Origin of the sequence: Rhodovulum imhoffii (genome assembly GCF_003046545.1) — a bacterium.
GTDB classification, from domain to species: domain Bacteria; phylum Pseudomonadota; class Alphaproteobacteria; order Rhodobacterales; family Rhodobacteraceae; genus Rhodovulum; species Rhodovulum imhoffii.
The window spans coordinates 167,536-221,655 of the sequence record NZ_QAAA01000003.1 but is presented as its reverse complement, the minus strand read 5'-3'; the positions used below and the strand labels follow the sequence as shown (position 1 = coordinate 221,655).

The window sequence follows — 54,120 nt, the reverse complement described above, 5'->3', positions numbered from 1 at the left end:
TCGTGGGCCGCACGGGCCTGAAGCTCGGTCTGGCCGGTCCCGGCAGGCAGAACCGCCGCACCAACAGCCCGTGCCCCGCTTTCGAAGATCATGCCAGCCGGGGTCAGGTGATAGCCGAAACAGTTCTGGACAATATCGCCCTTGCCAACCCCAAGCGCATGCAGAAAGCGCCCCAAACGCCACCAGTTATCGGTAACGCGGCCCGGCTCATAGATCGGACCGGGGGACTGAAAGATATGGTCGAACCCTCCGGGTGGGCAGACGGTGAAACCGCCGAAAGGCGGGGCCTTGGCCTGCGCGCCGGTCAGTTCGGATTTACGCAGGACAGGCAAGCCGGCAAGCGCCGCACGCGAGGTGACGGCCCCGGCTTCCACCGTACCCAGCGTCTGCACAAAACCCGGCAGGGTTTTCGCGGCGGCCACCTGCGCGGGCAGGAACTCGGCCAGCGACGCGTCCCGCTGATCCGCGGAGCGGATTTCCCAATCGTCGAAATACGTCATGACGCCCCTCAGCTCAGCCAGCGTTTGCGGCGGCGATAGCTGCGCACCTCACGGAAACTCTTGCGGCCCTCATCGGACATGCCAAGGTAGAACTCCTTCACATCCGGGTTTTCCCGCAGTTCATCGGCGGGGCCGTCCATGACAATACGCCCGGATTCAAGGATATACCCATAATGGGCGTAGCGCAGGGCGACATTTGTATTCTGTTCGGCCAGCAGGAAGGTCACACCCTCGTTCTCGTTGACCGATTTCACAATCTCGAAGATCTGCTCCACGAGTTGCGGAGCAAGGCCCATGCTGGGCTCGTCCAGCAGGATCATGTCCGGGCGGCTCATCAGGGCGCGGCCGATGGCGGTCATCTGCTGCTCCCCTCCCGATGTGTAACCCGCCTGCGACTTTCGGCGCTCCTTGAGGCGTGGGAAATAGGAGTAGACCATTTCCAGATCCCGCTGAACCGCCGCGCGCCCGTCAGTGCGCGTGTAGGCGCCGGTCATCAGATTTTCCTCCACGGTGAGATGCTCGAAACAGTGGCGCCCTTCCATGACCTGAATCACGCCGCGGCGCACAAGATCCGCGGGCGGCTGATCCTGAATGCGCGCACCCTGGTAGACGATGCTGCCTTTCGTGACCTCCCCGCGCTCCGATCGCAGCAAATTCGACACCGCCTTGAGCGTCGTCGTCTTGCCCGCACCGTTGCCGCCCAGGATCGCGGTTATTCCACCCTTGGGAACCGACAGCGACACGCCTTTGAGCACGAGAATGACGTGGTTGTAGATCACTTCGATATTGTTGATTTCAAGAATGTTTTCTTCGGTTCGTCCTGCGTCCAGCATCACGGCCTCGATCTGTGGTGGGGGCCCGGCCTGTGCGGCCGGGCCGGTTGGCGTTACTCGCAGCGGGGCGTGATGTTGTTCTCCCCGGCGAAGGCCATCGAGTCCTGCACGATCAGCGGATCGATTACCTCATTGTCGGAGGGGATGTAATCGGTCAGGGCGACCCATTCGCCGTTATTGGCATCCCACTGCTGGACGATCCCCATCCCCGACCCGCCGTGGTTTTCGCAGCTGACCGAAAATTCCGGGCCGATGCCGGGGGCGCCAAGGGCCTCCATCCTGGCATTTGTCATTTCCAGCGCCTCCATGCCGTCACGCATCATTGCGGCGGTAATATCAGGCGTGCCGTGGATTCCCTGCGCCGTCCTGGCGGCCTCAACCGCCAGCATCGCCGCATACATCCCGCGGGTATAGAGCACCGACCCCACGTTGGAGCCGTCGCCCGCAGCCAGACCCGGCTCCACGACATATTGGCGGATGTCGTCGAACACCGGCAAATCGCCGATACGGTTCATGTTGAGCGCCTTGTAACCATGGGCCGCCTGCCCGGCCGGGCTGACGTCATGCTCGGCGCCCGACCACCAGGCCCCGATGAAGTTTTCCATCGGGAAACGGATGTTCGCGGCCTCCTGGATGGCGACCTGGTTCATCACCCCCCAACCCCACATGATGACGTAATCGGGGCGCTCCCGCCGGATCTGGAGCCACTGGCTTTTCTGCTCCTGTCCCGGATGGTCTACCGGGATGGAGTTGAACGTATAGCCATGCTTTGAGGCCAACTCCTCCAGGGTACGGATCGGTTCCTTGCCATAGGCGGAATTGTGGTAAAGCAGCGTGATCTTCTTTCCGCTCAGGTTGCCGCCGTTTTCTTCCAGCAGGTAGTTGATGGCAACGGAAGCCGCATTCCAGTAATTGGCGGGGTAGTTGAACACCCACTCGAACACCTTCCCGTTGGCTGCGGAGGTGCGGCCATACCCCATGGTGTGCAGCGGAATGCCGTCGGCGCTGATCTTGGGAATCAGCTGATACGTGATGCCAGTCGAAAGCGGCTGATAGATCAGTGCGCCTTCACCCTTGGTAGCCTCGTAACATTCCACACCCTTTTCCGTGTTGTAGGCGGTTTCGCACTCTATCACCCTGGCTTTCGCGCCGCCTATGCCGCCGTCACGCTCGTTCATCAGGGTGAAGTAATCCTGGTAGCCGTCTGAAAACGGGATACCCCCGGCGGCGTAAGGCCCGGTGCGATAGCTCAGATCCGGGAACACCAGATCGGCCAGCGCCGGCCCGGCGGCCAAAGCCGCGCCAAGGGCAAGGGTCATCAGGGTTGTCTTGGTCATGGGTTCAGTTCCTCCCTTTGAATTTGGCCGGCCCCTCAATGCGGGAAGGGCCACAGCCGCAGTTTTTCTTTCGCGATGCGCCAAAGCTGCGCCAGTCCATGCGGTTCGGCGATAAGGAAAAAGATGATGAGCGCACCAACCACCATCAGCTCGAGATGTGCGGCCAGGTCCGTGGGCCAGCCCAGCCCCCCGACCAGCACGTTTTTCAGCAACACCGGCAAGAGCACCAAAAAGGCCGCTCCGGCAAAGCTCCCGAAGATGGATCCAAGCCCTCCGATGATCACCATGAAAAGGATCAGGAAGGATTTCTGGATTCCGAAGGCCTCCCCCACCTCGACCGCGCCGAGGTAGACGGCGAAGAACAAGGCCCCCGCGATGCCGACGAAAAAGGACGAGACCGCAAACGCCGTCAGCTTGGCACGCAGCGGATTGACCCCGATGATCTCGGCGGCGATATCCATGTCGCGAATTGCCATCCAGCTGCGCCCCACGGTGCCGCGGGTGAGGTTGCGGGCCACCCAGGCCAGAACCACCACGAAACCGAGGCATACAAGGTATTTCACCGATGCGTCCGTATTGGGACCGGTCAGGGCGACGCCGAAAAGCGTGCGTTCCGGCGCGGAAATCTGCCCCGAGGCGGAGTAATTGTAAAACCACGGGACCTTGTTGAACAGCCACACCAGGAAGAATTGCGCCGCCAGCGTGGCCACGGCAAGGTAAAACCCCTTGATCCGCAGGCTGGGAAGACCGAAAAGCGCCCCCACCGCAGCAGTGATCATCCCCGCCAGGACGACATGGATCAGGATGTTCACATCGGGAAAAGCCGTCATCAGCTTGTAAACCGAATAGGCCCCCACCGCCATGAACCCGCCGGTCCCCAGACTGACCTGACCGCAATAGCCGGTCAGGATGTTCAACCCGATCGCGGCGATGGCATAGATCAGGAACGGCACGAACACCGCACTGGCCCAGTAATCGTTGATAAGGAACGGGATCACTCCGAATGCCACTGCCAGCACGGCGTAGTAGCGGAACCTGTCGAACCGGATGGGAAATGTCTGGCTGTCGCTCAGATAGGATGTCTTGAAATCCCCTGCTTCGCGGTAAAACATGTCAGGCCTCCGGGGTATGAGCGGCGCGCGCGCCAGTAAAAACGGAAAGGACTTTGCGCATCGGCATCACACCCTCTCGATGATTTTTTCGCCAAACAGGCCCTGCGGACGGAACACGAGGAACACCAGCGCCAGCACGTAGGCAAACCAGTTCTCCGTCGCGCCGCCGATCATCGGGCCGATGGTGAACTCGAACAGTTTCTCGCCGACACCGATGATCAAACCGCCCACGATCGCGCCGGGAATCGAAGTGAACCCCCCCAGCATCAACACCGGCAGCGCCTTCAGCGCGATCAGCGACAACGAAAACTGCACCCCGGACTTGGCCCCCCACATGATGCCCGCGACAAGCGCCACGATTCCGGCGATGGACCACACCAGCACCCATATGAAGCGCAGCGATACCCCCACCGAAAGCGCCGCCTGATGGTCATCGGCCACGGCCCGCAGCGCCCTTCCCTGCTTGGAGTACTGGGAAAACAGCGTCAACGAGATCACAAGCGCGGCGGCCGTCAGCGCGGCGGCGATGTCCAGCTTGTCGATGAAGAAACCGTAGAAATTTTCGCTCCCCAGCCCCGAAGTGGCTTGTTCGGCCCACAGGCTCGCGCCTTGCGGCAACCCGACATCGAGCGTCTTGATATCGGACCCCCACATCACGTCGCCAAGGCCTTCAAGAAAATAAGCCAGCCCGATCGTTGCCATGAACAGGATGATCGGCTCCTGGTTGACCAGGTATTTGAGGATGAACCTCTCGATCAGGATCGCGAGGACGACCATCACCCCAGCGGTCAGCGCGATCGCCAGGATGGCCGGAAGTTCCCAGCCGAAATAGTGGATATCCGTGCCGAACATCGCGTTGATGAGATGCGCGAACGGGATCTGCCCCTTCTGAAGGCCCACCAGCGTCAGCGCCGCGAACAGCGCCATGACCCCCTGGGCGTAGTTGAAGATGCCGCTGGCCTTGAAGATCAGAACGAAACCGAGCGCCACGAGCGAATAAAGCACCCCGGCCATAAGCCCGTTTATCATCACCTCGATGGCGTAAAGAAATTGGTCAGTCATGGCTCACCCCCAGATAGGCGTCGATCACTTCGGGATTGCTGCGCACCTCGTCAGGGGTGCCATCGCCGATCTTCTTGCCGTAATCCATGACCACGACACGGTCGGACAGGTCCATGACCACGCCCATATCGTGCTCGATTAAGGCGATGGTGGTTCCGAACTCATCGTTCACGTCGAGAATGAAGCGGCACATATCCTCCTTTTCTTCCACGTTCATGCCGGCCATCGGCTCATCGAGCAGCAGGATGCGCGGCTCCGCGGCCAGCGCACGGCCCAGTTCCACCCGCTTTTGCAGGCCGTAGGGCAAGCGCCCCACCGGGGTCTTGCGGATATGCTGTATCTCGAGAAAGTCGATGATCTTTTCCACTGCCTCGCGGTGCACGGTTTCCTCGGCTTCCGCCTTGCCCCACCACAGCGCCTGGTTCAGCAGGTTGCTGTTCATCCGGGTGATGCGCCCGGTCATGATGTTGTCCAGCGTCGACATCCCCTGAAACAGCGCGATGTTCTGGAAGGTCCGCGCGATACCCTGCCGCGCCACCTGATAGGGGCGCATCTGGGGACGCGGACAGCCCTCGAACCAGACCTCGCCTTCCGTCGGCGTATAAAAGCCCGACATCACGTTCAGCATCGAGGATTTTCCAGCCCCGTTGGGGCCGATGATCGCGCGGATCTCCCCCTCGCGGATGTCAAAGCTGATGTCCTTGATCGCCACCACCCCGCCGAAACGCAGGGTGATGTTTTTCATTTCCATCAGAACGCCGCCGATCCTGCGGCCATCTGCGGTCGTGTAGGGGTCATTGCTCATGACATTCATGCGGGCTTACCTTTCAAGAGCGCGTTTGCGCCTGCTTTTCCGGAGCTTCGCTTGATGCGATGATCGCGGATCGGCAGGGGAGCGGGCATGGACATCATGCTAGCCGCCCGCGATGGCTCAGGTGGCAAATCCACCCGCTCCCGGCGCCCTGTTCGACCGCTGATTAGGCTGTGCGATCCATCGCTATGTAAGGCGACGACGGCGGCACCGGGCTGCCGAGAACAACAGGAATCCGGGAGGTGCCCATGCAAGCATTCATCGGTATCGACATCGCCAAGCAGGCCCATTGGGCCTGCGCCATCGACCGCGATGCCAAAGTCATGTTCTCGATGGCTGTCGAGAACGATCCGCCGGCAATCGCCAGCAACCGGACGCCCTACGCTACAAACTTCAAAAAGGCCGCTTGACTCAAACATTAAGCTGCCTCCTGCCGTTTGTGCTTGGGATTTTCGACGGCGGCATCGCAGATTTGCAACGTGGCCTTGATCCGGCCCTTGCGCCCGTCTTCATACGTGACCTCGGTCTCTGTGTAGACACTTTCGGACCCGTCATAGAGCGCGGCCACAAGGTCGGCATATTTTTCGGCGATAATGTTGCGGCGCACCTTGCGGGTGCGGGTCATCTCGCCATCGTCGGCATCCAGCTCCTTGTGAAGCACAAGAAAACGGTGGATCTGGCACCCCGAGAGGATGTCATCCTCGGCGACCGAGCGGTTGACCTCCGCGACATGGGCCCCAATGGTTTCCAGCACACGCGGGTGCGCGGCCAGTTCCTGGTAGCTGGCATAGGCTATGTTGTTGCGCTCTGCCCAGTTGCCGACTGCCGTCAGATCGATATTGATGAAGGCGGTGCAGGTTTCCCGCCCCGCACCGAAGACCACGGCCTCCAGAATGTCGGGGTAGAATTTCAACTTGTTCTCCACGTATTTCGGAGCGAAGAGGCTGCCATCAGCCATCTTTCCGACGTCCTTGGCCCGGTCGATGATACGCAAGTGGCCGGTGACGTCCTCGAAGAAACCGGCATCGCCCGTTGCCACCCAGCCCTCCGGGTCCTTGGTATCGGCGGTGCTTTCGGGATTCTTGTAGTATTTTACGAAAGTGCCGGGGCTGCGGTAGTAGACCTCGCCATTCTCTCCGATCTTCACTTCCACGCCTGGCGACGGCACGCCCACGGTGTCGGAACGCACCTCTCCATCAGGCTGCTGGGTGATGAAGACGCTGGCCTCGGTCTGACCATAAAGCTGTTTGAGATTAATCCCCAGAGACCGGTAAAACTCGAAAATCTCCGGGCCGATGGCCTCACCCGCAGTATAAGCCACACGGATGCGCGACAGGCCCAGCGTATTCTTCAGCGGACCGTAGATGAGGACATCGCCGGTCCGATAATTGAAGTAATCGCGCAACGGCCGCGGATACAGGTTCAGCAGCGGGCCACGCGCCCTGAAATGCTTGCGGGCCTCCAGTGGATGGCGCAGCCGCGCGAAAAACCCGCGCACGGTGTTTTCCACCAGCGTTTCAAGCGCGAACCCGATCCCCATCGCGTAACGATAGAACCAGCGAAAGCGGCGCCGAAGCGTCGGCCTGGACCGCTTGGTCCGGTAGCGTGGCATACCGTATTCTTCGCCGGTTGTCTTGGCGAAATCCATGAAATACTTGAACAATGCGTGCTTCAGATCGCCCGCGTCCTCCATACGGATCATCACATTGGTCAACATGGTCTCGAAGATACGGGGCGGGGCGAAGAAATAGGTCGGACCGATCTCGCGCAGATCGGTCATCATGGTTTCGGGGCTTTCGGGGCAGTTGACACAAAACCCCGCATACATCGCCTGCCCCATGGAAAAGATGAAATCCCCCACCCAGGCCATGGGCAGGTAGGCCAGGACCTCCTCATCTTGTCCCAGGTGGTCGAACTCAACCGAAGCGCGGGCGGTTTCAAGGATGTTACGGTTGGACAGGACCACGCCTTTGGGTTTGCCCGTGGTGCCGGACGTATACAGCATCACACAGGTATGGTCCCAGGTCAGCTCGGCGGTGCGCCTGTCCAGTTCGGGCTCGAACCGGGCATGGGCAGCGCGGCCCTCGGCCCCGATGTCGTGCAGCCAGTGGAGATGCGTATGGTCGTATTTGCGCATGCCCCGCTTGTCGTTGTAGAGGACATGCTCGATGTGATGAATCTTGTCCTGAACCTCAATGACCTTGTCCACCTGCTCCTGGTCGCCACAAACGACGAAACGTGCGCCGCAATGATCCAGCACATAGGCCATCTCTTCGGCCACAGCGTCCTGATACAGTGGGACCGGCACCGCGCCGCACATCTGCACCGCAACCATCGCCCAGTAATGGGCCGGGCGGTTGCGCCCGATCACGGCAACATGTTCGCCCCGTTCCAGCCCCAGCGCCATGAAGCCCAGCGCCATCGCCCGGATCTCGTCCGCGGCCTCGCCCCAGGTCCAGCTTTGCCAGATCCCGAATTCCTTCTCACGATAGGCGGGACGATTACCGTACTCCCGCACATTCCGGGCCAGCAATGCCGGAATGGAACACAATTCGCCCGCAGACGCGCTTTGTGACAGCAAAATTTCCTCCCTGTGCAGCGCCCGGCATTGCTCACGCCCCGGTGTCAGGCACAGGGACCCCGCCCCGAAAAACGGGGGGAACGCGATCAACGGCAGATGCTGCCTCCTCCACGGACGCGGAGCGTCCGAATTCTCCTCTCGACCTCTGCGTGACCCGGCATGCCGGTCTCCTCTCACACGAAGTCTTGTGGCAACTTTTGCCCACCCGCTTCACAGGGTCAAGAGAAAGATTGCGCAGGATTTTCAATCTGTGCGCGAAAGAAAACCGGCGCGCCGAAGCGCGCCGGGCAAAGAGACCCTGACGGGAGGATTCCCAACTCAGCGGTCGAAGAAATCTTCCTCGACCTCGGTGGGGGAAATACCGATCGCTTCCAGCCCGGCCTCAAGATAATCCGCGAAAAGCGGCATCCCAACCAGGTAATTCTCCGTTGGCGTGGTCGCCTCCGCCTTGGCCGTGGCGATGGCCTCGGCCAGATCTTCCGCATCGAAGGTCTCCCGCCCGATCCAGACCAGCGCGACAAGGCTGGCTTTTTCATCCTCGTTCAGGGCCTCGATGAACGCGCGCAGCTCAGCCTCCGCCATGGCCTTTTCACGGGCCTGAAAGACAATGTGCACGACCTTGGCCGGGCTGATTTCCAACAGCTCTTCCATATCTACTCCTCCGGGCGGGTCGGGGCATTGTCACCCGCACCCGTTCTGCAAACAAGGGGTTAAATGCCTTAACGGCGCGCGGCGAACAGCGGGTAATAGGCCCAGTCCGGCAAAAATTGCGCCAGGCGGAACAGCCAGGAAAACACTTCGGGAAAGCTGCGCTTGAAATTGTCGGTACGCATGTGTTCGACAATGTCGGCGGCGGCCTCCTCGGGCTCCATGAGGAAGGGCATGGAAAAGTCGTTTTTTGCGGTCAGGCGGGTACGGATATAGCCCGGATTGACAAGCTGTACATCCACACCCGTCCCGCGCAGATCCGCATGCATGCTTTCGGCCAGCGTCATCACCCCGGCCTTGGACGCACAATACCCGATTGCGCCCGGCAGGCCGCGAAACCCCGCGAGACTGCCCGTCAGGACGATATGGCCGTGGCCGCGTTCGAGAAATCCCGGCACGACCTGGCCCATCACCCGCGCCGCGCCGAGGAAGTTGATATCGCACATCTCCTCGACCTCGCCGGCATTCCAGTCCTGCGCGGCCTGGGGCCAGTACACCCCCGCCAGGTAGACCACGCCATCGATGTCCCCCGCCGCCTTGGCGGCGGCACGCACGGAATCGGTTCGGGCAACATCCACGGTAACCACATCTGCCTTCCCGGGCAGGGTTTCGGCCAGCTGCTCCAGCCGGTCGGCGGTGCGGGAACTCAGGACAACATGTGCCCCCATACGGCTGAGTTTCTCTGCAACGGCCCGGCCCAGCCCTTCGCTGGCGCCCACAATCCAGTAGCGTTTTCCGATAAGTTCCCTCACGCGGCCTCCTTCGGGCGCATGGTCGCGACCAGTTCCGCGACAGGGATGCCGAACTTACGGAACTGGCTGCGATTCATGATCGCGCCGTTTTCCATCAAATACATCCAGTCGGTGGTATCCAGCACATGGCCCCCCGAATCCTCTGGCAGCTTGATACGATATTTCAACTGCACACCAGACCCCTTTTGCACCCCCCGGCCCGGACCGGCAAGGTCCGGCGCCTCGGCACGAAAGCTGCCATCGGGATTCATGCGGAAAGTCCAGCAGCGGCTCTGGGTCGCACCGCTGTCATAGCGAAATTCCTCTTGCATGACGCAGGTATCCCCGTCCCAGCGGGCCTCCATGTCGGCCACGAAACGCGACACCACGCGTCCCGTCGGGCCATAGATAACCCCCTCGCACACAATCGTGCCGTCGAAATGGCGGCGGATGTCGAAATCGGGTTTCCCATCGGCGTAATCCTCGGGCTTTTGCGCTGCAAACCCCAGGAAACGCTGGTGCAGCACAACCAGGGTGAGCACCAGCAGCAGCCCCATAAAGAAAGACATCATCGGGTATCCTCCGTTCGGATTGGCGTCGCGGCCAGAAGGCCGATCGCAATGAGTTTCAACACGCAGGGAATCACCGCGTACAGCACGCTCAGCATCCGCAGCGCCTCGGGCGGGTTTTCCCGGCCCGCGGTGAAGCCCCCGGCTTCCAGGAGGGGCAGCAGTATGACCGCAGCGAAGGCCAGCGTGAACTTTGAGACAAAAGACCACAGGCCGAACCCCTGCCCGGCGCCGGGAGAGACCTGCGCCATCCGGCTTGCGAAAAGCGCGGGCAACAGCGTCATATCAGCCCCCAGCGCCGCACCGGACACCACGCAAACCAGAGCAAAGGCCGCCACATCCCCCGCCCCCAGCAGGGATGCGAACCCAAAAGCCAGTACCGAAAGCGCCATGCCCGCCAACAGCGTGGGCTTTGCCCCGCTACGGCGCGCACGCCACGCCCAGACCGGGGCCGCCCCGGCCGCGGAAAGAAAAAACAGCAGCAAAAGCGGCCCCTCCCATCCCGGCGCATCCAGACGGCTTTCGACAAAAAACAGGAACAGCGTCGAGGTTGCCGCCAGTGGCATCGCGTTGACCAGCGCCACGGCCAGAAGCCTGCGGGCAACGGAATCCGTCAATACCCGCGACAAGGCACCGGCGCGGGCCGTCGCGCTTCGCCCCCATTCGTCCCGCATGGAAAGCGCCGCCACAACCGCCAGCCCGGCGAACCCGACGGCAAACCCCGTGAACGGCCGCGCCATCGCTATCAGCGCAACCGGCGCAACCGACGCCGCGCTGACTCCCAAAAGCGCCCCGGTCTCCCGCCAGGCGGCCAGCCGCACATGCCCCCCCGCGCCCATTTTTCCCGCACGTGTCACGCCCTGCGCATAAAAGGTGATATTGAGAAAGCTGAAAGCCGAGAACAATGCCGTCAGCATCGCCGCGAACCAGACCAGCGGCGCGATCGGGGCCGTCACGGCGAAAAGTCCCACCATCGCCCCCGCCAGTACCGCCACGGCCCCGGCCACGGCCATGCCCCGCCGTGCGTGCAGGCGCTCGGACAGCCAGCCCAGCGCCGGATCCTGCACCACGTCCAGCAAACGCAGCGCAAACAGCACCGCGCCCATCGCCCCCAGCCCGACACCGTATTCATCGACATAGAATTTGGGGGCGTGGATGTAGATCGGCAGGCCCGCCGCCGCCAGCATCGCAGCAAACAGCGCATAACCGGGCAAAGGCGCCCCCATCAGGAAAGGTCCCGTCCCGGAGGCTCGGGACGCCGCCGGTAAGATGCTCCCTTGAGGAAAAGCCGAAGCGCATGCCAGTGAATCAACGCCAGGACCCGGCGTGACCCAAGCGGCCGGCGGACCAGAGACATCAGGATCTCCCGGTTGCCCAGCGCCCGGCGGCGCCCGGTGAGCGTTGCGTAAACCCCCCCCTCGGCCCCGTCGGAATAATCGATCCATACTCCCACCCGTTCCTCGCCGATATCGAACCTGAAACGGTACGTCCCCGCCAGCTTCTGGAACGGGGAAACGTGAAAGATCTTTTGTGCGGCCAGGGTATCGGAGGGCGTGATCGGACGCTGGTCGGGGTGGTGGCACAGGTAGGAATGCCGGTCGCCAAAGGTATTGTTGACCTCGGCGATCACCGCCCGCAGCCTGCCGTTCTGCCCGTGGCAAAGCCAGAAACTGACCGGGTTGAACTGGTGGCCCAGAACACGCGGCTGGGCCAGAAGATCCACCCGCCCATCGACCGCGCCGAGATGATGGGCGGCCAGCACCTCACGTACCCAGGCCACGCCGCGTCCCTCACCCGGCGTGCCGCCGTGGTCCACATCATGCAGGGCCGCAAGATTGCCGCGGTTGCGCGAAAACAGGGCGGGCTTTTGCGGTGCCGCGTCTTCCGCATCCAGCAGGACGTAATCGACGGTATATCGGAACGCATGATCCACCGCCCCGCGCCGGGCGTGATATGTCTGCCCGCGAATGTGATCGACACGGCTCATGCCGCCACCTCCCGACCGGCGCGGCGGGTCAGGGCCTCGGCCACTTCAACGGCACTGGCCAGGCCGTCTTCGTGAAAGCCGTTCTTCATCCAGGCCCCGCAGAACCAGATATTGTTCGTCCCGTTCGCCGCCCGCAGGTCGGCCTGCGCCTTCAACGCCGGACGATCATAGACCGGATGCGCAAAGGTGACGGTATCGTGGATCAGGTCTTCCCGGATCGGGCGCTGGGAATTCAGCGTCACAAACAGCGGATCGTCCTGCGGAATGGGCTGTAAGGAGTTCATCCAGTAGGTCAGGTCGATGCGGTCGCTCTGCTTTCCGGTTTCCTCGGTGTAGACCCAACTGGCCCAGGCTGCGCGGCGCCTGGGCATCAGCGCCGTATCCGCATGCAGAACCGCCGTGTTCGGCTGGTATCGGATCGCAGCCAGCGCGGCCCGTTCGTCCGGGGTGGGATCGGTCAGTATCCGCAACGACTGATCGGAATGCGTGGCCAGAATCACCGCGTCGTAAGGTTCCCACTCTCCGCATCGTGGCCTGACTTCGGCCCCATACGGGCTTCTGCGGACGGCGGCCACGGGCGCGCGGGTGCGAATCTCCACGCCCCTATCGCGCAGCGCGCTTTCCACCCGGCGCACATATTCGACCGAACCGCCCCGGACCGTATACCACTGATGCTGGCCCGTGTGGCTGAGCAAGGCATGATTTTCGAAAAAGCGGATCATCGCATGGGCAGGAAAATCGAGTATGCCCCGCGTCGGCGTAGACCAGATCGCCCCCGAAAGGGGCAGCAGGTAGCGATCCCGAAACCAGTCGCCGGTCCCCAGAGCGGCAAGGAATTCTCCGATGGTCATGTCCGATCCGCGGGCCAGGTCCACTGCACGGGCATTGAAACGCAACACATCGCGCAGCATCCCCAGGAATTTCGGGCTGAGCGCGTTCGACGGCTGGGCGAACACCGCGCGCAGGCTGCGCAACCCGTATTCGAATCGTCCTCCGTCAAGCGACGCGCCAAAGCTCATGTCCGATTTCGCGACCGGCACGTCCAACTCCTGGAACAGCGACACCAGATGCGGGTAATTGACATAGTTGAATACGATGAACCCCGTGTCCACCGGCTGATCGCCCCGTTTGCCCGCGATCACCGTGCGGGCATGCCCCCCGAGGCGGGGCTCGGCCTCGTAAAGGGTCACATGGTTATCGCGGGCCAGTACATGCGCCGCACCAAGGCCGGATATTCCGGCCCCGATCACGGCAATACGCCGGGGCGCGGCGGCAAGTTCGAATGGCATTCGGATGTCCCTCTGTGGAGTTTTGGTTTTTTCATCTGGATCTACGTTCGCGGCCCGCCCCCGGATCATTTTTTGCGCAAAGTGATCCGGACCTGGCCGGGCAACGTACCATGGTCATGAATGGTGTCACAGCCCGGAAGGAAACGGATGCAGCGCCCCGGCGTGCCGGGTATGCTCTGAACAGAATGCATCCCCCCAAGAGGTCAGACACCGTGACGGAGAACGAGACGCCCGATGCCCGCTGGATGCAGCTTGTAGAACGGATCCGGGATACCCGCGACGAGGCGGCTTTCGCCGAAGTGTTCGGCCATTTCGCACCGCGGGTAAAGGCGTTTCTGATGAAATCGGGGGCCGAGGCCCCGCTTGCAGAGGAATGTACACAAGAAGTGATGGCAACGCTGTGGCACAAGGCTCACCTCTTCGACCCGGAGCGGGCCAGCGTGGCGACATGGGTCTTCACGATCGCGCGCAACCGCCGCATCGACGCGCTGCGCCGTCAGAAACGGCCCGCACCGCAGGATCTGCCCTGGGGGCCGGAACACACGCCCGACCCTGTCGAGGTCACCGCGCTGCAACAGGAAAGCGCACAGCTCGCGAAGGCCCTCTCCGTCCTGCCCGAAACCCAGCGCACCCTGATTGAGCGCGCCTATTTCGGCGACCTGTCCCACAGCGAAATCGCCGCTGAAACAGGTCTGCCGCTTGGAACCATCAAATCCCGTATCCGGCTGGCCCTGAACCGCCTGCGCCACGAGATGAGCAAATGACGAAAACGATAAAACACCACCTGACCGACGCCTTGCTGATGGGCTATGCTACGGGCTCCCTGCCCGAAGCCTTCAACCTTGTCGTGGCGAGCCACATCTCCCTGTGTGATGACTGTCGCGCCCGGCTTGCCGGGTATGAGGCTGTGGGCGGCGCGGTGCTGGACGTCACCACCCCCTGTGAAATGGACACAGACAGCCTTGCCAAAACACTGCGCCTGATCGGACAGACCCCGCAGGAACAGAAGATTCCGGCTCCGCCCTCCCCCGGTCTCTTCCCCGCGCCGCTGCGCGATTATGTCGGCGGGGATATAGACGCCGTGCGCTGGCGGCCCGTGGGTGGGCGCGTGCGGCAGGCGATCCTGCCGACTTCCCGCATGGCCAGCGTACGGCTTCTTCACATCCCCGCCGGGGTGGCGGTGCCCGACCACGGCCATAATGGCCTGGAACTGACACTGGTGCTTCAGGGCGCCTTTGAAGACGGACAGGACCATTTCGGCCCCGGCGATATCGAGATCGCGGCTGAAGACCTGCAACACACACCCGTCGCCGCCCCCGGACGGGACTGCATCTGCCTGGCCGCAACCGATGCGCCGCTCCGCTTTTCGGGTCTTCTGCCCCGCCTCGCCCAACCTTTCCTGCGAATCTGATCTATTCGCCCGGCAAACGGTGCAATTCGGGTTCCGGGCTCAGATCCTCGAAATCGAAATTGTCCAGCCGGGCGGCACGTTTTCCGGCCCTTTCCGCGGCAATGCCGATACCCTCCAGATCCGCGCGGGCCTGACCGAAATGGGCATTGAGCTTACCGACCCGCTCCACGACGATTTCCACGTCCCGGTGAAGTTGTTTCAACGTCTTGCGAATCTCACCGGCCTGCTCGCGCATCCGGGCATCCTTGAGAATCGCGCGCATGGTGTTCAGCGTTGCCATGCAGGTGGTGGGCGACACGATCCAAACCCGCGCATCGAACCCGTCGCGCACGGTTTCGGGGAAATTGGCGTGCAACTCTGCGTAAACCGCCTCTGACGGCAGGAACATCAGCGCCCCATCGGCGGTTTCGCCCTCCAGAATATACTTCTCAGAAATCGCCTTGATATGCGCCCTGACGGAACTGCGCAGCAGCTTGGCCGCCTCGTTCACATCCCAGGGCGTGCCGGCCCGGCGCAGGGCCTCATAGGCTTCCAGCGGGAACTTGCTGTCGATCACGATCGGCCCCGGCGGGTTGGGCAGGTGGATCAGGCAGTCCGCCCGCTTGCCGTTGGACAGGGTCGCCTGCATCGTGTAGCTGTCGCAGGGCAGTGCCTTCGACACGATGTCATGGAGTTGAATCTCCCCGAAGGCCCCGCGCGTCTGCTTGTTGGACAGGATATCCTGCAACCCCAGAACATCCCCGGAAAGCTTTTCGATGTTCGCCTGCGCCTTGTCGATCGCCTGCAGTCGCTGCTGCAACTCTCCAAGGGATTTCGCCGTCCTCTGGGCCGATCCGTAAAGGTTCTGGTTCATCTGTTCGCTCACCTGTTGCAGGCGGCTTTCCATCAGTTGCAACATCTGTGACTGGCTGGCCGCCTGCGCCTCGGAGACATGGCTCAACCCGCCGGAAAGTTGCTGCTGCCCATCGGAAAGCGCCTGCACGCGACCCGTCAACTGGTTCATCTGGTAGATCAGCGGCTCCGCCAGATCCGCCGACCGGCCCGCACGACGCACCGCCAAAACCAAAAGCCCCAGCACCAGCACCACCAGAACCAAGACCGCCCCGGCGCCCAGAACCGCCGGATCGTCCCACCGATACATCTGCCCATAGACTTCGATCATGTGCGCCCGAACAACCTCTCGATATCAGCCAGCTTCAGTTCCACGTAAGTCGGCCGGCCATGGTTGCACTGACCGGAATGGGAGGTTGCCTCCATCTCACGCAAAAGCGCGTTCATCTCCTCGATCCGCATCCACCGGCCCGACCGGACCGAGCCATGGCAGGCCACCCGGCTGAGAATCGCCTCGATCCGCTCCTGCAAGGCGCTGCTCTGACCGAGATCGGCCAGTTCATCGGCAATATCCGCCAGAAGGGCGCGGGCGTTGACTGCCCCCAGGATGGCCGGGGTTTCCCGCACACAGATCGTTCCGGGCCCGAAAGGCTCCACCACCAGCCCAAGACGGGCGAGATCCCCGGCGGCATCCAGCACGCGGGCGCTATCGGTCTCCCCCATCTCCACGATCTCGGGGATCAGCAGCGCCTGCGCCGCAACACCGGTTTCCGCCATCTGCGCCTTCAGCTTTTCGTAGACCAGCCGCTCATGGGCCGCATGCTGATCGACGATGACAATACCGGTCTCCGTCTGCGCGATGATGTAATTTTCGTGTACCTGCGCCCGTGCCGCACCCAGCGGCAGATGGGCCGGATCCACCGCCGCGGCGGGCGGTTCATAGCGGGCGCTGGCTTCATCGAACTGCGCAGCCAGCGGCGCCTGCCCTCGCATCGCCACGGACAGCGCCCCGGCGCCGGGGCGATCCATCTGGTAAACACGGGCCGGGGTCTCGGGCCGCATCGCACCAAGCGCCGCCCCCGCCACGGTGGTCGAGGCCCGGTGACCTGCCTCGGCCAATGCGTGCCGGAGGGCAGACACCACCAGCCCCCGCGCCACGCCCGGCTCCCGAAAGCGCACCTCCGCCTTGGCGGGATGGACGTTCACATCCACCCGGTGCGGATCACAGTGAATGAACAAAACCGCCGCCGGGTGACGATCCCGCGACAGGAAATCGGCATAGGCCCCGCGCAGCGCCCCGATCAACAGCTTGTCCCGCACGGGCCGCCCGTTGACAAAGAAATACTGCGCCACCGCCGACCCGCGCGAATATGTCGGCAGCGCCGCATAGCCGGTCAGGCGAAGACCCTCACGCTCCGCATCGATGCGCAGGGCATTTTCCGCGAACTCCACCCCCAACACATGCGCCAGACGACCGTGCAGCGCATCGAACAGGTCGCCGGTTTCCGCATCGGCCCGAAAAACCACGCGCCCCTCGCCCCCGCCTGTCAGGTCCCGCAGGGTAAAGCTGACGAATGGCTCTGCCATCGCCAACCGCTTGACAACATCGGTGATTGCCTGCGCCTCGGCCCGGTCACTGCGCAGAAATTTCAGCCGCGCGGGCGTGGCATAGAACAGATCGCGCAACTCCACCACCGTTCCACACGCCAAAGCGGCGGGGCGGACCGCGCCGATTTCCCCGCCCGCGGCCGCAATCCGCGCCGCATCCTCCCCCCTGCGGGAGGTCAGCGTCAACCGCCCGACCGCCGCAAGAGAGGCCAGCGCCTCCCCCCGAAAACCGAAACTGCGGATGTTCAGCAAGTCCGAACCGTCGATCTTCGACGTCGCGTGACGCGCCAGTGCCATCGGCAGATCCGCCGCCCCGATCCCGTGACCATCATCGGTGACGCGGATCAGCGTCTTGCCCCCGTCGGCACAGGCGACATCCACCCGTCCCGCCCCGGCATCCAGCGCGTTTTCTACAAGCTCCTTGACGGCGGAAGCCGGTCGCTCCACCACCTCACCAGCGGCGATGCGATTGATCACGGTCTCATCCAAAGGGCGGATTTGCGACGATTCGAGGCTTATTTTGGGGCTGGATGTGCTCATCCTACCACAACTAGCACGCCCCACGCCGATTCGGCCACAGGATCACTCTGCCCCCTTCAGCCCCTCCGGCTGACCGACCACAACGAAATGCAGACCGGCGGGGTCCAGCCATTCGCGCGCCACCCGGCCGACATCTTCCACGGTGACGGCACGAATGCGGTCATTGCGGGTGGCGATATACGCGGGGTCGAGCCCCTCCATCTGCATTCCCACGAGGATACGCGCAATATTGGCGTTACCGTCAAAACGCAGCGGGTAGGCCCCGGTGAGATACGTCTTGACCTGCTCCAGCTCCTGCGCGGTCATCCCCTCACCGGCCATACGGCGCCATTCCTGCCTGATGACCCCGATCGCTTCGGCGATGCGCCCGTTGGCCGAGGCCACGCGCCCGTAAATCATCGCGGCATGATCCATCGGCGCAAGGTAGGAATAGACACCGTAGGTCAGGCCGCGCTTCACCCGAACCTCCTGCATCAGGCGGGAAGAGAAATTCCCCGCGCCAAGGGCGTCGTTGATCACGAAGGCGGTAAAGAAATCCGGGTGCTCCCGCGCCAGCCCGCGCTGTCCGAACAAGGCCACCGATTGCGGTGTCTCGAACGGGATCACCGTTTCTCCGCCGGGCAGGGACAGGTCCGCCGGGCCGGGCTGCGGCGCGCCGGCTTCGGGCAGCCCCGCGAACAGGGCATCCAGAAGCGGACCAAGCTCTGCGGCCGTAATGTCGCCCGCTGCGGCAACGAACAGACGGTCCCGGGCCATAGCCCGCGCTTTGGCCTCCTGCAAATCCGCACGCGTCAGCGCGGCGACACTGTCGGGGGTGCCATCCAGCGCACTGCCATAAGGGTGCCCTCCGAAGGCCAGTTCCGCGAAACGGTTCGCGGCGATGGTATTCGGATCGGCCTCACCGGCGCGCAACCCGGCCAGAACCTGGGCCCGTACACGCTCCACCGCATCGCTGTCAAAGCGCGGTTCGGTCAGCGCCTGTCGCAACACCTCCAGTGCGGCAGCGCGGTTTTCGGTCAGCACCCTGGCTGAAACGGCCACCGCATCCTGGGAAGCACGGAATCGAAAGCTGGCTGCCAACTCATCTCGGGCACGGGCAAAGGCCCGTGCGTCACGCTGGCCCGCCCCTTCTTCCAGCAGCGCGGTCATCAGGTTGATCGCTCCGCGTTTGCCGGGCGCGTCCAGGCTGCCCCCCCCCCGAAAGCGAATCTCCAGCGCGAGGAAGGGAATGTCATGGCTTTCCACCAGCCACGCCTGCACCCCGCCGGGGGAGGTAATCTCCTGCACCGCGATTTCGGCGCGCAGGGGCGACGCAAGCATCAGGGACGACGCCAGCATCAGGACAAGGGCAAAAAACCGGATCATTGGGAAGCCTCCTGTTCCGGCCGGGCAAGATATCCCGTCACCGCCGCCTCCGGGCGCAGCACGATGCGGGCGACTTCCATCACATCCTCTGGCGTGACTTGCTGCAACAGGCCGGGCCACGCGGCGATATCTTCCACCGACAGGCCGATGGCCAACCCCTGACCGTAGAGATAGGCCAAGTCCTGCACGTTGTCGCGGGCATAGATATCTGCGGCACGCAGGCGGGTCTTGACACGCCCGAACCGCTCCGGCGTGACCCCGTTTTGCAGGAACTCCGCCAGAACTTCGTCCAGCGCGGCCTCGGCCTGCGCCAGGCCCACACCCGCTGCGGGAACGACGACAAAGCTGAACTCCGTGTCGTCGCGCGTCAGCCCGTCATAGAACGCACCGGTGTAAACCGCCAGCTGTCGATCGAACTGGAGCGCCTCCCCCAAACGGGAATCGGCCCCTTCGCCGCCCAAAAGCTCCGCCAGATAAACCAATGCCGCCGCACGCTCCTGCGCCCCCGGACCCCGCCCCGGCGCCAGGTAACTGCGCGCGAGATAGGGCTGCCCCACCCGCGCATCCACCAGCGTCAGCCGGCGTGCGGAAATCTGGGGCGGTTCCTGCGGGCGTTGGCGCGGCATGACCCCGGCGGCGGCCAGAGGGCCGAAATGGGCCTGCGCCATCTGGCGTACCGCCTGCGGGTCCACATCGCCCGCAACCACAAGAACCGCGTTGTCCGGCACGTAATGGGCGCGATAGAAGGCCAGCGCATCCTCCCGCGTCAGGGCCGCCATCTCATGGCGCCAGCCGATGATCGGGATGCCGTAGGGATGGTTGAGAAACTGCGCCGCCCGGCGCTGTTCGCTGAACAACGCGCCGGGGTCGTTATCCGTGCGCTGGCCGCGTTCTTCCAGGATCACCTCGCGCTCGGTCTCCACATCGGTCTGTGCAAGGCGCAGATTGGCCATTCGGTCTGCCTCCATGCGGATCATCATCTCCAGCCGGTCGGCAGCAAAGCGTTGATAATAAGCCGTATAATCCCAGGAGGTGAACGCGTTATCAGCCCCCCCCTGCGCCGCAACCGTAGCCGAAAATTCCCCCGGTCCGACCGTATCCGTTCCTTTGAACATCAGGTGTTCGAGAAAATGTGCCAGCCCGGATTTCCCCGGCGCTTCGTCCGCAGCCCCGACGCGATACCAGACCATGTTGACCGCGACAGGGGCGCGGTGATCCTCAATCACCACGACCTGAAGGCCATTCTCAAGGCTGAAGCTGGTAACCGGCGCGGCCTGCAGGGGGCAGGCAAGGACAAGGCAGAGAACGAAAATACGCAGCATGGGCACCTCTGGACAAAACTGGTCCTAAGCTACGCCCCGCAGCACAGGGTTCAAGCCAAACCAACACAGATGTGAGCTTACTCACCCACCTGCCGCGGCGGCGCCCCCACATTGCGCGCGCCCGCGCGGCGCCAGCGTTCCAGTTCCGCATGCTGATCGAGCGACTGGTCCCGGTAGGCGCGGTAATAAACGTTTACATTCAACGCCCGCTCCAGCAGGCGGCCGTTGTTTTGCCGGCGATATTCGACATCCTCGGCAAACAGCGTTTCCCGGATATTTCCCTGCACCCCATGGCGGGAGGCATAGCTCACAAGCCGCGCATCTCCCCCCGGCACGGCCCCGCTGCGGGCCACACGGGCAGGGTTGCCGCCCAGCGCGGCGACGGCATCGGCATGGGGGGTCGGATCTGTGCGGTTGGCACCGCCGGGTGTCGGTTCGGGCAGCGCCGCCACGTCCTGTGGCATCTCCAGCGGCTTGCCGGGAAGCACCGCGAACTCGTCCGGGGCGCGCTTGCCGCTGGACAGATTCATGAGTTGCGGCGCACCATCGCGGCTGCATCCGGCCAGCACAGCAGTGGCCAAAAACATGGAAATCACGATGCTGGGCGCTCGGCGCATGGTTTTCTCCCTTTCCGGCCTTCCGCGTTTCTTAACCGATGCAACGCGGCGCGTCACGAGACTTTGTCACGCCCGGAAAACAGGACCAGCCCGAACGCTCCCGCGAAAATACCGATATCCGCCAGATTAAAGGCAAATGGATTGGTCAGGCCGCAGCACGACATATTTATAAAATCGGCCACGGCACCGTAAACGACGCGATCCACCGCATTACCCAGCGCGCCACCAACCAGAACCCCGGCCGAAATCAACACCGCCGGGCGTTGCGGAAGGCGGCGCACCCACCACAGCACCCATGCCGAAACCGCAAGCGCAATAACGACCAGGCCCCAGCGGACGATCCCGGCATCATTGGCAAAGAGCCCGAAATTCATCCCCCGGTTCCAGGCCATGCGCAGGTTGAAAAAGGGCGGCACGACATCGATCGCCAGGCGGTGCGCAAGACCGAGCCATTGCACGACGAAAATTTTTACCGCCTGGTCCAGGACAAAGAGGATCAGCGCCGCGCGCGTCACGAGCCCCATGGCTTCAGTGCCGGAAGTGGCGCATGCCGGTGAAAACCATGGCAAGCCCGGCCTCATCGGCGGCGGCGATGACCTCATCGTCGCGGATCGATCCGCCCGGCTGAATCACGGCGCGCGCCCCGGCTTCGGCCGCGCTCAGCAGCCCGTCGGGGAACGGAAAGAACGCGTCCGACGCCACGACGGAGCCTTGCGTCAGCGGCGTGCCCAGCCCCATCGCTTCGGCCATGTCCCGCGCCTTGCGCGCGGCGATGCGGGTGCTGTCCACACGGCTCATCTGCCCGGCGCCAACCCCCACGGTCGCGCCATCCTTCACATAAACGATGGCGTTGGACTTGACATGCTTGGCCACTTTCCATGCAAACAGCAGATCGGCCAGTTCCTCTTCCGACGGGGCGCGTTTGGTCGCCACTTTCAGGTCCCCCACGGCAAGGCGGCCATTGTCCTTGTCCTGCACGAGAAACCCGCCGGAGACCTGGCGCAGCGTCAGGCTGGCCGTGGCCGGATCGGCAAGGCTCCCGGTTGTCAGAAGGCGCAGGTTTTTCTTTCTGGCAAAAATTTCCCGGGCGGCGTCATCGGCGCCGGGGGCAATGACCACCTCGGTGAAGATTTCAGCGATCGCCGTCGCGGTTTCGGCATCCAGCGTCATGTTCAGGGCGACGATGCCTCCGAAGGCCGATGTGCGGTCGCAGTCGAAGGCGCGCCGATAGGCTTCTTTCAAAGACGCGCCGCGGGCCACCCCACAGGGGTTTGCGTGCTTGATGATCGCACAGGCCGGGCCGTCGGCGGGCAGGAACTCGCTGACCAGTTCGAACGCGGCATCGGTATCGTTGATGTTATTATATGACAGTTCCTTGCCCTGCCATTGTTTCGCGGTCGCGACACCGGGGCGGGCCGAACCATCCACGTAGAACGCCGCCGACTGGTGCGGGTTCTCACCGTAGCGCAGGGTCTGGGCCAGGGTCCCGGCCACCACCCTGCGACGCGGGGCGGGCTGATTCAGCGCCTCCGCCATCCAGCCGGATACCGCCGCGTCATAGGCCCCGGTCCGGGCATAGGCGGTTTGCGCCAGCCCTTGCCGGAAGGCGTAAGATGTCGCCCCGTCATGGGCTGCCAGTTCCTCCAGAAGCGCGGCGTAATCCTGCGTATCGGTGACAACGCTGACGAAAGCATGGTTCTTGGCCGCGGCGCGGATCATCGCCGGACCGCCGATGTCGATATTTTCCACGCAGCTGGCGTGCTCGGCGCCTCTGGCCACGGTTTCCTCGAACGGGTAAAGGTTCACCACCAGAAGGTCGATCGCGCCGATGCCGTGCTTGTCCATGGCGGCAAGATGGTCGGGGTTGTCGCGCAGGGCCAGCAACCCGCCATGCACCATCGGATGGAGGGTTTTCACCCGGCCATCCATCATCTCCGGAAAGCCGGTTACCTCTGCCACGTCCAGCACCCCCAGCCCGGCTTCCCTCAGGGCCTTCGCCGTACCGCCCGTGGACAGCAGTTCCACCCCCCTGTCGGCCAGAGCCTTGCCCAGACCGATCAGGCCGGTCTTGTCGGAAACGGAAAGCAGCGCACGGCGCAGGGGCACGAGGTCGGTCATCGGGTCGTCCTTAGGTTGCAACGGGTCGGGTGCACGAGGCGCACGGCTCAGGGCCGGGCGCCCTCGGCATAGCGCATCCCGGAGGCGGTGAGAACATCCCTTTTGCCTCAACCCGGTTTGCGCAGGGCCACCATGAAGAACCCGTCCAGCCCGCCAATGTCGGACCAGTCGTCCGGGCGCAGGCGCATTCCCCCGCCGGGGGCGCGCCAGTGCGCCGGCACATCGACCTCCACCGGGGCGAGGCCCAGCCCCGGATGACGCTCCAGCGCGGCGGCCAATTGGGCCTCACCCTCTTCGGGCAGAAGTGAGCAGGTGCAATACACCAGCCGCCCGCCGGGGCGCACCATATTCAGGGCACGATCGATCATCTGCGCCTGCACATCGAAGAGCGGCCTTATCCCCCTGGCGGTTTTCACGAAAGGCAAATCCGGATGGCGCCGGATCGTGCCCGTGGCCGAACAGGGCGCATCCAGCAAGACCGCGTCCAGCGGCACGTCGGGCTGCCATGTCAGGACATCGGCCTCGACGACATCGGCCGCCAACCCCGTTCGGGCGAGGTTTTCCCGCAAACGCGCCAGCCGGGCGGCAGAAATGTCCAGCGCCCTCACCCGCGCTCCGGCGGCGGCAAGCTGCAACGTCTTGCCCCCCGGTGCGGCACACAGATCCGCGATGCGCTCCCCCGGTTGCGGGGCCAGAAGGCGCACGGGCAATGCGGCGGCGGCATCCTGCACCCACCATGCCCCGGTATCGTAACCCGGCAAGGCCGACACCTGCCCGCCCGCCAGCCGTACATTGCCCGTGGGCAGAACCTGCCCGCCGGTGGCCGCAGCCAGCGCCCCGGCATCGCCGTCGCGCGGGGTCAGGTCCAGCGGCGCGGCGCGGGCATGGGCGGCCTCCATCGCCTCCACCGCCTTGCGCCCCCACGCGCTGTCGAGCCGCCCCCGCAGCCAGCCCGGCAGGCGCTGGGGCGGCAGGGCATTCCAGCGGGCCGGGTCGGTCTGGCCCATCTTGCGCAGAACCGCGTTCACGAAATTCGCCATGGCCCCCATGTTGGGCTGGGCGCGGGTCAGGCTGACCGCCGCATTGACCACACCGTGGGGGGGCGCCCCCTCCTCCAGCATCTCGACCACCGCCATCCGCAGGATCTGGCGCACCACCGGCGGAGGCAAGCGGCGCAGATGGGGTTTGAGCAACGCATCCGCCCGCCCCACATGGCGCAGCGTCGTCTGCGCCAGCCGCCGGGCCCGGGCCTTTCCGGCGGGGGCCAACGCGGCATCGGGGGCAATTTCGGACAGCAGACGTTTTTCATCCAGCACCCCCTGAAGAAGCGCCAGCGCCGCCGCGCGCCCTGTGTCAGACTGTCCTGCCATACCGGCCCCCGGCTTGTTTCGTTGCAATCGGGGCGTATATCATCCCCCGAGGTCACTCAAGGAGCCTGCCATGACACAGCCCGATCGCAAAGACCTGCCTGCCGCGGCGCAGCGTGCCTTGCAAGAAGCCGAGGAACGCCGCAAAACCGCCGCGAAGATGGATCTTCCCCCTGAATATGGCGGGCGCGTCGGCCCGGAACCGGTCCGCTATGGCGATTGGGAACGCAAAGGCATCGCCGTCGATTTCTGATCACTTCAGATGCAGGACCGCCACGGCCCCTCGCCTCATTGGCGGTGATGCGTAAGGCGTTGCCCCGCACCTGTACCATCTGGCAGCCGAATGGAGGCGGCCGTCGCCGTGGTCGATTTCCCGGCAGAAATATCCGCCATGTCAGAGCCACTGCCCGCTCACCCCGCGCCCGAAGACACGACCGGCAATCGGTCCGCCGGGGCTGACGCACAGGCTCACGCCGAACGGGTAAGGATCTTACCCTGAAAGAGCGCGAGACCCCCCGCCCGCGTATCGACAGGCACAAAGTTCTCCGCATATATCGGCGCGCAAAACAGAAACAAGACGGCGAACGAACGTTCCTGGCCCACCCTTTGCGGGAGAACGCCGAAGCCGCTGCCCCGGATGGCTCAGAGGCCCAGCACATCCAGCATGTCATACTCGCCGGGTTTCTTGTCTTGCCCCCACAACGCCGCCTTCAGCGCCCCGCGGGCGAAAACGGCACGGTCCGTCGCAACGTGACGCAGGACGATCCGCTCCCCCTCTCCGGCGAAGACGACGTCATGCTCGCCCACGATGTCCCCGCCACGGATGGCCGAAAAGCCGATCGCCCCGCGCGCCCGTGCGCCGGTCAGGCCATCGCGCCCACGCTCGGACACCTCATCGAGCGCCACACCGCGCCCCTCCGCCGCCGCCTGCCCCAGCATCAGAGCCGTGCCCGAGGGCGCATCGACCTTGTGGCGGTGATGGGCCTCGATCACCTCGATGTCGAAATCCGCATCCAGCGCGGCGGCGACCCTGCGGGTCAGTTGGACCAGAAGGTTGACGCCCAGACTCATGTTGCCCGCCCGCACCACGATCGCGTGGCGTGCGGCGAGACGAATCTGTTCCAGGTCCTCAGGGGAAAATCCCGTCGTCCCGATCACGTGTACGGCGCGGGCCTGCGCGGCCAGGCGGGCAATGCCGACCGAGGCGGCGGGGGTGGAGAAGTCGATCACCGCCTGCGCCTGAGCGATGGCGTCGATGGGTTCATCCGTGACCGTCACGCCCACCGGCACCCCCCCCATGGCCGCACGCACATCCTGCCCAACCCAGGGGTGCCCCGGTCGCTCCACGCACCCCACGAGGCGGGCTTTGCCGCTTTCCAGAACGGTGTGGGTCAGCATCTGGCCCATCCGGCCCGATACCCCCATGATGACGATTCCCGGCAGATCGGCCATGGGACCCTCCTTTGCAAATTTCCGCCAGCGGTGTAGCCCGGCCCTGCCCGCTTTGCAAAGGCGCTTGTGCAATGGGCTGTCTTGGCCTAAGGCGGCGCTATGGCCAAAGACAAGTTTTCATCCCAAGGTCCCAGCCAGCGCCAGTTGCGCGTGGGGGAACTGATCCGCCGCACCCTGTCGGAGGTGCTGGCGCGCGGCGATGTGCACGACCCGGAACTGACCCGCATGTCCATCACCGTGGGCGAGGTGCGCACCTCGCCCGACCTCAAAGTGGCCACCGCCTTCGTGTTGCCCCTTGGCGGGCACAACGCACAGGAAGCCCTGGACGCCCTGCGCCGCAACAAGGGTGAGTTGCGCCGCCTGGTGTCGCGCAAGCTGACATTGAAATTCGCGCCCGAACTGCGCTTCGTTCTGGATGAAACCTTCGACCGCATGGACGAAACCCGCCGCCTGCTTGCCCAGGACACCGTGCGCCGGGACATCGCCGCCCCCGATGAGGATGCGTAGGCGGCCCACCACCGCGCTGGCCGCGTTCATGCTGGCCGCGTTCATGCTGGCCGACATCGCACAGGCCGGGTGTCGCGAGGTAACCCATGAAGGCCGGGGCTACACCGTATGCAGCGCCGACCCCACCGCGACCGAAATCCGCCTGTTTCGTCTTTCCCCCGATGGGCAGGTCCTGGGCAGCTTCTCCCGCGTGAACGACATGCTGGCCGGGGAGGGCAAGGCGCTGGCCTTTGCAATGAACGCGGGCATGTATCATCCCGACCGCGCGCCCGTGGGGCTTTACATCGAGAACGGCGAGGCGCAGGCCCGCGTGGTGACCTCTGCCGGGCCGGGGAATTTCGGGATGCTGCCCAACGGCGTGTTTTGCGTCGGCGCGGACCGCGCGCAGGTCGTGGAGTCGCGCGCCTTTGCGCAAACCCCCGCGGCCTGCCGCCATGCGACCCAGTCCGGCCCGATGCTGGTAATCGCGGGAAAGCTGCACCCGCGATTCCTGCCCGACAGCACGTCGCGCAACGTTCGAAACGGGGTTGGTGTGGATGATCGGGGCGTGGTGCATTTCGCCATTTCAGACAGGCCGGTCACCTTCCACGAATTCGGCCGCCTGTTCCGCGACGTGCTGAAAACCCCGCAGGCGCTCTATCTCGATGGCAGGATTTCAAGGCTGTACGCGCCCGATCTGGGCCGTGCCGATGGCGGGTTCCCAATGGGGCCGATCGTGGGTGTGGTCACGGATGCGCCGCGTTGACGCCCGGCCCGCGTTCGGGTAGCACGCGGCGCCGCAAGACAAGAGGAGGGTATCACGTGGGACGCAACCGCAAGGGACGCGACATATCGGGATGGCTGGTGGTAGACAAACCGGCCGGCATGACCTCGAATGCGGTGGTCAACAAGGTCCGCTGGGCCTTCGATGCCAAAAAGGCGGGCCATGCCGGCACCCTGGACCCGGCCGCCACCGGGGTTTTGGCCATTGCGCTGGGCGAGGCCACGAAAACCGTGCCTTATATCACCGACGCGCTGAAAGCCTACCGCTTTACCGTGCGGCTGGGGCGGGCCACCAACACCGACGACGCCGAGGGCGAGATGATCGCCACCTCCGATCTGCGCCCGTCAGATGCGGAAATTGCCGCCGCCCTGGCCTCCTTCGAAGGGGACATCATGCAGGTGCCGCCGAAATTCTCCGCCGTGAAAATCGACGGTGAGCGCGCCTATGCACTGGCCCGTGCGGGGGAAGACGTAGAAATCGCCGCGCGCCCTCTTTATGTCGAAAGCCTTGTGCTGCTGGAGCGCCCCGACCCCGACCACGCCGTGCTGGAGATGGTCTGCGGCAAAGGCGGTTATGTGCGGTCCGTCGCGCGGGACCTCGGCACCGCGCTGGGTTGTCACGGGCATGTGACGGAACTGCGCCGGATCTGGTCCGGCCCGTTCGATGCCGAGGACGGCGTATCCATGGATCTGATCGGGGATCTGGCCAAGTCGTCCGAACTGGACACCTACCTTCACCCGCTGGAGGCGGGCCTGGCCGATCTGCCCGAACTGCCCACCACCCATGAGGGCGCGGCCCGGCTGCGCAACGGCAACCCCGGCCTCGTGATCGCCTCGGACGCCGGCTACGGGGAGGAGGCCTGGGCCTCGCTGGATGGGCGGGCCGTGGCCGTGGGCATCTACAAAAGCGGCGAGTTGCACCCCGGCCGGGTGTTCAACACCCGACCATGATCACCCGCCGCCACCAGAAGGACGATGCCGCCTCCACCGCCGTATATTCCGACTGTGAGACCTATCGTTACCTGCTGACCCGCGTCTGGAACCCGCAGGGCCGGCGGGCACTGTTCGTGATGCTCAACCCCTCCACCGCGACGGAGGTGCAGAACGACCCCACGGTCGAACGCTGTGAGCGACGCGCGCGCGCACTGGGGTTCGGCGCCTTCCGGGTGACGAACATCTTCGCCTTCCGCGCCACCGACCCGAAGGTGATGCGCGCCGCCCCCGACCCCGTCGGCCCGCAAAACGATACCGCAATCGTGGGGAGCGCCCCGTGGGCGGACCAGATCATCTGCGCCTGGGGCACCCACGGCGCCCATCTTGACCGCGGCCCGCGGGTGGAACGCCTGCTGCGCACGACCGGCCAGCCGCTCTGGCACCTGGGGCTGAGCAAGGCCGGGCACCCGAAGCACCCGCTTTACATCGCCTACAGCCAGCAGCCTGCCCCATGGGGCGGATAGGTCTTGGCCCCGGCGCGCGGGCACATTAGGCTGATGGCGAGTACAACGAAACCGGACCCGTCGCGTGCAAGACCCTGACCCGACCATCGATGCCCTGCGCGAGGAAATCGCCGCCCTGCGCGCCGAGGTATCGACCCTGAACCAGCATCGCTTCATCCGGGTGCACAACTCGATCTGGCGGCTTATGGGCGTGCAGGTTCTGCGCGGCCTGGCGATGGGGTTCGGGACCGTGGCCGGCGGGACGATCATCGTATCGGCGATCGCCTATTCGCTTTCGCAGATCGATTTCATCCCGATCATCGGAGATTGGGCCAGCGAAATCGCGCGCGAGATCCAGTCCGGCATCAAACCGCAATAGGGCCTTTCTTTCCCCAGGCGAATCCAGTATAGGCGCGTATCTCTCCACGGGCCCTGCTGGACGACATCCCGGCTTGTGCCATGAACAAGGGAAAGGAGACCCCGATGTCGATCACTGCCGAAGAAAAGAACCGCCTGATTGGGGAATACGCCACCAAGGACGGCGACACCGGCTCACCCGAGGTTCAGGTGGCCATCCTGACCAGCCGTATTTCCACGCTGACCGAGCATTTCAAAACCCACAAGAAGGACAACCACTCCCGCCGTGGGCTTCTGAAGCTGGTCGCCCAGCGCCGCAACCTGCTGGACTACCTGAAAGCCAAGAACGAGGACCGCTACCGCGACCTCATCAAGCGCCTCGGCATTCGCCGCTGAGCCTTGGGCCCAAGGCTTTTGGAACGCGCCCGATCCGGGCGCGTTTTCGCGTTTGGGGCCTTGCCGCAACGCCATATCCGTTCTTTCAAAATGAGACGAACTCCTGTATGGCAACCCAATCTGAGACTAAGGTGCCCGGACCCCGGCACGGTTGAGGGAAATACGATGGGGTCGGCGGCAATGGGGCCGCCAGTGAAACGGGAGACCCGGGAACGCCCGGGAGGGCTCCCCTAAGGATACGCTGATGTTCAACGTTACGACGAAATCGATGCAGTGGGGGCAGGAAACCCTCACCCTTGAAACGGGCAAGGTCGCCCGCCAGGCGGACGGATCGGTCATTGCCACGCTGGGGGAAACCAGCGTCATGGCCAACGTCACCTTCGCGAAGGAAGCAAAACCGGGGCAGGATTTCTTTCCGCTCACGGTGCATTACCAGGAAAAATACTACGCAGCCGGCAAGGTGCCCGGCGGCTTTTTCAAACGGGAAGCCCGCCCGACCGAGAAGGAAACGCTGACCGCCCGCCTGATAGACCGGCCCATCCGCCCGCTCTTCGTGCCCGGCTTCAGGAATGAAGTTCTGGTCATGTGCACGGTGCTGTCGCACGATCTGGTCAACGACCCCGACATCGTGGCGATGATCGCCGCCTCTGCCGCGCTGACACTTTCCGGCGCGCCGTTCATGGGCCCGATCGCCGGATGCCGTGTTGGTTATGTGGATGGCGACTATGTCCTCAACCCCGAGGTCGAAGACATGCAGAACCTGCGCGCCAGGCCCGAACAGCGGCTCGACCTGGTGGTGGCCGGCACCCGCGACGCGGTGATGATGGTCGAGTCGGAGGCCTACGAACTGACCGAAACAGAGATGCTGGGCGCGGTAACCTTCGCCCACGAGCAGATCAAGCCTGTGGTCGACCTGATCATCGGCCTCGCCGAAGACGCCGCGAAAGACCCGTTCGACTTCACGCCCCCGGATTACGCCGACCTTTACGAGGCCGTCAAAACCGCCGGCGAGGAGAAGATGCGCGCAGCTTACGCGATCACCGACAAGCAGGAACGCGTCGCCGCCGTCTCCGCAACGAAAGACGAGATCGTTGCGGCCCTCACCGAGGACCAGCGGGAAGACGGGAACCTGGGCTCGGCTCTGAAAAAACTGGAATCCGTCGTTCTGCGCAGCGACGTGGTGAAAAACGGGCGCCGCATCGACGGGCGCGCACTGGACCAGGTGCGCCCGATCGTGTGTGAAACCGGCCTGCTGCCGCGGACCCATGGCTCGGCGCTGTTCACCCGCGGGGAAACGCAGGGTCTGGTGGTGACGACGCTGGGGACCGGTGACGATGAGCAGATCATCGATGCCCTGCACGGGAATTTCCGCTCCAACTTCCTGCTGCACTACAACTTCCCGCCCTACTCAGTCGGTGAGGCCGGGCGTGTCGGCCCTCCGGGCCGCCGCGAAATCGGCCACGGCAAGCTGGCCTGGCGTGCGCTTCAGGCGGTTCTGCCCGCGGCAACGGACTTCCCCTACACCATCCGCGTGGTGTCCGAGATCACCGAATCCAACGGCTCTTCCTCGATGGCGTCCGTCTGCGGCGGTTCGCTGTCGATGATGGATGCGGGGGTTCCGCTGAAGGCGCCGGTGGCCGGCGTCGCAATGGGTCTGGTGCTGGAGGAGGACGGCTCCTACGCGGTGCTGACCGATATCCTCGGCGATGAGGATCACCTCGGCGACATGGACTTCAAGGTTGCCGGCACGGAAAACGGCATCACCTCGCTGCAGATGGACATCAAGGTCGCCGGTATCACGCCCGAGATCATGGAAAAGGCGCTGGCGCAGGCCCGGCAGGGCCGGCTGCACATTCTGGAAGAGATGAACAAGGCGCTTTCCACGGCCGGGGAATTTTCGATCCACGCGCCACGGATCGAAACCATGACCATCCCCACCGACAAGATCCGCGAAGTGATCGGGTCGGGCGGCAAGGTGATCCGCGAGATCGTGGAAACCTCGGGCGCGAAAGTCGACATCAATGACGACGGTGTCATCAAGATCGCATCCCCCAACGGAGAGGCCATCCAGAAAGCCTACGACATGATCTACTCGATCGTGGCCGAACCCGAGGAAGGCAAGATCTACAAGGGCAAGGTCGTGAAGATCGTCGATTTCGGCGCTTTCGTGAACTTCTTTGGCAAGCGCGACGGGCTGGTTCATGTCAGCCAGATCGAGAACCGCCGCCTGAACCATCCCTCCGACGTCCTGAAAGAGGGGCAGGAAGTCTGGGTCAAGCTGCTGGGCTTCGACGATCGCGGCAAGGTCCGCCTGTCGATGAAGATCGTAGACCAGGAGACCGGCGAAGAAGAGGCGAAAGAAGAGGCGAAAGAAGAGGCGGAGTAAGCCCCCTGCCAGAACCCAAGAGGGGCGCGTGCCGCAGGGCCGCGCCCCTCTTCATGCGCGCCGGGCGCTCCCCCCGGCCCGGAGCAGGGCGAGAAGCTCCCGGAACTCCGCAAGCCGCAGCCTGTAATCCAGCGCCCAGAGCCGAACCACCTGCATCGCGCTCAGGCCCGGCTCCCGCAGCAGGCGGGTCAAGACACTCACGGAAGGAAACAGATACTTTGGAAGCGTCGGCCGGATCGGCTTGCCCCGTGCACGCCGAAGCTGAAACCGGCCCCCAAGAATCCGGAGCCGCTTCTTGCGAAGCGCCGCAAAACTGGCGCGGGCCGGATGGGCAACAATGACATCGGCCCCGTAGAAAATCTTGCTGCCCTGCGCCGTCGCACGCTGATTCCATTCCTTGTCGCCGCTGGAGTAAAGCGTTTCCTCGAACGGGCCGACCTGCCGGAACAAAGCGTGCCGCACGATCAGATTTGCCGTGGCGGCATAGCCGCGCGCGGTATGCCGGTCCTGGCGGAGTCCAAAAATCTTGTCGTAAAGCTCCGGCAGGGTCCAGCCTTCGCCGCGGGGATACAGCCGGATGTACCCGCCGATGCGGTCGGTTTCCGGCCTCTGTTCCAGAAGCGCCAGCCCGCGCGCGATCCAGTCCGGCTGGGGGCGGCAATCGGAATCGGTAAAGAACAAAACCTCGCCGCAAGCCTGGGCGACGGCGGCATTGCGCGCCGCGTAAGAGCCCGGCCTGGGTTGCCAGACCACCTGGCAATTGGGAGGCAAGACAAAGCCTTCGGGCAGTGCCGGCTCCGGATTGTTGTTGCCGATCACGATCTCGAACCGATCGGAAGAAACGCTTTGCCCTTGCAGACAGGAAAGGCATTCGGCAAGCGATGGCCAGTCGGCAAAGGTCGGGATGATGACAGAGGCTTTTGCCAAGATTTTTCTCCTTGCGCCAGGCGGATCATCGCTTCGCGTAGGTTGTTTTGAAAAACGACCCGGTCACCCAGGTCAGGTCCTGCGGTGGTATTTTGCCTGGAGTCACCTCGAAAACGGCCATCCGGCCAATCCGGCGCACCGGACGCTGCAATTTCTCAACCCGATGGTATCCCTGACGTGTCTCGTAGTCGTCGAACAACACCGTCACGGGGTTTTCAATCCGCATCAGAACGGTGCAAAAGCAGGCCACGCGGAAACGCCCGTCAACAAGAACGACATCGGGGGGGCTGAAATCCTCCCCGTCCCAGACCTCCAGAGGATAACGGTAAAAGGCCTCCATGTTGCGCGCGTTCAGCGGCCTGCCCCACTTGCCGGTCCTGCCAATGTCGCAATGCAGCACCCGTGCATCCGCGCCGGGGGCTTCGCGGGCCAGGCAGGCTGTCATCTGTTCGGCCCAGGCCGCATCGCTTTCGACGGCGCGCACCTTTCGCCCCAACCGCGCCGCCAGCAGCGTGGACCCGCCGCTGCCGTATTCGAGAATGCTTTGGGCCCTGGCGTAGGTTTCCTCGACGACAGACCTGACTTCCTCGGGAAAGGTCAGTTCCGGGGAAAAAAGAGGCGGCCGGGGCTTTGCGAACAGTTTCATGTGCGGGGATCTTTCTCGATACCATGCGCCGTCCAGCTTTCGCCGCTGCGGCGGGCGGCGCGAATAAGTGCCTTGTGACGTTTTTTCCTTTCAGGGTCGGCATATCCGCGGGGGTGGTCCAGATGCACCAGTGGCGCGCTATAGCGCAGGTGCCGGCCACGCACGCCGGCATTTTTCAGCCGCACGCCGAGGTGCTTGTCTTGCCCGCCGTATTTCAGCGTTTCGTCATAACCGTTGATTTTAAGAAGATCGCTCCGGCAGACCGATGCGTTCGCCCCGCACAAGGATCGGCGCACGGGGGACATCCGTTCCAGCACATCCATCACCGGGACCGGGAAGGGACGGGTTTTCAGCCAGGTGCTCAGCTTGCCCAGCGCACGGTTCTCGCGCAGCCAGCGGCGCGAAAACACCTGCCCGCTGCGAACCATTGCAGCCGTGACCGAGGCCGTCGCCGCCGCATCAAGACGAATCAGGCTGCCCGTTGCAAACCGTCCGGGGCGGGCAAGGTTCAGATGCCGGGTGATGAAATCGGGGTGAATCATCACGTCGCCATCGATGAACACCAGCACCTCCGCCTGCGAGGACGCAATGGCCTTGTTGAGAATCTCGCCCTTCTCAAAGCCGCGATCCTCATGCCAGACATGGCGCAGCCGGGGCAGGCGGGTGGCAAAACGCTCAGCGACCGCACGCGTCTCGGGGCCGGAACCATCGTCCGCAATGCAGACACCATCGGGCGCGGTTCTCTGCATCGCCACCGATTCCAGGCACAGATCCAAAGCGCGCGGATTGTTATAGGTGGAAATGACCAGTTCCGAGTACATGCAAAGCAACCTCAAGCCGATTTCCCCGCTATACATCACTCTTCCCGCCGGGACCATCGGCTGGCTTCGCAGCCGCGGCGAACCCGGTCCGGCGGAGGGGCGCGAAATCCTTGGGGTGGGAAAACAGCGCCGCGCGGTTGTTGCCGATCCCGTCGTGAAAGTCGATCTTGCCTTCCGTCGTTTCGGCGGTGAAGTTGGGGCGACATCGTTGATGCGCGCGACCATGGGGCTATGTCCTTTTTCCGTCACGGGCCTGAACCTGCATGTTCCGGATGGGGTCCGGTCTGGCAGGGGGGAGCCCCGGCGAAAAATCCCGGCGGCGCGAATTTCTTTGGAGGACCGAATGATCGAACGCACGCAATTCTACATCGATGGCGCTTGGGTGACCCCGCGTGAGGGCACCCGCCTGGAGGTGATCGATCCCTCGAACGAGGAACCTTGCGCGATCATCTCCCTTGGCGGGCAGGCGGACACCGAAGCCGCCGTGGCCGCGGCCCGTGCCGCACAGCCGGGCTGGGCCCGCAGCACCAGGGGCGAGCGAATCGCGCTGATCGAAAAAATTCTCGAAACTTATGCGCGCCGCGCCGAGGACCTCGCCCAGGCGATCAGCCTTGAAATGGGGGCCCCGATCGACTTCGCCCGCACCAGCCAAGTGGGGGCCGGGGCCTTTCACACCCAGAACTTTCTGACCGCGCTGAAAGACTTCGAATTCGAACGCCCCCTCGGCCCCCATGCCCCCGAAGACCGCATCCTGATGGACCCGGCCGGCGTGGTTGCAATGATCACACCGTGGAACTGGCCACTGAACCAGATCACGCTGAAGGTGATCCCGGCCCTGGCCACGGGCTGCGCGATGGTCCTGAAACCCTCCGAGATCGCGCCGCTTTCGGCGATGGTCTTCGCCGAAATCCTGGACGAAGCCGGGGTGCCCAGGGGGGTGTTCAACCTCGTTAACGGCGACGGGCCCGGCGTAGGCACACAGCTTTCGGGCCACCCGGATATCGATATGGTGTCGTTCACCGGCTCCACCCGCGCGGGCATCGCGATTTCGAAGAACGCCGCGCAGACGCTCAAACGTGTGCATCTGGAACTGGGCGGCAAAGGGGCGAACATCATCTTTGCCGATGCTGACGAAAAGGCCGTCCGGCGCGGTGCATTGCATTGTTTCCAGAACACCGGCCAGTCCTGCAACGCACCGACACGGATGCTGGTGCAGCGGGAGGTCTACGACCAGGCTGTCGAGACGGCCCGCGAAGTGGCCGAAACACAGAAGGTCGGATCTGCCCACGAACAGGGCCGCCACATCGGGCCATTGGTCAGCGCGCTGCAATTCGAGAAGGTTCAGCATCTGATTCAGAAGGGCATCGACGAAGGCGCGCGCCTGGTCGCCGGTGGCCCCGGCCGCCCGGAGGGTTTCAATCGCGGCTATTTCGTACGCCCGACGGTTTTTGCCGATGTCACCAACGACATGACCATCGCACGGGAGGAGATCTTCGGCCCGGTCCTGTCGATCATCCCGTTCGAAACCGAAGACGACGCCCTGCGCATCGCCAACGATACCGAATACGGCCTGACCAACTACGTACAAAGCGGCGACGGCGCCCGCCGAAACCGGCTGGCGCGCGCACTGCGTGCCGGTATGGTGGAAATGAACGGCAAGGCCCGCGCGCCGGGCAGCCCGTTCGGCGGCGTTGGCAAATCCGGCAACGGGCGTGAAGGCGGCGTCTGGGGACTGGAGGATTTCTGCGAGGTGAAGGCCGTCAGCGGCTGGGCACCCGGCGCCTAGAACGGGCATGTGGCGGAGAAGGTCATGCCCTTTCCGCCATCCGGGTGGCGCAGGCGCAGCGATTGCGCGTGCAACATCAGCCGCGGGGCCAGTTGCACCGTATCTCCGCCATAAAACGGATCCCCCAGGATCGGGTGGCCCAGTTCCTTCATGTGGACACGCAGTTGGTGGCTGCGCCCGGTCCGGGGGGAAAGCCGCACGCGCGTTACGCTTTCATCGTAATGCACGACGCGCCAGTCGGTCACCGCGGGCTTGCCGGTTTCGTGATCCACCTTCTGGCGGGGGCGGTTCGGCCAGTCCACGATCAGGGGCAGATCCACGGTGCCGGTTTTCGGCTCCAGCCGCCCTTGCACATGGGCCACATAAATTTTCTTCACCTGCCGCTTTTCGAACTGCAGGCCAAGATGGCGCTGGGCCGGGGGCGTCAGCGCAAAGACGATCACGCCCGAGGTGTCCCGGTCCAGCCTGTGCACCAGAAGGGCCTCGGGGAAGGCCGCCCGCACCCGCGACAGCAGACAATCGGCCAGATGCGCCCCGCGCCCCGGCACCGACAAAAGCCCCGAAGGCTTGTCCACGATCAGTATCTCGTGATCCTGGTACAGGATCTGCAAGGGCGTATCCGGCGGATCGTAGGTGTCACTCATGGCGACAGCGGGTAACGCAAAGCCCCCGCCGCCGCAAGTTTACCCCCCGAAAACCTGCCGCAAGAGCCGCGCCAGCCCTTCGGCATCGCTTTCGTCGAAGGCGGCAGGCTGGTCGCTGTCGATATCCAGCACCCCCAGCAGCGTGCCATGGGCAGTCAGGAGCGGCAGGACGATCTCCGACCGCGTGCTGCCGGAACAGGCGATGTGGCCGGGAAAGGCATGCACATCCGGGACAAGCTGTACCTGCCCTGTCCGCGCCGCCGCGCCGCAAACCCCGCGGCCGAAAGGAATGGTGAGACACCCGTGCCGGCCCTGGTACGGGCCGACCTTCAGCATCCCGCCCCCGACATCGCGGTAGAACCCGGTCCAGTCAAAACGATCGTCGGCATGGTGCAGTTCGCAGGCCATCGTCGCCATAAGAGAAACGACATCGCTTTCACCTTCGGTCAGAGCGGCCAGTGTTTTTGCAATCTCACTGTAAACGATACGCATGGGTGTCTCTCCGCCGATGGACGTGCGCCCCTTGTCAGGGGCGCTCGATGGCAATGGCGGTGCCTTCACCACCACCGATGCAGATGGCGGCAACGCCGCGCTTCAGGCCGCGTTTTTCCAACGCGTTGAGCAGCGTCACAAGGATACGCGCGCCCGAAGCCCCGATCGGGTGACCCAGCGCACAGGCCCCGCCGTTCACGTTCACCTTGTCGCGCGGCAGGCCCATATCATGCATGAAGGCCATCGGCACCACGGCAAAGGCTTCGTTGACCTCCCACAGGTCCACATCGTCATTCGACCAGCCGAGGCGCTGCAACAGCTTTTGCGCGGCGGGCACGGGGGCGGTGGTAAACCAGCCTGGCGCCTGTGCATGGCTGGCATGGCCAAGGATGTGCGCACGCACCGGCAAACCGCGGGATGCGGCCACATCGCCCGAAGACAGGATCAACGCCGCGGCTCCGTCCGAAATCGACGATGCATTCGCAGCCGTTACGGTGCCATCCTTGCGGAAGGCCGGCTTGAGCTGCGGGATCTTGTCAGGCCGGGCCCGGGCGGGTTGTTCATCCTCGGCCACCACCGTTTCGCCCTTGCGGGTCCGCACGGTGACCGGGGTGATTTCCCTCTCGAACGCCCCGGTTTGCTGTGCCGTCAGCGCGTTGGACAACGACCCGAGCGCGTACGCATCCTGCGCCTCGCGGGTAAACTGGTAATGCTCCGCACAATCCTCGGCGAAGGTCCCCATCAGACGGCCCTTGTCATACGCATCCTCCAGCCCGTCGAGAAACATGTGGTCGACCACCCGGCCATGCCCGATTCGCGCACCGCCGCGATGGCCGGGCAGCAGGTAGGGCGCGTTGGTCATGCTTTCCATCCCCCCCGCGCAGATCACCTCTGCGCCACCCATCGCCAGTTGATCGAAGGCCATCATCGCCGCCTTCATCCCTGAACCGCACATCTTGTTCAGTGTCGTGGCGGGGACCTCTTCCCCCAGCCCGGCGCTGAACCCCGCCTGCCGCGCCGGCGCCTGCCCCTGACCGGCGGGCAGCACACACCCCATCAGCACCTCATCCACGGTGGCAACCCGCGCGTCTTCCAGTGCCGCACGGATGGCCGCACCCCCCAGCGTAGGCGCACCGACCCCGGCAAAGACCCCCTGGAACCCCCCCATGGGCGTGCGGGCCGCGCCGCAGATCACAACGTCTTTCATGCTTTCCTCCCAATCTGATGCTGCCAGCCTTACCGAATGGAAAGGATTGGCGTCTAGCCTTCATGCCACCAGAAGGAAGGCAGGGCATGCAACTGACAACCCGCCAGATCGGGAACACGCTCATCATCCGGGTCGCGGAAAGGCGGCTCGACGCCGTCGTTTCCATTCGTTTCAAGGAACAGATGCGCGAAGCAACCGCCGATGGCCCGCCCCGCGTCATCCTGGACCTTGGCAACGTGACCTTTCTGGACAGCAGCGGGCTGGGCGCGGTGGTGGGTGTGCACAAGCTTCTGGGTCCGGCACGGCGGCTGGAACTGGCGGGCATCACCCCGAATGTCGGCAAGGTTCTGCAGCTGACCCGGATGGACAGCATCTTCACCATCCATCGGCACATCGCCGACGCCATTTGCAGCCACGACGGCGCAGCATGATCGACCCGTTCCTTTGCAGTGCGAAACCGCGCCCGGCTTTCGGGCGGGGCGGTGGATTTTCCATGCGGGTGGCCGCAACCCGGCAAGGGGTACGCCGGGCGCTGGTCCGTATCGTTGCCGAGTTGCGGCGCACCGGGGTGAACGAAGCCCACTACGGAACGGTAGAGATCGTACTGGCAGAAGCCATGAACAATGTGGTCGAGCATGCCTATTCCGACCGGACAGGGGGGGAGATCCGGCTGCTGGTCGCGCACGGGCCGGAGGGGACACTTTTGCAACTTCGTGACAGGGGTGCGCCTCTGGACTGGGTGGGTGAGCAGCCCTACGGCCGCCCCCCCCACCCCGAAACCCTGCCCGAGGGCGGATTCGGGTGGCCCTTGATCCGTCTGCTTTCGGAAAACTGCCATTACCAGCGCCGCAACGGGGAAAACTGTCTTTCCATCACTATCTCACTGTCCTGACGTCTTGGCAGCCCGCGATCTCGCCCCTAGTCTGGCGGCGGGAGGTTCCAGATGCGCGATTTTCACCTGCCGGGCCGATCGCCCGTTTTCGCCACAAACGGTATGTGCGCAACGTCACACCCGCTGGCCGCGAAGGTCGCCGTTCAAATGCTCGAAGCCGGCGGAAACGCCGTGGATGCCGCCATCGCGGCGGCGGTGCTTCTGGGAATTTGCGAACCGCAGATGACCGGGCTGGGCGGCGACTGCTTCGTGTTGCTAAAACCCGCAGGAACGGAAGACATCGTGGCGCTGAACGGTTCGGGCCGGGCACCGGCGGGCCTGTCGGCGGCGAAGCTGCGCGCACAGGGATTGACCCGGATGCCCGAAACCACCGCCGATGCGATAACCGTGCCCGGTGCGGTAGATGCGTTCTGCCGCCTCTCCGGCGATTGGGGGCGACTGGGGCTGAAGGCCAGCCTCGCCCCCGCGATCCACTATGCCGAGGCGGGCGTACCCGTGGCCCCCCGCACGGCATTCGACTGGGCCCTGGCCGCCGACACCCTGCAAGGCGACGCGCGCGGTTTTTACCTTCTGAACGGCAAGCCTCCCACCCCTGGCCAGGTTTTTCGCGCCCCCCGGCAGGCCGAGGTGTTGCGCCGCATCGCACTGGAAGGTCGCGCCGGTTTTTACGAGGGAGAGGTGGCGGAGGACATGGTCGCCACCCTGCAAGCCTTGGGCGGACCGCACAGGCTGGAGGATTTCGCCGCCACCGCCTGCGACTGTTCCCAACCGATCAGCGGCATGTACAAGGGGCTGGAGTTGGTCGAGCACCCGCCCAACGGGCAGGGCGCGACGGCCATTCTGATGGCGCATATCCTGTCCGGTTTCGACCTGCCCACCCTGGACCCGTTCGGGCCGGAGCGCGCCCACCTTGAGGCCGAGGCTGCCAAGCTCGCCTATGACGCACGCGACCGCTTTCTTTCCGACCCGGCACACATGACCGCGCTGGATCACATGCTCGCCCCCGCCACGGCGCGGGCATTGGGCGACCTGATCGACCCCTCCCGCGTCCTGCCCAATCCGGCAGCGGCATCCGAATCGGTCCACCGTGAGACCGTCTACCTGACAGTCGTGGACAGGGACCGCATGGCGGTGTCGCTGATCTACTCGATCTTCCACAGTTTCGGGTCTGGACGGGCATCGGAAAAGTTCGGGATCAATTTTCAGAACCGGGGGGCGGGCTTTTCCCTGCACGAAGGCCACCCGAACGAGGCCGCCGGGGGCAAACGCCCGATGCACACGATCATCCCGGCGATGCTGAAAAGGAACGGCAAGCTCCTGATGCCCTTCGGGGTAATGGGCGGTGCCTACCAGCCCAACGGCCACGTACGGGTTCTGACCAACATGGCCGATTACGGGCTGGACCCGCAGGCCGCCATCGACGCGCCACGCAGCTTTGCCGATGCCGACGGTTTGCAGGTGGAGCGTGGCTACGACGTCACGGTACGCGACGCTCTCAGCCGGATGGGCCACAACGTCACGGTCCCTCAGGTACCGCTGGGGGGCGCGCAGGCAATCCTGATCGACCCGTCAGGCGTGTTGCAGGGGGCATCCGACCCGCGCAAGGATGGCTGCGCTCTGGGCTATTAATTCATTTGGAACTGCAACGGGTAGTGGCCGTCCTCGAACTCTCCGAACATCTCGCAGACATCGGGGTGATCGACGGGTTCCCCGGTGTCGTCGGGTTCGAGATTCTGTTCCGACACATAGGCCACGTAATAGCTCTGCTCATTTTCCGCCAGCAAATGATAGAAAGGCTGGTTGCGGTCCGGGCGGTTTTCCTCGGGGATGGACTGGTACCATTCCTCTGTGTTGGAAAATGTCGGATCCACGTCGAATACTACCCCCCTGAAGGGGTGTTTGCGGTGCCGCAGCACTTGTCCGAGGTGATATTTCGCGTAGGCCATCTGCATCGCTTTTGGTTCCCTGAACCGCCTACACCAATTCGGCGGGCGGCGCAAAGCCCATTCCTACACCCGGCGCGCAGCTCACTCTTTCGGCATCCTGTACGAAAACCCCACCGTTTTGTGCCTTTGCCATTCCTTCATGGCATGTTTTTTCGTATTCTTCGCCAAACAAGCGCGAGGGGCATATGAGCAGACTTCTTCTCGTGGCGTTGATGCTGGCCCTGGCCGGCTGCGGAGGAGGGGACCGCACCCCACCCCGCGATCTTGACAATGCGTGCAGCATCGTCAAACAGCGCCCCAACTACCTGCGGGCCATGAAACGGACCGAGCGCCGCTGGGGCGTTCCGGTCAATGTGCAAATGGCGATCATTCATCAGGAAAGCAAGTTCGACGGCGACGCGCGCACCCCGCTGCGTTACGTCCTCGGGGTGATTCCGATGGGACGGCAAAGCTCGGCCTATGGGTATGCGCAGGCCCTGGATGGCACGTGGGATGAATACCTTCGCGCAACGCGCAATCGCGGCGCCAAACGTCACGACATTCGCGATGCGACCGACTTCATGGGCTGGTACATGACCCAGACGAAAAAGCGCACCGGCGTACCGCTCTATGATGCCCGGCGCCAGTACCTGGCCTATCATGAAGGACAAAGCGGTTACCTGAACGGCACCTACAGGTCCAAGCCATGGCTGATGCGCGTGGCAAACCGGGTTCAATCGCGGGCCAATACCTACGGGGCGCAGCTTCGGTCCTGCCGGCGTTAATCGCTCCCGGTCCGCTTTCGGGTTTCCTGCACGATGCTGAACAGGCTCGCAGGAAGACGCATGCCTGTCTTCAGATCCCCCAGAATCACAGTGGTTGCGCCTGAACCATCATCGATCACCCACTGGCGCAACTCCACGGGGGCGGCGGTAAAGACCAGGGTGATCGACCCGTAGTCCGGGTGCTCGGGATCTTGCGCGACAACGCGGGTGGTCTTGCCGTCGCTGGAGTGCCCCACCACCATCCGCGCGCGCGACAGGTCCACATTCCGCTCCAGGATCAGGTTCAGCGGCGTGCGCGACAGGGGGTATTGCTCTGGCGGTTGGTTGGACTTCGGATCGAAAACGGCCACCTGCCCCCCTCCGGCCATGACCAGAGCCGGGGTCGGCGGGTCATATTCGAACCGTACCCGACCGGGACGGTTAATATAAACCTGCCCGGTGGAAATGGTCCCGTCGGCGTTGACCTGGGTGAATTTCCCCGTCGCCGTGGAGAAACTGTTCAGATAGGCCGACAAGGCAGATAACGGAATGCGTTCCGCCTGCGCAGGCAGGGCAAACAACAGGGCGGCAAGGGCGAGACTCAGTTTGTTCATGGGGACAGAGTACGCCCCGCCCCCCCCATTTGCACGCCCGCCGAGATCAAAACTGCGTCAAGCCTGCTCGGGAACGAGTATCTCCCGCTTGCCGACATGGTTGGCGGGGCTGACGACACCCTGTTCCTCCATCTGCTCCACCAGTCGGGCAGCCTTGTTGTACCCGATGGCCAACTTGCGCTGGATGTAAGAGGTCGAGCACTTGCGGTCCTTAAGCACGATCGCCACGGCCTGATCGTACAGCGCATCTTCACTGTCCGTATTGCCACCAAGACCAAGGACGAGGTCGATATCGTTTTCCTTGTCCCCCTCGGGCCCTTCGACCACACCGCCGACATAATCGGGCGGGCCATATTGCTTGAGGAAGGAAACGATCTCCTCCACTTCCTCATCAGAAACGAACGGCCCGTGGACACGGGTGATCTTGCCGCCCCCAGCCATGTACAGCATGTCGCCCATACCCAAAAGCTGCTCTGCTCCCTGCTCTCCAAGAATGGTGCGGCTGTCCACCTTGGACGTCACCTGGAAACTGATCCGGGTCGGGAAGTTGGCTTTGATGGTGCCGGTAATCACATCCACCGAGGGGCGCTGCGTCGCCATGATAAGATGAATGCCCGAGGCCCGCGCCATCTGGGCAAGGCGCTGGATACAGGCTTCGATCTCCTTGCCGGCGACCATCATCAGGTCCGCCATTTCATCGACGATGACAACGATATAAGGCAGGACCTCGGGCGAGAATTCCTCCGTCTCGAAAACAGGTTCGCCGGTTTCATCGTCGAACCCCGTCTGCACGGTACGGGAGAACATCTCCGCCTTGGCCAGCGCGTCACGTACCCGTCCGTTGTAGCCCTCGATATTCCGCACGCCCATCTTGGACATCTTGCGGTACCGGTCTTCCATCTCTGCCACGACCCATTTGAGCGCCACCACAGCCTTCTTGGGATCGGTCACCACGGGGCTGAGCAAATGCGGAATGCCATCGTAAACCGACAATTCCAGCATCTTCGGGTCAATCATGATCAGGCGGCATTCGTCGGGCGTCAGCTTGTAAAGCAGGCTGAGGATCATGGTGTTGATCGCCACCGACTTACCCGACCCCGTCGTCCCCGCAATCAGAAGATGGGGCATCTTGGCCAGGTTCGCCACAACCGGCGCGCCGCCGATATCCTTGCCCAGCGCCAAGGGCAGGCGCATGTTCGTATCCCCGAAATCACGCGCTGCGAGGATCTCGCGCAGCACCACCATTTCGCGATTTGCATTGGGCAGTTCTATCCCGATCACGCTGCGCCCCGGCAAGGTGGAAACCCGTGCCGCCAGCGCCGACATCGACCGGGCGATATCGTCGGCCAGGCCGATCACCCGGCTGGCCTTCAGGCCCGGCGCGGGCTCCAGTTCATACATCGTCACCACCGGGCCTGGCCGGACGGAAACGATCTCTCCCTTGACACCGTAATCGTCCAGCACGTTTTCCAGCATCCGGGCGTTTTCCGCCAGCGCCTCATCCGAAAGGTAATGGCGTTCAACCTGCGTCGGGTTGGTCAGCAGCGACAGCGGCGGATGATCATAGGCCTGCTCGGCTTCCTCGAATTTCAGGTCCGGCTGGGCCTCGGCCTGTGCGCGGCGGGACTGTTGAACCGGGCGACCATGCGGCTTCACCACGACGCGAGGCGCCTCAGGCACAGGACGCGCAGAACGGGCGGGCAGATCCCGGAGGCTTGCGTCATCCCCCTCATCTTCGAAATCCTCGAACACAGGGTCCGGGTCCGGCATCAGACGGGGCTGGGGCGGCAGGGGATCCGCGATCAGCGGTTGCGGACCCCGCCCCCGTCGCAGGGGGGGCTCCGGCCGCAGGGCGGCGAGTTGCGGCCCCGGCTTGCGCGCGCGCGCCTTGATGACATCGGCAATCCGTGCCTTGATCCGGTCTTCGGAGGGCGGATCCAGTTCCCTGTCCTCTGCCAGATCGCTCTCCACCAGTTCCGGCATCAGTTCCGGCCCCGGTTCCGGCGCCGATAAACCGCGCCGCGGAACGCGCGACAGCAGACCGGCGCGCAGCCTGGCAGCGGACTCCTCTGCCGGGGCGGCCGCCGTGCGGACACGCACCGCCCGCGCCCTGTCAAGCACGGCCCCTGCCCCGTGGCGAAACAGCGACAGCAGTCCGACATAAGACATCACCGCCCCGACCAGAAGAAACCGGCCGAAGGCTTTCATCTCGGCCCGGTCGACACCCATTGCCAGCAACGCCAGCGCAACGGTCGCCAGCGCCGTCAGCACCGAAACCGCCTTCAGCCCAAAAACCGGCGACAGCGGCAAAAGCCCCAGCACCGCGCCCAACACCGTATCGCCAAACAGCCCGCCGACACCGAAGCTTTGGGTCCAGCTTTCCGGCGGCACATGAGTCGAGGCATAGATGGACGCGCTCAGCACGGCGAAAGGCACAAACGCCATCCGCCCGAGAACCCGGTCGTCGCTGCGATGGAAAATCAGCCGCAAGCCCCAGCCCACCGCCAACAGCGGCAAGATCCAGCTTCCCCAGCCCAGAACGATAGTCAACGCCGCCGCAACCGAAGCCCCCCCCCGGCCAAGCATATTCTGCGCAGGCGCATCGGTGGCCGAAAGCCAGCCTGGATCATCGGGCACGTAAGACCCCAGGATCATCGCCAGAATCACGCTCAGCACCATCAGGGCAAGGCCCAGCAATTCCTTGCTCCGGCGTTCCAGAACCGCCTGAAAGTTGGAATCGAAAAGAGGGTCTCGCTGTTTTATCTGGTAAGAGGCCATCGGTTCCTCACTGATACAGGCAATCGCGGATCAGGGTGAGCCCGCGCCGCACTTCATCCTCGGCAGCGACAAGCGCCACCCGCACATATCCGGCGCCGGGATCCTCACCGTTCACCACCCGGCTGAAATACCTGCCGGGAAGCACCCGCACCCCGGTCTCCCGCCAAAGCCTCAGCGCCGCGGCTTCTGAATCCGCTACCGGAAGCCACAGGAAGAACCCGGCCTCTGGCGGGGTATATTCCGGCAACCCCGCGAAGACGTCGTCTGCCACGGCGTATTTGCGGCGGTACAGGGCGCGATTGTCTTCCACATGCGCGTCGTCGGCCCAGGCATGTTCGGCCACACGCTGCACCGGCAGAGGTTGCGGCGCCCCGGCATAGGCGCGCAAATGCCTTACCCGTTCGATACTCTGCCGCCCTCCGGCAACAAAGCCGGATCGCAGGCCGGGCAGGTTGGACCGCTTGGACAGCGAATGGAATACGACCGCCCGCTCCGGGTCGCCACCCTGCGCCTGCGCGATCTGCAACAAGCCCGGCGCGGGCGCGTCACGATATATCTCGCAATAGCATTCATCGGCGAAGATCTTGAAGTCGTGCGTCTCGGCCAGTTCAATCAGGCTGGTCCAGTACCCGTTATCGGCCACCGCCCCCTGCGGGTTGGACGGAGAGCACAGATAGGCCACGGCGACACGATCCAGCACCTCCGGCGCAAGCGCCGTGTAATCGGGCAGAAACCCCGATCCGGCCGTAGCGGGCACGTAAACCGGCTCTGCCCCTGCCGCGAGGGCGGCCACGCCGTAAACCTGATAGAACGGATTCGGGATCAGCACCACCGGACGCTGGCCCCGCTTTTCCTCGGGGCAAAGCGCCAGCAGCGTGTTGAAAAGCCCCTCCCGCGTGCCGTTGAGGGGGATGATCCGGTCATCCCCGACCGTCACCCCGTAGCGGCGCTGCAAGTACCCTGCAATGGCCACACGCAACTCGGGCGTGCCATCATTCGGCGGGTATTTTCCAAAATCCCCGGCGTGCTGCGCCATCACATCCCCGACCCAGCCCGGGAACGGGTGGCGCGGCTCCCCTATCGTCATGTGCAAGGGCTCCCCTCCGGGCGCGTGGGCGTCCAGAAGGCTCCGCAAGCGCGGAAAGGCGTAAGGGGGCAGGTGCGAAAACCGCTTCGGAAAGGTCATGAACCCCGTTCTTGCTTGTGTTACTGCCTCAGTCCGGGGTCACCGCCCCGTTTGGGGATACGATACCGGCTCCGGCCGCCAGCGTCCAGAAAAACACCCACACCGGCCCGGCGTTGTGGTTTTCAGGTCAGTGCCCGCTCCATCGCCGCGCCAAGGCGCAGCAGTCGTTCCTCCCCCCTCGGGGGGGCCAGAACCTGGACCCCGACACCGGGCGTGCCGCTGGGCAACGTCAGGGCGCTCCCCCCCATCAGGTTGCCGATACGGGTGTTGCGCAGCGCCAGCAGGTTCTGGCTTGCAAAATATTCGCCATCCGACAGAAGACGGTCCACCTGCGGGGGCAGGATCGGGCACGTGGGCAGCAACACCGCATCGAACCCGGCGGTCGCGCTGTGCCAGTCCCCCCGCAGGGCTGCCAGCTTCTGCCAGGCCTGCACATAGTCAACGCCGCTGAACCGCGCCCCGACGCGGAAACGTTTCAGAATCTCGCCATACATCCTGTCCGGCGCCGCCTCAATCGTGCCGGCCCATGTCGCATACGCTTCGGTGGTATACAGGACAGCCGACAACGCCATCGCGGTATCGAGCGCCGGCACCGTCCCGCGTACAATCCCCGCCCCTGCCTTGGCAAGGCGCTCCACCGCCTCCTCGAATCCGGCACATACGCTATCCTGGATGTCGTCGAAAGCAATGTTTTCCAACACCATCAGCCGCGTCCCGGACAAGCCCGCCCCGCGCAAATCCACCGCGCGCACGCCCTCCAGCGCCGCCAGCATCAGCGCCGCATCCTCGACCGTGCGGCACAACGGTCCGACCGTGTCGAACCGCGCCGCCAAAGGCACCACCCCCCGCAACGACAGCCGCCCGGCGGTCGTCTTCAGCCCCACAAGACCATTCCAGGCCGCAGGCAGCCGGACAGAGCCCCCGGTATCGGACCCAACCCCCGCCGCCGCCAGCCCGAAGGCCACCGAGGCCGCCGCCCCCGAGGACGACCCCCCCGGCGCCGCCCCCGCATCATGGATATTGGGCGGGGTTTCGGTGACGGGATTAACCCCGAGACCAGAGAAGGTCAGTTCCGTCATATGGGTCTTGCCCAGACAGACCAGCCCGGCGGCAGTCGCGGTCTGCAAGACCTGTGCGTCGCGTCCGGGCACCCGGCCTTCCAGCAGGGCGGAGCCGGCCTCCGTCTCCACACCTGCGGTATCGAAAAGATCCTTCCACGACACCGGCACACCATCAAGAAGCCCCCGCCGCGCATCCGACCGGGCGCGGTTCCGGGCGGCTTCGGCCTCGGCCAGCGCACGGGGGGCGGTCAGCCGGGCGTAGATGCGCCCGGCCTCCGGATCGGCCGCGATGGCGTCAAGATACGCCCCGGCCAGATCCACGGGGTCCAGCACTCCGGCCCCGATCGCCCGCCCCTGCGCCGCCGCGCTTTGCGCTCTCCAGTCACTGGCCATGCCGATCTCCGTCCTGTTCTGGTCCACAGGACGGTAATCGCTGGCCCGGATATGGACAATCCCGTCCAACCCGCCATATTGCCGGACATGCGTACCGATTCAGATATCCTGATCGTCGGCGGGGGGCTGAACGGCCCGGCGCTGGCCCTTGCACTGGCTCAGGGCGGGTTGACCGTCACCGTCATCGACGCCCTGCCCGAACCGACCCGCAAAAGCGACGCCTTTGACGGGCGCTCCTACGCGCTGGCGCTGGCCTCGATGCGGTTGCTCAAGGCAGTCGGCGTCTGGCAGGGGGTTGCCGCACAGGCCCAGCCAATCCTGGATATCGTTACCTCCGACGGGCGGGCGGGCGAAGGGCCGGCACCGTTCTTCCTCGAATTCCCGAACGGGGAACTGGAGGAAGGCCCGATGGGCTACATGCTGGAGGACCGCTTCCTGCGGCAGGCGATGCTGGAAGCAATCGCTGCGGAACCGCGCATCACCACGCTGTCGGGCGAAACCGTGACCGGGCAAGCCCCTGACGCTACAGGCCTTACCGTTACACTCGCCTCGGGCAAGACCCTTCGGGGGCGGGTTCTGGTGGGATGCGACGGACGGCGCAGCGGCGTTGCCGAACGCGCCGGAATCCGTCGCACGGGCTGGGATTACGGGCAGACCGCGCTGGTTTGCGCCATCTCACACGAAAAGCCTCACAACGGCACCGCGCACCAGTTCTTCATGCCCGCCGGCCCGCTGGCCATCCTGCCGCTGCCGGGCCACCGGTCCTCCATCGTCTGGAGCGAAACCCACAGGAACGCCGCCACCATTCAGGCGCTGGACGAGGCAGGCTACCTTTCCGCCTTGCGCCCGCGCTTTGGCGACTTTCTGGGCGACATCGCTCTTGAGGGGAAACGCTTCAGCTACCCGCTGAACCTGACACTGGCCAACGCCTACGTGGCCGAGCGCGTGGCGCTGGTCGGCGATGCCGCCCACGGGGTACATCCGATTGCCGGTCAGGGGCTGAACCTTGGTCTGCGCGACGTCGGGGCACTGGCAGAAGTGCTGGTCGATTCCCGCCGCCGGGGGGAAGATTTCGGCATGCTCAACGTGCTGTCCCGTTACCAGGAATGGCGACGCTTCGACACGACCGTACTGGCCGCCGGAACGGATGCAATCAACAAGCTGTTTTCCAGCGACAACCCGCTTCTGCGGCTGGGGCGCGATCTTGGCATGGGGGCGTTAAACGTCCTGCCCGGCCTGCGGCGCCGCTTCATCCGCGAGGCTGCCGGCCTGACAGGTGACCTGCCACGCCTGATGAAGGGGCGGCCGCTTTAGTCGAGCTTGCGCGCCTCGTCCACCAGCATCACCGGTATGCCGTTGCGGATCGGGTAAGCCAGATGCGCGGCCCTGGAGACAAGCTCCTGCCGCTCCGCATCATAGGTCAGCGGTGCACGGGTCACCGGACACACCAGCGATTCCAGCATTTTGCGGTCGGATTTCGTCATTGCATCATCTCTTCGTTGCTACCCCCGCGAAGGGCAAACTCGATCAGCGTGATAAGCGTTTCCCGCCGCGTCTGCAATGACGGCGCCTCCAGCAAGGCCTGCTTGTCCTCCGGCGCGAACGGACAGAGCATGGAAAGCGAATTGATCAGAAGCTCGTCCTCGGCCTCCTTCAGGCTGTCCCAATCGGTGGACAGGCCGCGTTCCTCGAAGAAACGGCAAAGCAGCGCCATGAACTTCCCCCGGTCAAAGCCGCTGTCGGTTTCGGCGGGGCCAGTGTCCCGCTCGAACCCCTCCCACTGGACATCCGCCTTCGGGTAGGGTGCAAAACCCGAATGCGTGCGGGAGATACGGTAGCGGGACACCCCCGAGAGGGTGATCATGTAGCGCCCGTCCTCGGTTTCCGAGAAGGCCGTCACCCGGCCCGCACAGCCGATACTGTGGAACTTCCCGGACTCCGCACCCGGTCCCCCGCGCGGTTGCACCATGCCGATCAGACGATGCGGCGTTTTCAGCGTATCCTCCAGCATCGCAAGGTAGCGCGGCTCGAAAATGTGCAGAGGCAAGCGCGCCCGGGGCAGCAAAAGCGCCCCGGGCAACGGGAAAACGGGTATGGTGTGCGGCAGGTCGGCGATGTTGAACATATCAGCCAATCTAGCCCTGCGGACCCATCAGGCAAATATCATCGACGACAATTTCCGCCGCCCCTTCAGGGCAATGGGGTCCTGCGGTTTGAGCGCATCAAAGATGGTCAGCAACTGCGCCTTGGCGGCACCTTCGTTCCACTCCCGGTCGCGGCGGAAAAGCTCCAGCAATTCGTCCACGGCCTCTTCGATCGCGCCACCGGCATGGAGCGCCTTGGCAAGATCGAACCGGGCCTGATGATCGCCGGGATCGGCGGCCACGGCAGCACGCAAATCGCCGACCGGCCCGGCCTCGGCGGCCTGAAGCGCCAGGCGAAGCTGCGCGCGGGCGGCCTCCACCTCGGGGGCATTGGCAATCACGGCGGGCGCGGCCTCCAGCAGCGCCTCGGCCTTCCCGGTTTCCTTCAGCGCCAGATGGGCCCGCACCAGGCCACCATAGGCGGCAGCATGCCCGGGATCTTCGCCCAGGATGGCCGCAAAGGTCTGCGCGGCATCCACCACGGCGCCCTCGGCCAGCATCTGCTCGGCCGCTTCGACGGCCTCGCCAAGGCCGCCATCGCCGGCCAGGGCCGCGGTACGGTCGACAAACGCTTTCAGTTCCAACCCCGAAAGCGCCCCCTGGAACCCATCCACCGGCTGCCCGTCGAAGAAGGCGTAAACCGTGGGAATCGACTGGATGCGCAGTTGCGCCGCCACCTGCTGGTTTTCATCCACATTGATCTTGACCATACGCACCTTGCCGCCCGCCTCCTGCACGGCCTTTTCCAGCATCGGTCCAAGGGTCTTGCAGGGGCCGCACCACGGGGCCCAGAAATCGACGATGACGGGCACCTCTTTCGAGGCCTCGATCACATCCTCCATGAAAGTGGCTTCGGAAATATCCTTGACCAGGTCGCCCTGCGGCGCGGGGTTGGTACCGCCAAGTTCCAGCATGTCGGTTCTCCGTATTTAGATTTGCGCCTTATATGTGCCCGCGGGCGGCAAAACCCAAGGGCGGATTCACAGATCGAAGCTGGCAAAGACCGGCGCGTGGTCGCTGGGCTGCTCCCACCCCCGCGCGGGGCGCAGAATGCGCGAGCCGTGTGCCGCTGCCGCAATGTCGGACGAGGCCCAGACATGATCGAGCCGCCGCCCCTTGTCCGCCGCATCCCAGTCACGGGCGCGGTAGGACCACCATGAATAAAGCCGTCCCTGGGGGATATCGGCGCGGGTGACATCGGTCCAGCCGCCCGCCGCCTGCGCCGCTTCGAGATGCGCAACCTCGAGCGGCGTATGACTGACGACCTTCAGCAACTGCTTGTGGGACCACACGTCGTCCTCACGCGGGGCGATATTGAGATCGCCAACAAGAATCGCGCGGCGCGGGGGCTCCCGGAGGAACCAGTCCCGCATGTCGGTAAGGTAGTCGAGCTTCTGACCGAATTTCTCATTCACCGCACGGTCGGGAACATCGCCCCCCGCGGGAACGTAGAAATTGTGGATGACCACGCCGTTCTCCAGGCGCGCCGCAACGTGGCGGGCGTGGCCCAGACCGGCGAAGTTCATCTCTCCGGCATCCTCGAGGGGCAGCTTCGAGAGGATCGCGACGCCGTTGTACCCCTTTTGCCCCCGCGCCACGATATGGCCGTAGCCCAGCGCACGAAACGTCTCCACGGGGATTTTGTCGACCGGACTCTTGCATTCCTGCAAACACAGGATGTCGGGCGCTTCTTCCTGCAACAGCTTGCAGACCAGCGCCGCGCGCAGGCGAACGGAATTTATGTTCCAGGTAGCAAGGGTGAAAGGCATCAGGCGGTCTCGGAAAACTGGGAATCCACGGCGGCCACGAACTCGGCCAGTTCCGGGTCCGCGCGCAGGGCTTTGATCTTGTCGTGGTACCACGCCACGGATTTCTCATGCAGGTCGCGCAGTTCCGGATCTCCCATCAATTCGTCCAGCCAGACGCGGGCCAGGGGGTCATAGCGGCGGATGCTGTCGTCATGCTCATGGTTGAGGTCAAAGCGCGCCCAGTAATCCATGCCCAGCGTGTGGGTCATGTGGTTGGCACGGCCCCGCGCCCGCTTGACGAGAAACGACTCCCCCGAGCGCAGCGCATAATGGTTGACCTGCGCCGCCTCAAAGGACAGCGCCGCGCCGACCCGGCTCTCCCCTTCGGCAAAAAGAACCCCTCCGGGCAGTTCCACGCGAATCTGCTCTGCCTGATCGTCCTTCGGGATCGGGGCATGCAAACCGACCCGCTTGAACCGGGGCAGCCCGGTGAACAGGGATTTCATGAACTTGCCGGCTTCCGGACGCGCCTCAGGCGGATGCTCGGCCATCGTGAATTGCTCGGTCACGGGCCGGTCTACAAAACGATGCACGCCCGAGGGGCCGAAAACGCGCCACGGCACCGAAATCACATCCGCGCCCTCTCCGGCGGCCGCCACCAGCGCCTGCACCGATCCGTCGCCCACATGAACGTTCAGGTATTCATCCGCATCGCAGACGAAAATCCAGTCCGCCTGCTGTACTTCCGGATTCCGCTGTGCCTGTTTCAGCGCCGCGCGATGGATCGAGGTCGAAGACCACACCCGCGTTCCCCGGTGTATTGCCAATCCGCGCCGCTCCAGCGCCTTGAGGATGTCAACGGTCGTGTCCTCGCAGTCATTCGTTTGCACCACCAGATAGTCGAAACCGAGCGCCTTGTAATGCGCGATCCATTCCAGGATGAACGGGCCCTCGTTCTTCATGGTCGATATCAGCGTGTAAGTCTGTTTGGGCATAACCTGTCCTCGGCGCGTCGGGGGCAGTATTTTCGCAAATCCGCCCCCCGCGCAAGGGTCAGGCCACCAGCCGGTATCCCCCGGCCTCGGTCACGAGGATGCGCGCATTCGAGGGATCCGGCTCGATCTTTTGGCGCAACCGGTAGATGTGGGTTTCCAGCGTGTGGGTGGTAACGCCCGCGTTATATCCCCAGACTTCATGCAGCAACACGTCGCGCGCCACCACACCCTCTGCCGAACGATAGAGAAACTTGAGGATATTGGTTTCCTTCTCGGTCAGGCGGATCTTGCGGTCATCTTCGGTGAGGAGCATCTTCATCGATGGTTTGAACGTATAGGGTCCGAGCTGGAATATCGCGTCCTCGGATTGTTCATGCTGACGAAGCTGCGCACGAATGCGGGCCAACAGGACAGGAAAGCGGAACGGCTTGGTGATATAATCGTTCGCTCCGGAATCCAGCCCCAGGATCGTGTCGGCATCGCTGTCATGCCCGGTCAGCATCAGGATCGGGCACTTGACACCCTGCTTGCGCATCAGCCGGCACAGTTCGCGACCGTCGGTATCGGGCAGGCCCACATCGAGAATGACCAGGTCATGCAGCGCCCCTTTCGCCTTCTCCAGCGCCTCCGCGCCGGTTCCGGCCTCGAAAACGTCGAAATCCTCGGTCATGACAAGCTGCTCACTCAATGCCTCGCGCAGGTCGTCATCGTCATCGACCAGCAAAATCTTCTTCAGCGTGCTCATGCGGCCCTCCTCATGTTCATTGAAACAGAGATGACCCCGGACACCGGCGGTGCAAGAAATGCAACACCCCGTTCACGCAACCGTGTGGCGGAGCGGGGTTTTGTTTCATATCTGTCTTATTTGCGGCTAAACCCCGCGCAAAGGAGTCCCGCATGTCTCTAGGCCCCAACAGCACCGAACAGATCGCCCGCGCCCGCGCCGACCTGCGCATGGGGGTGCCCGTGGTGCTGGACCACGGTGCGCAGGGTCTTCTGGTGCTGGCCGCAGAGACCATCGGACCGGCCCGGATGCAGGCCGTTCGTGCCCTGGGCGGGCAGCCGGTGATGGCGATCACCGCACACCGGGCGGCAACGCTCA

General features: G+C 64.1%; 57 protein-coding genes (2 of these 57 cut by a window edge). 18 read left to right on the top strand and 39 right to left on the bottom strand.

What is annotated here, in order from left to right:
* The 6 genes from C8N32_RS04200 to C8N32_RS04175 all read right to left on the bottom strand — a co-directional run.
* Window positions 1–500 carry the beginning of a phenylacetate--CoA ligase family protein gene (locus C8N32_RS04200; RefSeq protein WP_107891210.1) on the bottom strand. The gene continues 721 nt to the left of window position 1, outside the view, so 500 of the gene's 1,221 nt are visible here — the first part of the coding sequence; the start codon lies at window positions 498–500; the stop codon falls past the left edge of the window.
* Between the two features lie 8 nt (window positions 501–508).
* Window positions 509–1,333: an ABC transporter ATP-binding protein gene (locus tag C8N32_RS04195; RefSeq protein WP_107891209.1), complete on the bottom strand. Its 825-nt coding sequence runs from the start codon at window positions 1,331–1,333 to the stop codon at window positions 509–511.
* Window positions 1,334–1,386: 53 nt separating this feature from the next.
* The gene (locus C8N32_RS04190) at window positions 1,387–2,670 is read right to left on the bottom strand and encodes an ABC transporter substrate-binding protein (RefSeq protein ID WP_107891208.1); all 1,284 of its coding nucleotides are present in this window, start codon (window positions 2,668–2,670) and stop codon (window positions 1,387–1,389) included.
* 35 nt (window positions 2,671–2,705) lie between these two features.
* Window positions 2,706–3,782 carry a branched-chain amino acid ABC transporter permease gene (locus tag C8N32_RS04185; protein ID WP_107891207.1) on the bottom strand — a complete coding sequence of 359 codons (1,077 nt, stop codon included), beginning with the start codon at window positions 3,780–3,782 and terminating at the stop codon, window positions 2,706–2,708.
* 66 nt (window positions 3,783–3,848) lie between these two features.
* The gene (locus C8N32_RS04180) at window positions 3,849–4,844 is read right to left on the bottom strand and encodes a branched-chain amino acid ABC transporter permease (RefSeq protein WP_107891206.1); all 996 of its coding nucleotides are present in this window, start codon (window positions 4,842–4,844) and stop codon (window positions 3,849–3,851) included.
* Window positions 4,837–5,658 carry an ABC transporter ATP-binding protein gene (locus tag C8N32_RS04175; RefSeq protein ID WP_107891205.1) on the bottom strand — a complete coding sequence of 274 codons (822 nt, stop codon included), beginning with the start codon at window positions 5,656–5,658 and terminating at the stop codon, window positions 4,837–4,839. Before C8N32_RS04175 ends, C8N32_RS04180 begins: the two co-directional genes overlap by 8 nt.
* A 245-nt stretch (window positions 5,659–5,903) precedes the next feature.
* Between C8N32_RS04175 and C8N32_RS04170 the strand changes: the two genes are divergently transcribed.
* The gene (locus C8N32_RS04170) at window positions 5,904–6,065 is read left to right on the top strand and encodes an IS110 family transposase (RefSeq protein ID WP_107891204.1); all 162 of its coding nucleotides are present in this window, start codon (window positions 5,904–5,906) and stop codon (window positions 6,063–6,065) included.
* Between the two features lie 8 nt (window positions 6,066–6,073).
* Here the strand turns inward: C8N32_RS04170 and C8N32_RS04165 are convergent, their stop codons facing one another.
* The 7 genes from C8N32_RS04165 to C8N32_RS04135 form a co-directional block, all read right to left on the bottom strand.
* Window positions 6,074–8,236 carry an AMP-binding protein gene (locus C8N32_RS04165; protein ID WP_420853813.1) on the bottom strand — a complete coding sequence of 721 codons (2,163 nt, stop codon included), beginning with the start codon at window positions 8,234–8,236 and terminating at the stop codon, window positions 6,074–6,076.
* Window positions 8,237–8,554: 318 nt separating this feature from the next.
* Window positions 8,555–8,878 carry a DUF3775 domain-containing protein gene (locus C8N32_RS04160; protein WP_107891256.1) on the bottom strand — a complete coding sequence of 108 codons (324 nt, stop codon included), beginning with the start codon at window positions 8,876–8,878 and terminating at the stop codon, window positions 8,555–8,557.
* Between the two features lie 77 nt (window positions 8,879–8,955).
* Window positions 8,956–9,696 carry an SDR family NAD(P)-dependent oxidoreductase gene (locus tag C8N32_RS04155; RefSeq protein ID WP_107891203.1) on the bottom strand — a complete coding sequence of 247 codons (741 nt, stop codon included), beginning with the start codon at window positions 9,694–9,696 and terminating at the stop codon, window positions 8,956–8,958.
* Window positions 9,693–10,244 carry a DUF3833 domain-containing protein gene (locus tag C8N32_RS04150; protein WP_420853814.1) on the bottom strand — a complete coding sequence of 184 codons (552 nt, stop codon included), beginning with the start codon at window positions 10,242–10,244 and terminating at the stop codon, window positions 9,693–9,695. Before C8N32_RS04150 ends, C8N32_RS04155 begins: the two co-directional genes overlap by 4 nt.
* On the bottom strand, window positions 10,244–11,470 hold the full coding sequence (locus C8N32_RS04145; RefSeq protein ID WP_107891201.1) for an MFS transporter: 1,227 nt from the start codon (window positions 11,468–11,470) through the stop codon (window positions 10,244–10,246). Before C8N32_RS04145 ends, C8N32_RS04150 begins: the two co-directional genes overlap by 1 nt.
* Complete coding sequence (locus tag C8N32_RS04140; RefSeq protein WP_107891200.1) at window positions 11,470–12,231, bottom strand: DUF1365 domain-containing protein; 762 nt, start codon at window positions 12,229–12,231, stop codon at window positions 11,470–11,472. The genes C8N32_RS04145 and C8N32_RS04140 overlap by 1 nt, the downstream gene beginning before the upstream one ends.
* Window positions 12,228–13,520, bottom strand: a complete 1,293-nt coding sequence (locus tag C8N32_RS04135; RefSeq protein WP_107891199.1) for an NAD(P)/FAD-dependent oxidoreductase — start codon at window positions 13,518–13,520, stop codon at window positions 12,228–12,230. Before C8N32_RS04135 ends, C8N32_RS04140 begins: the two co-directional genes overlap by 4 nt.
* A gap of 245 nt (window positions 13,521–13,765) precedes the next feature.
* On the opposite strand from C8N32_RS04135, the gene C8N32_RS04130 reads away from it, so the two are divergent.
* Window positions 13,766–14,284: a sigma-70 family RNA polymerase sigma factor gene (locus C8N32_RS04130; RefSeq protein WP_242509614.1), complete on the top strand. Its 519-nt coding sequence runs from the start codon at window positions 13,766–13,768 to the stop codon at window positions 14,282–14,284.
* The gene (locus C8N32_RS04125; RefSeq protein WP_107891198.1) at window positions 14,281–14,931 is read left to right on the top strand and encodes a ChrR family anti-sigma-E factor; all 651 of its coding nucleotides are present in this window, start codon (window positions 14,281–14,283) and stop codon (window positions 14,929–14,931) included. Before C8N32_RS04130 ends, C8N32_RS04125 begins: the two co-directional genes overlap by 4 nt.
* A gap of 1 nt (window position 14,932) precedes the next feature.
* Here C8N32_RS04125 and C8N32_RS04120 read toward each other — a convergent pair whose 3' ends face one another.
* The 8 genes from C8N32_RS04120 to C8N32_RS04085 form a co-directional block, all read right to left on the bottom strand.
* Window positions 14,933–16,093, bottom strand: a complete 1,161-nt coding sequence (locus C8N32_RS04120; RefSeq protein WP_107891197.1) for a DNA recombination protein RmuC — start codon at window positions 16,091–16,093, stop codon at window positions 14,933–14,935.
* Window positions 16,090–17,910: a DNA mismatch repair endonuclease MutL gene (gene mutL / locus C8N32_RS04115; protein ID WP_107891196.1), complete on the bottom strand. Its 1,821-nt coding sequence runs from the start codon at window positions 17,908–17,910 to the stop codon at window positions 16,090–16,092. Before mutL ends, C8N32_RS04120 begins: the two co-directional genes overlap by 4 nt.
* A gap of 42 nt (window positions 17,911–17,952) precedes the next feature.
* Window positions 17,953–19,275 carry a M16 family metallopeptidase gene (locus tag C8N32_RS04110; protein ID WP_107891195.1) on the bottom strand — a complete coding sequence of 441 codons (1,323 nt, stop codon included), beginning with the start codon at window positions 19,273–19,275 and terminating at the stop codon, window positions 17,953–17,955.
* Window positions 19,272–20,597, bottom strand: coding sequence for a M16 family metallopeptidase (locus C8N32_RS04105; RefSeq protein ID WP_107891194.1), 1,326 nt, complete (start codon window positions 20,595–20,597; stop codon window positions 19,272–19,274). Before C8N32_RS04105 ends, C8N32_RS04110 begins: the two co-directional genes overlap by 4 nt.
* A 77-nt stretch (window positions 20,598–20,674) precedes the next feature.
* A complete protein-coding gene (locus C8N32_RS04100) occupies window positions 20,675–21,214 on the bottom strand; it encodes a DUF3035 domain-containing protein (RefSeq protein ID WP_107891193.1) in 540 nt (179 codons plus the stop codon).
* A gap of 53 nt (window positions 21,215–21,267) precedes the next feature.
* Complete coding sequence (lspA, locus tag C8N32_RS04095) at window positions 21,268–21,738, bottom strand: signal peptidase II (RefSeq protein ID WP_107891192.1); 471 nt, start codon at window positions 21,736–21,738, stop codon at window positions 21,268–21,270.
* Window positions 21,739–21,742: 4 nt separating this feature from the next.
* Window positions 21,743–23,332 carry a bifunctional phosphoribosylaminoimidazolecarboxamide formyltransferase/IMP cyclohydrolase gene (gene purH, locus C8N32_RS04090; protein ID WP_107891191.1) on the bottom strand — a complete coding sequence of 530 codons (1,590 nt, stop codon included), beginning with the start codon at window positions 23,330–23,332 and terminating at the stop codon, window positions 21,743–21,745.
* Between the two features lie 107 nt (window positions 23,333–23,439).
* Window positions 23,440–24,702, bottom strand: coding sequence for an RsmB/NOP family class I SAM-dependent RNA methyltransferase (locus C8N32_RS04085; RefSeq protein WP_107891190.1), 1,263 nt, complete (start codon window positions 24,700–24,702; stop codon window positions 23,440–23,442).
* Between the two features lie 70 nt (window positions 24,703–24,772).
* Between C8N32_RS04085 and C8N32_RS04080 the strand changes: the two genes are divergently transcribed.
* Window positions 24,773–24,952, top strand: a complete 180-nt coding sequence (locus tag C8N32_RS04080; protein WP_107891189.1) for a DUF1674 domain-containing protein — start codon at window positions 24,773–24,775, stop codon at window positions 24,950–24,952.
* Between the two features lie 389 nt (window positions 24,953–25,341).
* Here C8N32_RS04080 and dapB read toward each other — a convergent pair whose 3' ends face one another.
* The gene (gene dapB, locus C8N32_RS04075) at window positions 25,342–26,151 is read right to left on the bottom strand and encodes a 4-hydroxy-tetrahydrodipicolinate reductase (RefSeq protein ID WP_107891188.1); all 810 of its coding nucleotides are present in this window, start codon (window positions 26,149–26,151) and stop codon (window positions 25,342–25,344) included.
* 99 nt (window positions 26,152–26,250) lie between these two features.
* Here dapB and rbfA point away from each other — a divergent pair, with 99 nt between their 5' ends.
* The 7 genes from rbfA to pnp all read left to right on the top strand — a co-directional run bounded on the left by rbfA (window position 26,251) and on the right by pnp (window position 31,995).
* Entirely contained in the window at window positions 26,251–26,658 is a 408-nt protein-coding gene (rbfA, locus tag C8N32_RS04070; RefSeq protein ID WP_107891187.1) for a 30S ribosome-binding factor RbfA, read from the top strand.
* A complete protein-coding gene (locus C8N32_RS04065) occupies window positions 26,651–27,403 on the top strand; it encodes a phosphodiester glycosidase family protein (RefSeq protein WP_420853812.1) in 753 nt (250 codons plus the stop codon). Before rbfA ends, C8N32_RS04065 begins: the two co-directional genes overlap by 8 nt.
* A 56-nt stretch (window positions 27,404–27,459) precedes the next feature.
* Window positions 27,460–28,371: a tRNA pseudouridine(55) synthase TruB gene (gene truB, locus C8N32_RS04060; protein WP_107891186.1), complete on the top strand. Its 912-nt coding sequence runs from the start codon at window positions 27,460–27,462 to the stop codon at window positions 28,369–28,371.
* The gene (locus C8N32_RS04055; protein ID WP_107891185.1) at window positions 28,368–28,877 is read left to right on the top strand and encodes a DUF1643 domain-containing protein; all 510 of its coding nucleotides are present in this window, start codon (window positions 28,368–28,370) and stop codon (window positions 28,875–28,877) included. The genes truB and C8N32_RS04055 overlap by 4 nt, the downstream gene beginning before the upstream one ends.
* A 64-nt stretch (window positions 28,878–28,941) precedes the next feature.
* Window positions 28,942–29,235 carry a DUF5665 domain-containing protein gene (locus C8N32_RS04050; RefSeq protein WP_107891184.1) on the top strand — a complete coding sequence of 98 codons (294 nt, stop codon included), beginning with the start codon at window positions 28,942–28,944 and terminating at the stop codon, window positions 29,233–29,235.
* A gap of 104 nt (window positions 29,236–29,339) precedes the next feature.
* Entirely contained in the window at window positions 29,340–29,609 is a 270-nt protein-coding gene (gene rpsO / locus C8N32_RS04045; RefSeq protein ID WP_107891183.1) for a 30S ribosomal protein S15, read from the top strand.
* Between the two features lie 244 nt (window positions 29,610–29,853).
* On the top strand, window positions 29,854–31,995 hold the full coding sequence (pnp, locus tag C8N32_RS04040) for a polyribonucleotide nucleotidyltransferase (RefSeq protein WP_107891182.1): 2,142 nt from the start codon (window positions 29,854–29,856) through the stop codon (window positions 31,993–31,995).
* A 51-nt stretch (window positions 31,996–32,046) separates the two neighbouring features.
* Here pnp and C8N32_RS04035 read toward each other — a convergent pair whose 3' ends face one another.
* From C8N32_RS04035 to C8N32_RS04025, 3 genes are read right to left on the bottom strand one after another with little or no spacing between them, the layout of a single operon-like run.
* Complete coding sequence (locus C8N32_RS04035) at window positions 32,047–32,922, bottom strand: glycosyltransferase family 2 protein (RefSeq protein WP_170106728.1); 876 nt, start codon at window positions 32,920–32,922, stop codon at window positions 32,047–32,049.
* 25 nt (window positions 32,923–32,947) lie between these two features.
* A complete protein-coding gene (locus C8N32_RS04030) occupies window positions 32,948–33,568 on the bottom strand; it encodes a hypothetical protein (RefSeq protein WP_201132413.1) in 621 nt (206 codons plus the stop codon).
* Entirely contained in the window at window positions 33,565–34,389 is an 825-nt protein-coding gene (locus C8N32_RS04025) for a glycosyltransferase (protein WP_170106727.1), read from the bottom strand. Before C8N32_RS04025 ends, C8N32_RS04030 begins: the two co-directional genes overlap by 4 nt.
* Window positions 34,390–34,732: 343 nt before the next feature.
* Here C8N32_RS04025 and C8N32_RS04015 point away from each other — a divergent pair, with 343 nt between their 5' ends.
* Window positions 34,733–36,175 carry an aldehyde dehydrogenase family protein gene (locus tag C8N32_RS04015; RefSeq protein ID WP_107891253.1) on the top strand — a complete coding sequence of 481 codons (1,443 nt, stop codon included), beginning with the start codon at window positions 34,733–34,735 and terminating at the stop codon, window positions 36,173–36,175.
* Here C8N32_RS04015 and C8N32_RS04010 read toward each other — a convergent pair.
* Genes C8N32_RS04010 through C8N32_RS04000 form a run of 3 tightly spaced genes read right to left on the bottom strand, consistent with a single transcriptional unit; the run spans window position 36,172 to window position 38,518 of the window.
* Window positions 36,172–36,819 (bottom strand): RluA family pseudouridine synthase, encoded by a 648-nt coding sequence (locus tag C8N32_RS04010; RefSeq protein ID WP_107891179.1) that lies wholly within the window; start codon window positions 36,817–36,819, stop codon window positions 36,172–36,174. The genes C8N32_RS04015 and C8N32_RS04010 overlap by 4 nt on opposite strands.
* A gap of 39 nt (window positions 36,820–36,858) precedes the next feature.
* Window positions 36,859–37,311, bottom strand: coding sequence for a GAF domain-containing protein (locus C8N32_RS04005; protein WP_107891178.1), 453 nt, complete (start codon window positions 37,309–37,311; stop codon window positions 36,859–36,861).
* Window positions 37,312–37,345: 34 nt separating this feature from the next.
* The gene (locus C8N32_RS04000) at window positions 37,346–38,518 is read right to left on the bottom strand and encodes an acetyl-CoA C-acyltransferase (RefSeq protein WP_107891177.1); all 1,173 of its coding nucleotides are present in this window, start codon (window positions 38,516–38,518) and stop codon (window positions 37,346–37,348) included.
* Between the two features lie 86 nt (window positions 38,519–38,604).
* Between C8N32_RS04000 and C8N32_RS03995 the strand changes: the two genes are divergently transcribed.
* The 3 genes from C8N32_RS03995 to C8N32_RS03985 are packed head-to-tail and all read left to right on the top strand — an operon-like array spanning window position 38,605 to window position 41,039.
* The gene (locus C8N32_RS03995; protein ID WP_107891176.1) at window positions 38,605–38,949 is read left to right on the top strand and encodes an STAS domain-containing protein; all 345 of its coding nucleotides are present in this window, start codon (window positions 38,605–38,607) and stop codon (window positions 38,947–38,949) included.
* Window positions 38,946–39,410 carry an ATP-binding protein gene (locus tag C8N32_RS03990; RefSeq protein WP_107891175.1) on the top strand — a complete coding sequence of 155 codons (465 nt, stop codon included), beginning with the start codon at window positions 38,946–38,948 and terminating at the stop codon, window positions 39,408–39,410. Before C8N32_RS03995 ends, C8N32_RS03990 begins: the two co-directional genes overlap by 4 nt.
* A gap of 51 nt (window positions 39,411–39,461) precedes the next feature.
* Window positions 39,462–41,039 carry a gamma-glutamyltransferase family protein gene (locus C8N32_RS03985; RefSeq protein WP_107891174.1) on the top strand — a complete coding sequence of 526 codons (1,578 nt, stop codon included), beginning with the start codon at window positions 39,462–39,464 and terminating at the stop codon, window positions 41,037–41,039.
* On the opposite strand, the gene hspQ is transcribed toward C8N32_RS03985, so the two are convergent.
* Window positions 41,036–41,362, bottom strand: a complete 327-nt coding sequence (hspQ, locus tag C8N32_RS03980; RefSeq protein WP_107891173.1) for a heat shock protein HspQ — start codon at window positions 41,360–41,362, stop codon at window positions 41,036–41,038. The genes C8N32_RS03985 and hspQ overlap by 4 nt on opposite strands.
* A 179-nt stretch (window positions 41,363–41,541) precedes the next feature.
* On the opposite strand from hspQ, the gene C8N32_RS03975 reads away from it, so the two are divergent.
* Entirely contained in the window at window positions 41,542–42,120 is a 579-nt protein-coding gene (locus tag C8N32_RS03975) for a transglycosylase SLT domain-containing protein (RefSeq protein ID WP_107891172.1), read from the top strand.
* On the opposite strand, the gene C8N32_RS03970 is transcribed toward C8N32_RS03975, so the two are convergent.
* The 4 genes from C8N32_RS03970 to C8N32_RS03955 form a co-directional block, all read right to left on the bottom strand.
* The gene (locus C8N32_RS03970; protein WP_107891171.1) at window positions 42,117–42,713 is read right to left on the bottom strand and encodes a LolA family protein; all 597 of its coding nucleotides are present in this window, start codon (window positions 42,711–42,713) and stop codon (window positions 42,117–42,119) included. The genes C8N32_RS03975 and C8N32_RS03970 overlap by 4 nt on opposite strands.
* A gap of 57 nt (window positions 42,714–42,770) precedes the next feature.
* Window positions 42,771–45,491 carry a DNA translocase FtsK gene (locus C8N32_RS03965; RefSeq protein ID WP_107891170.1) on the bottom strand — a complete coding sequence of 907 codons (2,721 nt, stop codon included), beginning with the start codon at window positions 45,489–45,491 and terminating at the stop codon, window positions 42,771–42,773.
* A 7-nt stretch (window positions 45,492–45,498) separates the two neighbouring features.
* The gene (locus tag C8N32_RS03960) at window positions 45,499–46,677 is read right to left on the bottom strand and encodes an aminotransferase class I/II-fold pyridoxal phosphate-dependent enzyme (protein ID WP_107891169.1); all 1,179 of its coding nucleotides are present in this window, start codon (window positions 46,675–46,677) and stop codon (window positions 45,499–45,501) included.
* Window positions 46,678–46,799: 122 nt separating this feature from the next.
* On the bottom strand, window positions 46,800–48,131 hold the full coding sequence (locus C8N32_RS03955) for an amidase (RefSeq protein WP_107891252.1): 1,332 nt from the start codon (window positions 48,129–48,131) through the stop codon (window positions 46,800–46,802).
* A gap of 87 nt (window positions 48,132–48,218) precedes the next feature.
* Here C8N32_RS03955 and C8N32_RS03950 point away from each other — a divergent pair, with 87 nt between their 5' ends.
* Window positions 48,219–49,445, top strand: coding sequence for an FAD-dependent monooxygenase (locus C8N32_RS03950; RefSeq protein ID WP_107891168.1), 1,227 nt, complete (start codon window positions 48,219–48,221; stop codon window positions 49,443–49,445).
* On the opposite strand, the gene C8N32_RS03945 is transcribed toward C8N32_RS03950, so the two are convergent.
* From C8N32_RS03945 to C8N32_RS03920, 6 genes are all read right to left on the bottom strand, one after another.
* A complete protein-coding gene (locus C8N32_RS03945; protein ID WP_107891167.1) occupies window positions 49,442–49,615 on the bottom strand; it encodes a Trm112 family protein in 174 nt (57 codons plus the stop codon). The genes C8N32_RS03950 and C8N32_RS03945 overlap by 4 nt on opposite strands.
* Window positions 49,612–50,256: an LON peptidase substrate-binding domain-containing protein gene (locus C8N32_RS03940; protein ID WP_107891166.1), complete on the bottom strand. Its 645-nt coding sequence runs from the start codon at window positions 50,254–50,256 to the stop codon at window positions 49,612–49,614. The genes C8N32_RS03945 and C8N32_RS03940 overlap by 4 nt, the downstream gene beginning before the upstream one ends.
* A 27-nt stretch (window positions 50,257–50,283) precedes the next feature.
* Window positions 50,284–51,189, bottom strand: coding sequence for a thioredoxin (gene trxA, locus C8N32_RS03935; protein WP_107891165.1), 906 nt, complete (start codon window positions 51,187–51,189; stop codon window positions 50,284–50,286).
* 66 nt (window positions 51,190–51,255) lie between these two features.
* A complete protein-coding gene (locus C8N32_RS03930; protein WP_107891164.1) occupies window positions 51,256–52,044 on the bottom strand; it encodes an exodeoxyribonuclease III in 789 nt (262 codons plus the stop codon).
* A complete protein-coding gene (locus tag C8N32_RS03925) occupies window positions 52,044–53,018 on the bottom strand; it encodes a glycosyltransferase family 2 protein (protein WP_107891163.1) in 975 nt (324 codons plus the stop codon). The genes C8N32_RS03930 and C8N32_RS03925 overlap by 1 nt, the downstream gene beginning before the upstream one ends.
* 58 nt (window positions 53,019–53,076) lie before the next feature.
* Entirely contained in the window at window positions 53,077–53,763 is a 687-nt protein-coding gene (locus C8N32_RS03920) for a response regulator transcription factor (RefSeq protein WP_107891162.1), read from the bottom strand.
* A 152-nt stretch (window positions 53,764–53,915) separates the two neighbouring features.
* On the opposite strand from C8N32_RS03920, the gene ribA reads away from it, so the two are divergent.
* Window positions 53,916–54,120, top strand: partial view of a GTP cyclohydrolase II gene (gene ribA, locus C8N32_RS03915; RefSeq protein ID WP_107891161.1) — the 5' portion only. 887 nt of this gene lie beyond the right edge of the window; 205 of the gene's 1,092 nt are visible here — the first part of the coding sequence; the start codon lies at window positions 53,916–53,918; its stop codon lies off the right edge, out of view.

What these genes read in the sequence shown, in the direction of transcription:
- C8N32_RS04195 (WP_107891209.1), bottom strand. Translation starts at nt 1,333, where the DNA reads ATGCTGGACGCAGGACGAACCGAAGAAAACATTCTTGAAATCAACAAT.
- C8N32_RS04190 (WP_107891208.1), bottom strand. Translation starts at nt 2,670, where the DNA reads ATGACCAAGACAACCCTGATGACCCTTGCCCTTGGCGCGGCTTTGGCC.
- C8N32_RS04185 (WP_107891207.1), bottom strand. Translation starts at nt 3,782, where the DNA reads ATGTTTTACCGCGAAGCAGGGGATTTCAAGACATCCTATCTGAGCGAC.
- C8N32_RS04180 (WP_107891206.1), bottom strand. Translation starts at nt 4,844, where the DNA reads ATGACTGACCAATTTCTTTACGCCATCGAGGTGATGATAAACGGGCTT.
- C8N32_RS04175 (WP_107891205.1), bottom strand. Translation starts at nt 5,658, where the DNA reads ATGAATGTCATGAGCAATGACCCCTACACGACCGCAGATGGCCGCAGG.
- C8N32_RS04170 (WP_107891204.1), top strand. Translation starts at nt 5,904, where the DNA reads ATGCAAGCATTCATCGGTATCGACATCGCCAAGCAGGCCCATTGGGCC.
- C8N32_RS04150 (WP_420853814.1), bottom strand. Translation starts at nt 10,244, where the DNA reads ATGTCTTTCTTTATGGGGCTGCTGCTGGTGCTCACCCTGGTTGTGCTG.
- C8N32_RS04145 (WP_107891201.1), bottom strand. Translation starts at nt 11,470, where the DNA reads ATGGGGGCGCCTTTGCCCGGTTATGCGCTGTTTGCTGCGATGCTGGCG.
- C8N32_RS04140 (WP_107891200.1), bottom strand. Translation starts at nt 12,231, where the DNA reads ATGAGCCGTGTCGATCACATTCGCGGGCAGACATATCACGCCCGGCGC.
- C8N32_RS04135 (WP_107891199.1), bottom strand. Translation starts at nt 13,520, where the DNA reads ATGCCATTCGAACTTGCCGCCGCGCCCCGGCGTATTGCCGTGATCGGG.
- C8N32_RS04130 (WP_242509614.1), top strand. Translation starts at nt 13,766, where the DNA reads ATGCAGCTTGTAGAACGGATCCGGGATACCCGCGACGAGGCGGCTTTC.
- C8N32_RS04125 (WP_107891198.1), top strand. Translation starts at nt 14,281, where the DNA reads ATGACGAAAACGATAAAACACCACCTGACCGACGCCTTGCTGATGGGC.
- C8N32_RS04120 (WP_107891197.1), bottom strand. Translation starts at nt 16,093, where the DNA reads ATGATCGAAGTCTATGGGCAGATGTATCGGTGGGACGATCCGGCGGTT.
- mutL (WP_107891196.1), bottom strand. Translation starts at nt 17,910, where the DNA reads ATGAGCACATCCAGCCCCAAAATAAGCCTCGAATCGTCGCAAATCCGC.
- C8N32_RS04110 (WP_107891195.1), bottom strand. Translation starts at nt 19,275, where the DNA reads ATGATCCGGTTTTTTGCCCTTGTCCTGATGCTGGCGTCGTCCCTGATG.
- C8N32_RS04105 (WP_107891194.1), bottom strand. Translation starts at nt 20,597, where the DNA reads ATGCTGCGTATTTTCGTTCTCTGCCTTGTCCTTGCCTGCCCCCTGCAG.
- C8N32_RS04100 (WP_107891193.1), bottom strand. Translation starts at nt 21,214, where the DNA reads ATGCGCCGAGCGCCCAGCATCGTGATTTCCATGTTTTTGGCCACTGCT.
- lspA (WP_107891192.1), bottom strand. Translation starts at nt 21,738, where the DNA reads ATGGGGCTCGTGACGCGCGCGGCGCTGATCCTCTTTGTCCTGGACCAG.
- purH (WP_107891191.1), bottom strand. Translation starts at nt 23,332, where the DNA reads ATGACCGACCTCGTGCCCCTGCGCCGTGCGCTGCTTTCCGTTTCCGAC.
- C8N32_RS04085 (WP_107891190.1), bottom strand. Translation starts at nt 24,702, where the DNA reads ATGGCAGGACAGTCTGACACAGGGCGCGCGGCGGCGCTGGCGCTTCTT.
- C8N32_RS04080 (WP_107891189.1), top strand. Translation starts at nt 24,773, where the DNA reads ATGACACAGCCCGATCGCAAAGACCTGCCTGCCGCGGCGCAGCGTGCC.
- dapB (WP_107891188.1), bottom strand. Translation starts at nt 26,151, where the DNA reads ATGGCCGATCTGCCGGGAATCGTCATCATGGGGGTATCGGGCCGGATG.
- rbfA (WP_107891187.1), top strand. Translation starts at nt 26,251, where the DNA reads ATGGCCAAAGACAAGTTTTCATCCCAAGGTCCCAGCCAGCGCCAGTTG.
- C8N32_RS04065 (WP_420853812.1), top strand. Translation starts at nt 26,651, where the DNA reads ATGCGTAGGCGGCCCACCACCGCGCTGGCCGCGTTCATGCTGGCCGCG.
- C8N32_RS04055 (WP_107891185.1), top strand. Translation starts at nt 28,368, where the DNA reads ATGATCACCCGCCGCCACCAGAAGGACGATGCCGCCTCCACCGCCGTA.
- rpsO (WP_107891183.1), top strand. Translation starts at nt 29,340, where the DNA reads ATGTCGATCACTGCCGAAGAAAAGAACCGCCTGATTGGGGAATACGCC.
- pnp (WP_107891182.1), top strand. Translation starts at nt 29,854, where the DNA reads ATGTTCAACGTTACGACGAAATCGATGCAGTGGGGGCAGGAAACCCTC.
- C8N32_RS04030 (WP_201132413.1), bottom strand. Translation starts at nt 33,568, where the DNA reads ATGAAACTGTTCGCAAAGCCCCGGCCGCCTCTTTTTTCCCCGGAACTG.
- C8N32_RS04025 (WP_170106727.1), bottom strand. Translation starts at nt 34,389, where the DNA reads ATGTACTCGGAACTGGTCATTTCCACCTATAACAATCCGCGCGCTTTG.
- C8N32_RS04015 (WP_107891253.1), top strand. Translation starts at nt 34,733, where the DNA reads ATGATCGAACGCACGCAATTCTACATCGATGGCGCTTGGGTGACCCCG.
- C8N32_RS04010 (WP_107891179.1), bottom strand. Translation starts at nt 36,819, where the DNA reads ATGAGTGACACCTACGATCCGCCGGATACGCCCTTGCAGATCCTGTAC.
- C8N32_RS04005 (WP_107891178.1), bottom strand. Translation starts at nt 37,311, where the DNA reads ATGCGTATCGTTTACAGTGAGATTGCAAAAACACTGGCCGCTCTGACC.
- C8N32_RS04000 (WP_107891177.1), bottom strand. Translation starts at nt 38,518, where the DNA reads ATGAAAGACGTTGTGATCTGCGGCGCGGCCCGCACGCCCATGGGGGGG.
- C8N32_RS03995 (WP_107891176.1), top strand. Translation starts at nt 38,605, where the DNA reads ATGCAACTGACAACCCGCCAGATCGGGAACACGCTCATCATCCGGGTC.
- C8N32_RS03990 (WP_107891175.1), top strand. Translation starts at nt 38,946, where the DNA reads ATGATCGACCCGTTCCTTTGCAGTGCGAAACCGCGCCCGGCTTTCGGG.
- C8N32_RS03985 (WP_107891174.1), top strand. Translation starts at nt 39,462, where the DNA reads ATGCGCGATTTTCACCTGCCGGGCCGATCGCCCGTTTTCGCCACAAAC.
- hspQ (WP_107891173.1), bottom strand. Translation starts at nt 41,362, where the DNA reads ATGCAGATGGCCTACGCGAAATATCACCTCGGACAAGTGCTGCGGCAC.
- C8N32_RS03975 (WP_107891172.1), top strand. Translation starts at nt 41,542, where the DNA reads ATGAGCAGACTTCTTCTCGTGGCGTTGATGCTGGCCCTGGCCGGCTGC.
- C8N32_RS03970 (WP_107891171.1), bottom strand. Translation starts at nt 42,713, where the DNA reads ATGAACAAACTGAGTCTCGCCCTTGCCGCCCTGTTGTTTGCCCTGCCT.
- C8N32_RS03965 (WP_107891170.1), bottom strand. Translation starts at nt 45,491, where the DNA reads ATGGCCTCTTACCAGATAAAACAGCGAGACCCTCTTTTCGATTCCAAC.
- C8N32_RS03960 (WP_107891169.1), bottom strand. Translation starts at nt 46,677, where the DNA reads ATGACCTTTCCGAAGCGGTTTTCGCACCTGCCCCCTTACGCCTTTCCG.
- C8N32_RS03955 (WP_107891252.1), bottom strand. Translation starts at nt 48,131, where the DNA reads ATGGCCAGTGACTGGAGAGCGCAAAGCGCGGCGGCGCAGGGGCGGGCG.
- C8N32_RS03950 (WP_107891168.1), top strand. Translation starts at nt 48,219, where the DNA reads ATGCGTACCGATTCAGATATCCTGATCGTCGGCGGGGGGCTGAACGGC.
- C8N32_RS03945 (WP_107891167.1), bottom strand. Translation starts at nt 49,615, where the DNA reads ATGACGAAATCCGACCGCAAAATGCTGGAATCGCTGGTGTGTCCGGTG.
- C8N32_RS03940 (WP_107891166.1), bottom strand. Translation starts at nt 50,256, where the DNA reads ATGTTCAACATCGCCGACCTGCCGCACACCATACCCGTTTTCCCGTTG.
- trxA (WP_107891165.1), bottom strand. Translation starts at nt 51,189, where the DNA reads ATGCTGGAACTTGGCGGTACCAACCCCGCGCCGCAGGGCGACCTGGTC.
- C8N32_RS03930 (WP_107891164.1), bottom strand. Translation starts at nt 52,044, where the DNA reads ATGCCTTTCACCCTTGCTACCTGGAACATAAATTCCGTTCGCCTGCGC.
- C8N32_RS03925 (WP_107891163.1), bottom strand. Translation starts at nt 53,018, where the DNA reads ATGCCCAAACAGACTTACACGCTGATATCGACCATGAAGAACGAGGGC.
- C8N32_RS03920 (WP_107891162.1), bottom strand. Translation starts at nt 53,763, where the DNA reads ATGAGCACGCTGAAGAAGATTTTGCTGGTCGATGACGATGACGACCTG.